We start from the raw sequence: 56,834 nt of genomic DNA, 5'->3' as shown, positions 1-56,834 counted from the left end.
ACGCGGCGTCCAGCGCCAAGGAGCTCATGGACAACGCGGACCTGGCGGTGTACAACGCCAAGCAGGGCGGCAAGGACCAGATCGTCATTTTCCGGGGTGCCTCTGACCTGGTGCCCCAGCACCTGGCGGAGCGGACGGACGCCATCGTGGACCGCATTGAACGGGGCGACGGCGAATACCGCACCGCCCTGTCCATGATCTCTGCCCTAACGGCGGCCATTGACGCCAAGGACCATTACACCTACGCCCACAGCAAAAACGTGGCCCGCTACGCCGCCACGCTGGCTGTGGCCGCGGGCCTCAACGACGACCAGGTCCGTACCATTTACGCCGCGGGACTGCTCCATGACATTGGCAAGATCTCCATTCCGGAGAAGATCCTCAACAAAACCGACCAGCTGGCCGATGAGGAATACCAGATCATGAAGGACCATGTGAACAACTCCATTGAGATGATCCGCCACCTGCCGGAGATGGACTACTTGATCCCGGCGGTGCTGGGCCACCATGAGCGGTGGGACGGCAAGGGCTATCCCCGGGGCATCTCCGGGGAGGAGATCCCCGTCTCCGCCCGGTGTCTGGCCATTGCGGACGTGTTTGACGCCATGACCACGGACCGTCCCTACCGGAAGGGCCTACCACTGGAGGTTGCTCTGGAGGAGCTGAACAAGGCCGCCGGCCGCCAGCTGGACCCCCAGCTGACCCCGGTATTCATCCGGCTCATCCGCAGCCGCAGCATCCCCCTGTCCCCCCAGGCGGCGGTGCGGCGCCAGTGAAGAAAAAAGAGACTTCCCGGTAAGGGAAGTCTCTTTTTTGTTAGGTTCGGAGAAAGCGCCTGCGCAGCTTCCGGTGCCACAGGACTGTCAGCCGCCCCAGAGCCAGGTCCAGCAGCAAAAACACCGCGAAGCCCAGCACGGCCAGTACCGCGGTGAGCATGGCGCCGCCCAGTTCCTCCAGTACGGCGGTCAGGCCGAACAGGCGGACCACCACGCCGTACAGCGCGAACACCGCCAGGGCGTATACAGCCAGCCGGCAGCCTATCCGCACCGGCAGGGACGGCAGCGCGGCGATGCGGGGCCGCAGGATGGGATACCAGCCAAAGCACACATACACCAGCGCCGTCTCCCGGTCCGGCACCAGCAGCAGCGCCAAAAGCGCCACGGCACCGTAGGCCGCGCCAGCGGTCCGGGGGCCGTATTCCTCCATCACGGGCAGCAGCACCGCCATGGCCAGCAGCGGCGCGCAGTAAATTGCCACTGCCAAAAGGCCGCCCAGCAGCAGGATTACCACTGCCAGAGCGCACAATACGCCGCAAAGGGCGATTTTCCGGCTCTGCCCCTTCATCCCTCAAAGTCCTTATACCGCAGCTTGTAAAAGCTCCATTGGCGCCACTTCTGGATGAGCTGGCGGATCTGGAGGCCGCTGGCGCCCTCCGCCGGGGCCCAGCTGTCCAGCTCCCGGTCGGGAATGATGTCGCCGTCCAGGGTCACATACGTTTTTTTCTGCACCACCGGCACCACCCGCCTCAAGTCGTTCAAGAAGCGGAACCAGGCGCTCTCGCCCCCCCGACCGGTGAGCTCCACCAGGGCGGCGCCCAGGAAGCTGGCGGAAAGGCGGCCGTCCTCCGGCAGGTCCAGGGCCTCCACAGCGGCGTCCCAATCCAGAGCTTCCGCCGCCGCGTCGTTGGCCCAGATGACATAGGGGGTCTCATAGGAGCAGAGGATGTTGCTCCGGTCCTCCTCCTGCAGGGCCACCTCGGAGCCCAGCTCCCGGTAACCCAGCTGGTTGTCTCCCAGGTAGGGCAGGTGGTCGCCCCAGAAGGCCAGCACCACCGGCTCCTCTGTGGCGGAGAAGTAGTCCACCAGCCGGCCCAGCATGGCGTCGGCGTCCCGGGCACCCTCCACATACACCTCCAGCATGGTCTCCACCTGGTCGGAGAGGGAGACGGAGGTCTCCACCGCCGGGTATACGTACCCTTCACCGTACTTGTCCAGGGTGTAGGACATGTGGTTTTGGATGGTGGTGGTGTAATTGCACAGAAGCTGCCCCTGGGATACAGCCTCCTCAAACTTTTCCTCAATGAAGCCGGCCATATAGTTGTCCGTCACCCAGCGGCCCTTGTATGCCAGGCCCTCCATCTGGTCGGCGAACACCGTCTCCTCCGCTCCCAGCCAGCGGTACACGTTCTCCCGGTTGTAGAACCAGTCGTCGCCGGGATGGAAGAAAGAGGTGTGGTAGCCGTCCTCCCGGAACAGCCGCAGCACGCTGTCCAGATTCCGGTTCACCACCCGGAACGAGGAGGTGGTGGCGGCGGAGAGGGCGTTGGTCTGCATGCCCGTCAGCACGTCAAACTCCGTGTTGGCAGTGCCGCCAGCAAAGCCGGGCGCCACCACATGGCCGCTGACGGCGTGGCTGTCCCCTTGCAGGGCGTGGAGGTTGGGCAGGGGGTCCTCCGTGTAGGTGAACACCGGGTCGTCCGTCAGATCGGAAAAGGCCTCGTTCATCACCATGATGAGGTGGACATCCTTGCCCTGGCCCTCCTCCGTGGGAGCGGCGTCCCAGGCCATGGCCTGGGCCTTGCTGAAGCCCTCCGGCCGGTCCACGGGATAGGTGGTGAACTGGTGGCAGAAGCAGTAGGGGAAGCCAAGCTCGTTGAACACGGAGGGGATATAATAGGCGTTGGTGACGTGGAAGGAGTTGTACAGGTCGTTGGAGGCGTACACCGTCAAGATCAGCGCTGCCAGCACGCCGAGGCTGGCGGCGGCGCCCAGAAGGCTACCCAGCCAGCCCCGGAGCTTTTCGATGGGGAAGGGGCGGCAGCGGACGAACACGCCCAGCACCGCCAGCACCGCCGTGGCGGCCACCACCACGGCAATGACCTTCACCGGGAAGTGGATGTCGTAGGTGCCCATGGCGCTGCCCACTTCCTTCAAAAGGGCGAAGTCCCGGGGGAACACCGGTTCGTCCCGGACCTCCAGCTTGATGCGGTTGGCGATGGACAGGGCGCACACGGCGAAGTTCACCAGGGCTCCGGCGAAAAACAGGTTCCGCAGCAGGCAGGTGAACGCCAGCAGCAAAAGGCCGATGGGCAGGCAGTTCAGCACGATCAGCAGCGGCTGGCGGCGGAAATTGGCCACGATGGTCCGCAGCGCGTTGGGCTGGCACCACAACGCCAGCAGCGTGATGCAGCCCGCCAGGGCCACGGCGGCCAGCAGGGTGGCCCACAGGGGCAGGCGGAGCCGGGGAAAGCGGTCAGAATGTTTCAAAGGCGACAGGTCCTTTCTTTGGTTTCCGTAATAGTACTATTATATGGATTTCGGCAAAAAAAGCAAGGGCGGGAGAAATTTGCTCCCTTTTACTCATGCTGCAATGCTTGTAAGAGTTACTTCCGGCTACTTTTATGCAAGATTAACTTCAGCTCGACTGCCCATCCAACCGGAATTTAGTTTTTCTATTGAGGTCAGAAAGCAATTCGACAGGTAAATCCTAAATATGTTTCATGTATTATTCAAATCAATACAGAGGATAATTGGGTGTCAGATTCCCCTTATCTTCACATTTTTGATGGCCTGGAAGGAGAAAGCAATGAGTGAAATTGATTATTAAGCAATCAGAACTTTGGAGTATATGCTACCTAACGGAAAAAACTGGTGCAGATAGACTTTGAAAGGTAACGCTCAGCTTGCCGGGCAAGTCCTATGAAGGACACCGTTCCGGCAAGCGCGCCCGGCAAAAAAGTCTCCCCTCTTCGATAACAGAGGGGAGACTTTTTGCTCGATTCAACAAAAAGTATTCAATTTCGTCAGAAAGTGACGACCTCCTGGGCGGGCTTTTCGCAGGGGGCGATGGACAGGACATTCATGACCGGACCCTTGCCCTTGTAGGCCTTGTGCTTTTCCACGGCCATGCGGGCGGTGACTTCGATCCAGTCCCGGTTTTCGTATCGGTCCAGCTGGTCGCCCTTGGCGATGAGGCCCAGGAACTGCACGTCGTTCTCGCAGCACACCATGGCGAAGCGGCCGGGGCAGTGGATGCCGGGGTACTTCTTGGAGTGGCACATGATGAGCTTCATGTGGACCAGGTGGCCGTCGTAGCGCTCCGGGTGGTCCATCACGTCCACGTACCAGACGCCGAAATCGTCGTCGGGAATGTCGATGACCTCCTGGCTCATGTCGAAGGGGCACTCGTCGCCGGTGAGGTAATCCTCACTGGTGCCGTCCTCCATCTCCAGGTAAATGTCCGCCCGGCGGTTCACCATCCGCAGATTCCGCTTGCGCAGGGCGTCCCGCAGGGCCGGGGTGCAGCGGTTGAACACCAGCATGTCGGCGTTGGTGATCTTCTCCATCATCAGCTGGCCCATGTTCTTGGCGTAAGTCTCAAAGGTGGAGGCCTCCACAAAGGTCATGATCTGGTAGAGCACCCAGTTGGCCGGCAGCACTTCCCTGTAAAGGCGTTCCATTTGCCACATGCCGTTGTACTCGATGAGGACCTGCTTGGGCTTGTACTGCTTCTCCAGCTCCTTCAGCCAGGAGCACTTCAGGTCTGCCTCATCCTCTACGGTGACCACCGTTACGTTGTCCAGGGCACGGGGGTTGTACTCCTCCTCGCCCTCCTCGCAGCAGATGAGCAGCGTCCGGTCCTGGCGGGCGAAGCCGTCCTCCAGGATGCCGTTGATGAAGTTGGTCTTGCCGCCGTCCAGGAAGCCGGCGATGAGATAAACAGGAATATCCATGTGAAGTAAAATTCCTTTCCGGATTTACAGGCCGAACAGCTCCGCCAGTTTGTCCTCCCGCAGCTCCGCGCCGATGACGCACAGGCGGCCGGTGTAGTCGGGCTTGCCGGGACGGATGTCGTGCTCCTCGGGCACGTAGTCGAACTCCACCCAGGCGCCGTCGCTGCCGCTGACGATGCCCTTGGCCCGGAGGATCTTGCCGTAGTCGCCGGAGTCCAGGGCGGTGAGAATGCGCTGGATGTCCGCCTGGGAGAAGGCCTTGGGAGTCTCCTTGCCCCAGGAGGTGAACACCTCGTCGGCGTGGTGGTGATGGTGGTGGCAGGAGCAGTTGGGGTCGTCGCACTCGTGGTCATGGTCATGGTGGTGCTCATGGCCATGCTCGTGCTCCTCGTGATCATGGTCATGATGGTGATGGTGCTCGTGCTCGTCATCATCGTCGTCGTGGTGATGGTGATGCTCGTGCTCCTCGTGGTCATGGTCGTGGTGGTGATGCTCGTGTTCGTGCTCCGCCTCCTCGGCCTCGTGCTCTGCCCGCATCTTGGCCAGCAGCTCGTCAGCCAGGGACACCTTCTCCATGGCGGAGAGGATCACTTTGCCGTCCAGCTGGTCCCAGGGAGTGGTCAGAATGGCGGCGCCGGGGTTTTTCTCCCGCAGCATGGCCGCGGCGGCCTCCAGCTTCTCCTGGCTGAGCTTCTGGGTCCGGGAGAGGATGATGGCGCCGGCGGATTCGATCTGGTTGTTGTAGAACTCGCCGAAGTTCTTCATGTAGACTTTCACCTTGGTGGCGTCCGCTACGGTGACGAAGCTGTTGAGCTGCATGTCGGGAATGTCCGCCACGGTGTTCTGCACCGCCACGATCACGTCGCTGAGCTTGCCTACGCCGGAGGGCTCAATGAGGATGCGGTCGGGGTGGAACTGGGCCTGCACGTCCTTTAGGGCCTTGCCGAAGTCGCCCACCAGGGAGCAGCAGATGCAGCCGGAGGACATCTCGGAGATCTGCACGCCGGAGTCCTTCAAAAAGCCGCCGTCAATGCTGATCTCGCCGAATTCGTTTTCAATGAGCACCAGCTTTTCGCCCTGGAAAGCCTCCGCCAGCAGCTTTTTGATGAGGGTGGTCTTGCCGGCGCCCAGGAAGCCGGAGACGATGTCGATTTTCGTCATAGAATCAAGTCCTTTGCATAAAAATTTTCAACGCCTTTATCTTACCATTAAAATAAGAAATTGCAACTCCGTCACAGAAAATTTACAGGTTTTCTCCGGCTGTTTCGGTGAAATTCCGGCTGAAACGACTCCATTTCCCGGGCTGCTGCGCCGGAGAGCAGCAAAAGGCAGGCGAGATTCGGCAGGGCCATGAGGCAGTTGCAAAGGTCCGAAAGGCCGAAGGCCTCTTCCACGTCCAAAAAGGCTCCCGCCCAGGCCGCCGCGGCGAACAGGCAGCGGTAGAGGGGCACGGCCCGGCGCCCCGCCAGGTAGGCAAGTGCCGTCTCCCCCTGGTAGGCCCAGCCCAGCATGGAGGAAAAGGCGAACAGGGCGATGGACACCGCCAGGAATACCCGCCCCGCGGGACCCAGCACCGTTTCAAAGGCCAGGATGGTCAAAGCGGCGCCCTCCGCCGATAAGCCCGTGGCCGGGTCGGCGGCGCCCAAAACGCCGGAGCAGCAGATGGCAAGGCCTGTGACGGTGCAGACCACCATGGTGTCGAAAAAAACGCCGGTCATGTGGATGTAGCCTTGGAGGGCGGGGCTGCCGCCGGCGGAGGCGGCAGTGATGGCGGCGGAGCCCATGCCCGCCTCATTGGAGAAGATGCCCCGTGCCACGCCCCAGCGCAGGGCGGTGCCGGCGGTCCCCCCGGCCACGGCCCGGGGGGAGAGGGCCTGGCGCAGCATCTCCGCCAGGACGGCGGGGAGCGCTTGCCGGTGGACCAGGATGACGGCCAGACCTGCCAGCAGATACCCGCCCGCCATCACCGGCACCAGCACCGATGCGGCTCCTGCGACGCGGCGGATGCCGCCCCGGATGATGACGAGGGTCAGCGCCGCTGTCAAAAGCCCCGTCAGCGCCGGCGGCAGGGAAACCGCCTGGCGGAGAGCGGCGGCGATGGAGTTGGATTGGGTCACATCGCCGATGCCGAAGGAGGCCAGCACCGCGAACAGGGCGAAGGCGCTCCCTAGGGCGCGGCCCAGGGCTCTGGGACGGATGCCCCGGGCCATGACGAACATGGGCCCGCCCGCCGTTTCGCCGGGGCGTCGGAATTTGACCGCCAGGGCGCACTCGGCGAACTTGGCGGCAAGGCCGAACAGGGCCGCGATCTCCATCCACACCAGGGAGCCGGGGCCGCCGGCGGTGAGGGCGGTGGCGACCCCCACGATGTTGCCGGTGCCGATGGTGGCCGCCAGGGCCGTCATCAGGGCGGAGAAGGGGGAGATGCCGCTTTTCCCGGCGGAGCGGGATTCCCGGCGGGCAAGGAGCCCCAGGGCGGGAAACAGGTTTCGCCAGGGCAGAAACCGGGTCCGCAGGGTGAGAAACACCCCGGTGCCCAGCAGGGCCGGCAGCGTCACGGCGCGGATGGCCTGCGCCGCGGCGAAAAGCGCGGATGTCAGCGTGGGGACCGCCTCCTTTCAAGTCCCTAAAGCATACGGCGGCAGGGCTGTCCGTATACGGAAAAACACGGACGCCAAAGCGTCCGTGCCTTTCTCAGCCCTCCATGTGCCGGCCCAGAAAGGCGGCGATGGTCTGGGCCAGCTTGAATTCCGTCTCGCCGGCGGGGGTGTCCTCGGCGCCTACGAACAATACCAGACCCAGCAGGTCACCCTCTGCCAGGATGGGAGCGGCCACGCTGGCGTGGAGCTTGTCGGAGTCCTCTGTCACGGGGACGGCACTGTTGTCTCCGGTGCCCTGGTAGATCTTCCGGGACTCCATGATCCGCTCCAGCTCCGGTGAGATGCGCTTGCCCATCAGCTCCCGCCGTCCGCCGCCGGCCACGGCGATGACGGTGTCCCGGTCCGTGACGGCGCAGATGCTGCCGGTGGAGCGGCTCATGGTCTCGCACAGGTCCGCGGCGAAGTCCTCCACGCCTCCCAGCAGAGAATATTTCTTGAAAATGACCTCGCCGTCCCGGCTGGTGTAGATCTCCAGCGGGTCGCCCTCCCGGATGCGCATAGTGCGGCGGATCTCCTTAGGAATGACCACACGGCCGAGGTCGTCGATCCTTCTGACGATTCCAGTTGCCTTCATATTTTCCAATTCAAACCTTTCCTGCTGTTTTTGCAATGCTTTCCCGCCCGGCTGCGGCGCCCGGGTGAAATGAATCTGCGGATAGTATTTGCGTCCAGAAATCAGTTATGCTGGAAAAATTGGGGAGTGAACCCATGCGCATAAAAAACGCCGGCTGCCAAAAGCAGCCGGCGTTTTCACTGTAAAATTTACTGTTTCTTGTTCTTGCTCTCCCACTTGGTGACGCACAGGGAGCAGGCGATGTCGCCGGTGACGTTCAGGCAGGTACGGCCCATGTCGAACAGGCGGTCCACGCCGTAGATGATCATGATGAGGTTGACGTCGATGCCCATGGCGGTGAGCACCATGGCCAGCATGATCATGCCGGCGCCGGAGACGCCCGCGGTGCCGATGGAGGCCAGGGTGGCGGTGACCACGATGGTCACCATCTGGCCGATGGTCAAATGCATGCCGGCGCAGGTGGCCAGGAACACGGTGGCCACGCACTGGTAGATGGCGGTGCCGTCCATGTTGATGGTGGAGCCCAGAGGCAGCACGAAGGCGGCCACGTCGTCGTCGGCGCCCAGCTCATGGGCGCACTCCTTGGAAACAGGCAGCGTGGCGGCGGAGGAGGTGGAGGTGAAGGCGAACATCATGGCGGCGAAGGCACCCTTGAAGAACTTTGCGGGGTTGATGCCGGCGAAGGCCTTGGCGGAGAAGGAGTAGACCAGCACGGCGTGGATGATGTAGGCGATGTAGGCGCACAGCAGCACCAGAGCCAGGTGGCCCAGGATCTCGGCGCCCTGGGTGGCGACGACCCAGGCCATCATGGTGAACACGCCGATGGGGCTGAGGCTGATGATGAAGGCCATGAGCTTGTTGATGACCTCATTGAAGGAGGAGACGATGTCCCGGCACAGCTGGCCATTCTCGCCGGCGGCCATGATGGCGCCGCCGAAGAACAGGGCGATGACGATGACCTGCAGCATGTTGGCCTTCACGAAGGCGTCCCACATGTTGGAGGGGAAGATACCCACCAGGGTGTCCATGAAGTTGGCGGAGGTGGCCTTTTCCCAAACGGCGCCCTCCTCCAAAGCCAGGGTGGGGAAGAGGCCAGCGCCGTTGAACAGGTTGGCCATCACCAGGCCGATGACGCAGGCCACGGCGGTGGTGCACAGGAAGAAGGCCACGGTCTTCCAGCCCACGGCGCCCACCTTCTTCATGTCGTTCATGGAGAGGATGCCGTCGATCATGGAAAACAGGACCACGGGGACCACGATGAACTTCAGCAGGTTGACAAAGATGGTGCCGAAGGGCTTGAGATAGTTGGTCGTGAAATCAGCGGTGCCGGTCATATAGCAGATAAGACCGACGATGATGCCCAGCACCAGGGCAATCAGGATCTGGACAGGCAGACTCATTTTTTTCTTCATAGATTCACCTCAAAATCAGATTTTCTGGCGGGCGGACCCGCTGCGTTTCGTCGTTTTATACGAAACGTCCCCTCAAAATAGATTTATTATAGCGAAATGTGAAGAACATGTAAAGAAGTCTCTGCGGAATCTGTGAAAAATATGAAGAAAGTATGACAAAAAAAACGCCCGGTAAGGCAAAATGCCAAACCGGGCGTGTAAATTTTGCGTTATTCACCCTTTACGGAATAGCCGCACCAGCGGATGGCAGCTTTTGCCAGCTCCTCCGTGGGGTCCACCGCGGGGACGTGCAAGCCGGCGGCATCCGCCGCCAGGGGCAGTTCCGTGCAGCCCAGAATGAAATAGTCGGCGCCCCGCCGGGCCATGGCCTCCGTCACGGCGGCAAGGTCCGCCCGGTAGGCCTCCGGGGCGGCGTCGGCCTTGACGCCGTCGTAGATGACCCGCATGAGGGCCGCCTGCTCCTCCTCGCCGGGGAGAAGGCAGGCCACCCCTTCCGCCGCCAGGGCGTTTTGATAAAGACCGGTGGCCAGGGTGCCCCGGGTGGCCAGCACGCCGGCGGTGCCGCCGGGAAAGCGGCGTCCGGCGGCCTTGGCGGCGGCTTCCAGCATGCTGAGGAAGGGAACATCCGTCAGGGCCTGGAGCCGGGGCAGGAAGTAGTGGGCGGTGTTGCAGGGCATGATGATGCAGTCGGCGCCGCAGCGCTCCAGCTTCCGCAGGGAATCCTCCATGGCGGGCAGGGGGTCGGCGCCGCCGGTCAAAATGGCCGCCGTCCGGTCGGGGATGGAGGCGTTGTCGTCGATGTAGACGCGGATGTGGTCGTTGTCGCAGCCGGCCCGGGTCAGTGTGACGATCTTGCGGAACAGGTCCGCCGTGGCCAGGGGGCCCATGCCGCCTAAAATGCCGATGGACTTTTTCATGAACAGCACCTCCGACTCAGCTCCAAAATTCCGGGAACAGCAGCTCACTGCCCACCTTGGCCGTCAGCAGGATCAGCACCAGGATGACGGTGGGGCGGACGATCCTGCTGCCGTTTTTGATGGCTAGCCCCGCCCCCAGATAGTGGCCCGCGATGGAGGCCACGGCGGAGATGAGGCCCACGCCGATGTACACGTAGCCGGCGGTGAGGGCGGTGAAGAGGCTGCCCAGGTTGGAGGCCAGGTTGATGACCTTTACGCCGCCGGCGGCGTGGCGGGTGTCCAGCTTGGCAAGGCGGATGAAGATGATCATAAGGAAGGTACCGGTGCCGGGACCGTAATAGCCGTCGTAGCCGCCCACCAGAAAGGAGGCCGCCCAGACGATGGCCGCCTGGGCGCGGAAATCGATGTCCCCGGGCTCGTCGGGCCAGCTGCGGTTGCGCAGCGTCACCACCGCCACCACCGGCAAGACCGCCAGCAGCAGGTACTTCAGCACCCGGTCCGGCGTGTGGAGCTGCAGCCAGGTGCCGCACATGGAGCCCGCCAGAGCCAGGACGATGGCGGGGGCGAACAGCTTCCAGCGGACGTAGCCCTGCCGGATGAAGCGGGCGGTGGAGAACACAGTGCCGATGCCAGCGGAGAGCTTGTTGGTGCCCAGGGCATAATAGGCGGGCAGGTCGCCGAAGGCGATGAGATAGGTGGGGACGGAGATGATACCGCCGCCGCCGGCGATGGCGTCCATAAAGGATGCCAGAAATACACCCACACAGATGAGCAGCACCACCCACAGGGCAAAGCCGTTCACCGTCACTTCGGTAAACAGGGAAAGTATGGCGTCCATGATACAGGCCTCCTGAAAATTGCGCTGTTATACAAAATCCGACTTATTATATCAGCACAAGGCGGTAAAATCAATCATGAGCGTTTGGCGGGGCGCGGAAAAACCTTCCAAAATGTGGGTAAAAAATAGGGCAAGCACCCGCAAAATCCTGTCTTTTTTGACAAAGGTATCCAAAAAATACTGTGAAAACGGAGAATGAAATGGTAAAACGGACCAAAAACGGGCTTCCTTTTTCGACGGGGGCATTCTTGACGGTGTTTCGGCGAAGAAGTATAATATACACAATATATAGTGGCAGGTCATCTGCGTGAGGCAGAAAAGGAAAACGCGCGATCCGGCGCCGCAGGTGCGGCCTCCGGTGAGAGGAGTAAACAATATGACAAATAAGGAACAAGCGGCTCAGTATCATGCAGGCAGGCTGACGGACGGCTGGCGCTGGTTTGGCGCCCATCCGGACCAGAAGCGGGGAAAGGCGGGCTGGACCTTCCGGGTCTGGGCGCCCCACGCCCAGAGCGTTTCCGTGGTGGGCGATTTCAACAGCTGGGATGCCAAGGCCAATCCCTTGACCCGCAAGGGCCAGGAGTGGGAGGGCTTCATCCCCGGCCTGCAGCAGTTCACCGCTTATAAATACGCGGTCACCGGCCCCAACGGGGAGACCCGGCTGAAGGCGGACCCCTATGGGTTCCACACGGAGACCCGTCCCGCCACCGCCAGCAAGCTCTATGACATCAGCGGCTTCCGCTGGACGGACAAGGCCTTCCGGGAGCGGCAGGGAAAGCACCCGGTCTATTCTTCCCCACTGAATATTTACGAGGTACATCTGGGCTCCTGGAAAAAACGGAGCAACGGCGATTTTATCGACTACAAGGACCTGGCCAGGGAGCTGGCCGCCTATGTCAAGGACATGGGCTACACCGCCATCGAGCTGCTGCCGGTGACGGAGCATCCCCTGGACGACTCCTGGGGCTATCAGTGCACCGGCTACTTCGCGCCTACCTCCCGTTTCGGCCAGCCCAAGGATTTCATGTGGTTTGTGAACCATATGCACAAAAACGGCATCTCCGTCATTCTGGATTGGGTGCCCGCCCACTTCTGCAAGGATATCCAGGGCCTGTATGAGTTCGACGGCACCTGCTGCTACGAGTACAGTGACCCTAACAAGTGGGAGCACGGCGGCTGGGGCACCCGGGTGTTTGACTACGGCAAGCCCGAGGTGAAAAGCTTCCTGTTCTCCTCCGCCCGGTTCTGGCTGGAGGAGTACCACATCGACGGCCTGCGGGTGGACGCCGTGGCCTCCATGCTGTATCTGGACTACGGCCGCCAGGGCGGCGCCTGGACCCCCAATAAATACGGCGGACATGAGAATCTGGAGGCCATCGACTTTTTGCGTGAGCTCAACGCCATGGCCTTTTCCGTGAATCCCAATGTGCTGATGGTGGCGGAGGAATCCACCGCCTGGCCCATGGTCAGCCGTCCGGCTGAGACCGGCGGCCTGGGCTTCAATCTGAAGTGGAACATGGGCTGGATGAATGACATGTGCCACTACTTGAAGATGGACCCCTGGTTCCGCCAGGACCACCACAAGGATATCACCTTCTCCATGATGTATGCCTTCTCCGAAAACTTCGTGCTGCCCATCTCTCACGACGAGGTGGTCCACATGAAGGGCAGCGTGGTGGGGAAGATGCCCGGCGACTACTCCAACCAGCTGCGCTGCCTCAAGGGCTTTTACGCGTATCTGCTGGCCCATCCCGGCAAGAAGCTGATGTTCATGGGCGCGGAGCTGGGCCAGTGGCGCGAGTGGAACTCCGACCAGCAGTTGGACTGGTATCTGCTGGAGCGGGAGGAAAACCAGAAGATCCACCAGTTCTTCAAGGACATCAACGCCTTTTACAAGAAGGAGCCGGCCCTGTGGGAGATCGACTTCGACTGGGAGGGCTTCGAGTGGCTGGTGCCTGACGATAACCACAACAACGTGGTGGTGTTCCTGCGGAAGGATAAAAAGGGCCGCGACCTTTTGTGCGCGGTGAACTTCTCGCCCAATACTTATGAAAACTACCGGATGGGCGTCCCGGCCCACCGGAAGTATGTCCCTGTGTTCAATACCGACGATGCCGCTTACGGCGGCGCCGGCTTCGGCGACACCGAGCCGGTGAAGGTGGAGGCCGTTCCCTCCCATGGGAAGGACTATTCCGCCGCTATCCGTATCCCGGCCTTCGGCGCGGTGTTCCTGCGGGGTGAAGGCACATATCCAAAGCCCAGGAAGAAAAAACAGGCAAAGGAGCTGGAGAAAAAATGAAAAAAGAATGTATCGCCATGCTGCTGGCAGGCGGCCAGGGCAGCAGACTGTACGTCCTGACCGGTGAAATGGCGAAACCGGCGGTCCCCTTCGGCGGCAAATACCGCATCATTGACTTCCCGCTGTCCAACTGCACCAATTCCGGCATCGACACCGTGGGCGTGCTGACCCAGTACCGTCCCCTGGAGCTGAACAGCTACATCGGCAGCGGCCAGCCTTGGGATCTGGACGGGTCCACCGGCGGCGTCCACATCCTGCCTCCTTACCAGGGCAGCAAGGGCGGCACCTGGTACAAGGGCACCGCCAACGCCATCTATCAGAACATCGGCTTCATCGACCTGTATGACCCCGATTACGTGGTGATCCTCTCCGGCGACCATATCTACAAGATGGACTACTCCAAGATGGTGGAGCGCCACAAGGCCGCGGGCGCCGCCTGCACCATCTCCGTCATGGAGGTGCCCTGGGCGGAGGCCCCCCGCTTCGGCATCATGGCGGTGGACGGCGAGGACATGATCACCGAGTTCGCCGAAAAGCCCAAGGAGCCCAAGAGCAACCTGGCGTCCATGGGCATTTACGTGTTCTCCTGGAAGGCCCTGCGCCGGTATCTGACGGAGGACGAGGCCAATCCTAACTCCGAAAACGACTTCGGCAAGAACGTCATCCCCGCCATGCTGAACAACGGCGAGCGGATGGCCGCCTACCGCTTTGAGGGCTACTGGAAGGACGTGGGCACCCTGGAGTCCCTGTGGGACGCCAATATGGACATGCTCTCTCCCGAGTCCGGCCTGGACCTGCTGGATGAGTCCTGGCCCATTTACGCCCGCTCTGTCAACGCGCCTCCCGCCTTCCTGGGCAGCGACTCCCAGGTACGTCACAGCGCCATCAACCGCGGCTGCATCCTGGAGGGTACCGTGGAAAACTCCGTCCTGGCTCCCAACGTGGTGGTGGGCAAGGATGCGCGGGTCAGCTATTCCGTGCTGATGCCCGGCACCGTGGTGGCGCCCGGCGCCGTGGTGGAGTACGCCATTCTGGGTGAGAACTGCCGTATCGGCGAAAACTGCCGCGTGGGCGGCACGCCGGAGAATACGGCTCCGGACCCCTGGGGACTGACGGTCCTGGCGCCGGGCTGTGCACTGGCGGACGGGAAAGAGGTCCGGCCCGGCATTATGCTTGGCCGCAACGGTGAGGAGGTGTCCAAATGAACGGACTGCATGGTATCATCTTTTCTTATGAAAAGCGCAATGACCTGCGGGAGCTGAGCGAGATCCGCTCCGCGGCGTCCATTCCCTTCGGCGGACGGTACCGGGCGGTGGATTTCGCCCTGTCCAACCTGGTCAACGCCGGCTGCACGGACGTGGGCGTGGTGCTCCACGGCCGGTATCAAAGCATGGTGGACCACCTGGGCACCGGCAAGGTGTGGGACCTGTCCCGCAAGCGGGGCGGCTTGCGCCTGCTGCCTCCCTTCAACTATCAGAAGGACTGGGGCGTCATGCCCTTCCGCGGCAAGGTGGAGGCCCTGGCCGGCGTCCGTACATACCTGGATGAGATCCGGCAGGACTATGTGGCCTTGATGGATGGCGACCTGGTGGTGAACCTGCCGCTGGGCGACGTGTATGAGCAGCACATCAAATCCGGCGCCGACATCACCGTGGTCTGCGGCAACGACAGCTTCGCCACTGCCGACGGCACCTATTATGAGATGGACGCCAACGGTCGTGTCACCGAGGTCCTCTATAACCTGCACAGGCCCCGGGGCTACCGGGGGCTGGAGGTGTACATTGTCTCCACCGCCCTTTTGAAGGAGTTGGTGGACGAGTGCACCGCCAAGGACCAGTTCAGCTGGCGGCGGGACGTGCTGCGGGCCAAGAAGGACACGCTGAACCTGCGCTGCTATATCTGGAAGGGCTTCGCCGCCCAGATCCGCTCCGTCCAGGAGTATTATGACCGCAGCATGCAGCTGCTGGACCCCGCCATCCGGGCGGAGCTGTTCTGCCCCGAGCGCCCCATCCGGGCCAAGGGCGCAGACAAGTCTTCCACCTATATCAGCCCCAACGGCCGCTGCGTGAACTCTTTGGTGGCTGAGGGCTGCCGCATCGAGGGCGTGGTGGAGAATTCCATCCTCTTCCCCGGCGTGGTGGTGGAGGAGGGCGCCGTTGTCCGCAACTGCGTCCTGTTCAAGGAGGACATCGTCCGCCGCAACGCCCAGCTGGCCTACATCATCGCCGACAAGGATGTGGAGGTGCTGGCCGACCGGACGCTGATGGGCCATGCCACCTATCCCATCGTGCTGGCCAAGGGCAGCATTGTTTAAGGCCTACAAAGGGGGGACCTGCGTCCCCCCTTTGTCCCGGTGCTTAGGAAACCGATTACCAAAGAGGAATATTGATTGAAAAGGAGTATTTTATGAAGATCTTGTATGCGACCAGCGAGGCTGTGCCCTTTTGCAAAACCGGCGGACTGGCCGACGTGGCCGGCTCCCTGCCTCCCGCCCTGGCCGCCGAGGGCGCCCAGGTGGCCGTGATCCTGCCCATGTACCAGAAGGTGAAGGAAAAGTTCGGCGACCAGCTGAACTTCCTGTGCTACGACTATGTGAACCTGGCCTGGCGCCGCTGCTACTGCGGACTGTTTTCCCTGGAACGGGACGGCGTCACCTGGTACTTCGTGGACAACGAGCAGTACTTCAACCGCCCCGACCTGTACGGCTACTATGACGACGGTGAGCGCTTCGGATTTTTCTCCCGGGCTGTGGTGCGGATGCTGCCCCACCTGGCCTTCTGGCCCGACGTCATCCACTGCAACGATTGGCAGACCGCCCTGGTGCCCGTTTATCTGAAGGACGACGGCGTCCGGGAAGAGCGGTTCCGCGGCATCAAGACCACCCTCAGCATCCACAATATCGAGTACCAGGGCCGCTTCGGCCAGGACACCCTGGGCGACCTGTTCGGCCTGGACCACGGCTGGGCGGAGGATGGCACCATCATGATGGACGGCGACGTGAACCTGCTGAAGGCGGCTATTTTGTGCGCCGACGCGGTGAACGCCGTGTCTCCCACCTATGCCAACGAGCTGAAGATGGCCTACTTTGCCCACCGGCTGGACGGCATCATGCGCCAGTGCGGCTATAAGCTCTCCGGTGTGCTCAACGGTATCGATATGAAGCGCTATGACCCCGCCAACGATGACCACATCGCCGCCCGCTTCTCCGTGGAGGATATGGCCGGCAAGGCCGTGGACAAGGCGGAGCTGCAAAAGCTCATGGGCCTGCGGCAGGACCCCAACGTGCCCATCGTGGGCATTGTGTCCAGACTGGTTTCTCACAAGGGTTTGGACTTGATTTGTGAGGTCCTTCATGATATGATGGAGCTCCCGCTGCAGCTGGTGGTGCTGGGCAAGGGCGACCGGAAGTACGAGGAGTTCTTCCATTGGGCCGCCCAGCAGTATCACGGCCGCATGGCTGTCCGGCTGGATTACAACGAGAGCCTGTCCATGGCCATCTACTCCGGCGCCGACCTGTTCCTGATGCCCTCCAAGAGCGAGCCCTGCGGACTGAGCCAGATGATCGCCATGCGCTACGGCACCGTGCCCATCGTCCGGGAGACCGGCGGACTGAAGGATACCGTCCAGCCCTACGAGGCCTGGAGAGACGCCGGCAACGGCTTCACCTTCGCCAACTACTCCAGCGGCGACATGCTCCACGTCATCCGGGAGGCTGTGTACCTGTACAAGGATTATCCCGACGCCTTCGCCCGGCTGCGCCGGCGGGCCATGGAGTGTGACTTCAGTTGGGGCCGCAGCGCCAAGGAATATCTGCGCATTTACGCCAGCGTTACCGGCCAGGCCTGGCCTCCGGTGGAGCCCGCGCCTGCCGTGGAGGAAGCGCCTGTCGCGGAGGAAGCCCCCGCCGCGGAGGAAGCGCCTGCCGTGGAACCCACGCCTGCCGCGGAGGAAGCGCCTGCCGTGGAACCCGCTCCCGTCGTGGAGGAAGCGCCTGCCGTGGAACCCGCTCCCGTCGTGGAGGAAGCCCCCGCGGCGGAGCCGGTGAAAAAGCCCCGCGCCCGGAAGGCCGCTGCCAAGAAGCCGGCGGTGAAGGAGGAAAAGGCCGCGGAGAAGAAGCCCGCCGCCAAAAAAACCGCCGCCAAGAAGGCCACGGAGAAAAAGCCTGCCGCGAAAAAGCCGGCTGCCAAGAAAACTGCCGCCAAAAAGACTGAGGAAAAGGCGGAGTAAATAAACCAACGCGAAAGGGGCCGCTTCGGCGGCACCCAGAAAGAGACCACAAAGAAAGGGCCCGCCGCAAAGGGAAAGAAGGACGCGGCGGAGTAAGGGAAATTCATGACACCATTTACCACACAATCGCTGGAAAGCGCTCTGACCGCCAAACTGATGCTGAACTTCGGCAAGACGCCGGAGGAGGCCACCGACCAGGAGATGATGAAAGCCTGCGCCCTGGTGCTCCGGGACGTGATGGCCATGCGGCGGGTGGAGGTCAAAAAGCAGATCCGTCGCCAGCAGCAAAAGCAGGTCCATTACCTGTCCTTGGAGTTCCTCATGGGCCGCAGCCTCATGAAAAACGCCTACAACCTGGAGGTTCTGCCCCAGCTTCGGGAGGCCTTGGAGCATCTGGGCTTCAAGGCCGCGGACATTTTTGAGATCGAACCGGACGCGGGTCTCGGCAACGGCGGCCTGGGCCGTCTCGCCGCCTGCTATCTGGACTCCATGACCACTCTGGAGATCCCCGCTGCCGGCTATTCCATCTGCTATGAGCTGGGCATCTTCAAGCAGAAGATCGTGGAGGGCCAGCAGGTGGAGCTGCCGGACAACTGGAAGGACCTGGGCGCGGCCTGGCTGCTGCCCAAGCCCGAGGAGGCGCAGACCGTCCAGTTCGGCGGTACCCTGCGGGAATTCTGGGATGACGGCCACCTGCATATCGTCAACGAGAACGCCACCTCCGTGCTGGCCGTCCCCTGCGACATGGTGGTGGCCGGCTACGGCACCGACCATGTGAACACCCTGCGCCTGTGGGACGCCCGGTCCACCAAGCCGGTGGATATGTCCCTGTTCTCCCGGGGCGAGTATCTGAAGGCGGCGGAGGAGGAGGCCATGGCGGCCACCATCGCCAAGGTCCTGTACCCCGAGGACAACCACTATGAGGGTAAGTCCCTGCGGCTGAAGCAGCAGTATTTCTTCGTGTCCGCCACCGTCCAGTCCATCGCCACCAAGCATTTGGACACCTACGGCACCTTGAAGAACTTCCACGAGAAGAACGTCATCCAGATCAACGACACCCACCCCGCCCTGGTCATCCCCGAGCTGATGCGTATTTTCATCGACGAGGCCGGCATGGACTGGGATGAGGCCTGGGACATCACCACCAAGTCCGTGGCCTACACCAACCACACCGTTCTGGCGGAGGCCCTGGAGCGCTGGCCTCAGTCTTTGATGGAGAGCCTGCTGCCCCGCGTGTGGCAGATCATCCAGGAGATCTCCGCCCGCTGGCAGCAGAAAGTGGAGGACTTCTACCACGACTCCGCCAAGACGGCCAATATGGCCATTATCTGGGGCGGCGAGGTCCGCATGGCCAATTTGTGCATCGCCGGCGGCATGGCCGTCAACGGCGTCAGCGGCCTGCACTCCGAGATCCTGAAAAAAGACGTGTTCCGGGACGCCTGCAGCATGGAGCCCTGGAAGTTCCAGAATGTCACCAACGGCATCGACCACCGCCGCTGGCTCAGTGAGATCAACCCCGGGCTGGACGCCCTGGTGAAGGAGCTCACCGGCGGAGACGATTACCTGCTCCAGCCCTTGGCGCTGCAGAAGCTGGACGCTTATGCCGATGACAAGGCTGTTCTGGAGCGCCTGGCGGCCATCAAGCGGGCCAACAAGGAGGAGTTCGCCCTGTACGCAAAAAAGACCCGGGGTGTCATTCTGAACCCCGACGCCATCTTTGACGTGCAGGTGAAGCGGCTCCACGAGTACAAGCGCCAGCTTTTGAACGTGCTGCACATCATCGCCCTGTATCAAAAGCTCCAGGACGACCCCAACGCCATCACCCACCCCCACACCTTCCTGTTCGGCGCCAAGGCGGCGCCCGGTTACGCGGTGGCCAAGCGCATCATCCGCCTCATCAACTCCCTGGCGGACCAGATCGACCACGATCCCATCTGTAAGGATAAGCTGCAGGTGGTATTCCTGGAGAACTACCGGGTCTCCCTGGCGGAGCGGCTCATGCCCGCCAGCGAGGTCAGCCAGCAGATCTCCACCGCCGGCAAGGAGGCCAGCGGCACCGGCAACATGAAGTTCATGATGAACGGCGCCCTAACCATCGGCACCCTGGACGGCGCCAATGTGGAGATGCATGACGTTCTGGGCGACGAGAACATGTTCCTCTTCGGCCTCCACGCCGACGAGGTCAGCCGCGTGAAGCGGGAGGGCTATGTGCCCCAGCGGCTGTACAGCCGGGACGATACCCTGCGCCGCTGCCTGGACGCCCTGCGCCATGGCTTCCGGGACGGTGTCAGCTACGATGACCTGTACCAGCGGCTGCTGTTCGGCGCCGGCGGAAGCCCTGCCGACGAGTACTTGCTGCTGGCGGATTTCGACTCCTACTGCCAGGCGGAGCGCCGCATGGCCGAGACCTATGCCGACCCCATGCAGTGGAACCGCATGAGCCTCCACAACATCGCCCGCAGCGGCATCTTCGCCGCCGACCGGGCCGTGGCGGAATACGCCGACAACATCTGGCACGTTCCCCACAAGTAAGAATAGCGCGGCAAAAAGCCAGGCGGAGCAGCTTGCTCCGCCTGGCTTTTTCCGGGAACGGACAGAAAAAGAAGGACAGGCGTGTCCCCTGTCCTTCTTTCAGCGCTCTTTGCTGAGCCCCAGCAGGTAGTCGGTGGACACCCCGTAGTACTTACTCAGCGTAATCAGATGGTGGATCGGCAGCTCGTTGGCGCCGCGCTCATAGCGTGCGTACATCGTCTGGGACGTTCCCAAAACTTCAGCGATCTGCGTCTGCGTCTTGTCAGCGTCCTCCCGCAAGTCCCGCAGAATGCGTACGTACTCCATTCCGTTCACTCGTCATCCCTCCGTGGTAAACACGTGATTCCTTTCAAAACACAATTTAGCATAAAAATTATGAATCGGCGGGAACAAAATACATAATTTTACTACAAATAGACAACAAATTTACTGAAAAACAGGAAAATATTGGCGATTTGCCAAAATTTTTACTAAAACGGGAACATTCTGGCAGATTTCAGCAAAAGCGGCCGCTTTTCCGAATCTGTGCCGGATTTTGCGCGGGTACTTTACAAGGCGTTTTTTTACGGATATAATACTGGTATTATGGATGATTCCGTGCATTTATAAAACAAAGCGCTGAAAAAGAGGAATTGACTATGGAATATACACAGGGCGTCCGGTTCGACAGCCTGGGGCTGTCTCCGGAGATCATGCGCGCCATCGGGCAGCGCAATATTCAAGTATCCACTCCGGTCCAGGCGGGCTGCATTCCGCCTATGATGGACTGGCAGGATGTGATCGCCAAGGCACCTACCGGCACCGGCAAGACCTTTGCCTACGGCATCCCCATTGTGGAGCATGTGGATGCGGAGGATGAGAGCGTCCAGGCGGTGATCCTGGCCCCCACCCGGGAGCTGGCCATCCAGATCACCGACGAGATCCGGATGCTGTCCACCTTCAAGCCCGGCGTCCGCTGCGTGTGCCTGTACGGCGGCCAGCCCATCGGCAAGCAGATCGACATGCTGAAAAAGCGGCCGCAGATCGTGGTGGCCACCCCCGGCCGCCTGTCGGACCACATGAAGCGCCGCACCGTCCGGGTGGAGACTGCCCAGACCGTGGTTCTGGACGAGGCGGACCGCATGCTGGACATGGGCTTCATCCACGACGTGACCCGGCTGCTGGACCGTATGAACAAGCGAAAGAACCTGGGATTGTTTTCCGCCACCATCTCCCGGGAGGTCATGGACATCGCTTGGGTCTATCAGCGGGACGCGGCGGAGATCACCGTCCGGGAGGACGAGCAGAACAAGCCGGACATCAAGCAGTTCCGCATGGAGGTGGCCCAGAACGAAAAAGCCGACGCCATTGCCCGCATCCTGGAGGAGACGGGCTTTGACCGCTGCATGGCCTTCTGCAACACCAAGGGCTCCACAGAGCGCATCACCAAGTTTTTGCAGATGCAGGGCGTGGATGCCCAGTGCATCCACGGCGACATTCCCCAAAAGCGCCGGGAGCAGGTGATGGACCTGTTCCGCCAGGGGAAGCTGCGGGTGTTCGTGTCCACGGATGTGGCCGCCCGGGGCATTGACGTGGACGATGTGGACATGGTGTTCAACTGCGACGTACCCGATGAGAACCAGGACTATGTCCACCGCATCGGCCGCACGGGCCGGGCCAAGCGCCAGGGCGTGGCGGTGACCTTCATTGCCGACTATCCCTCCAAAATGCGCATCGACGATATCGCGCAAAAGACCCGCAATGAGATCATGCCGGTAAAATTCGGCCCCGACGGCAAGCTGATGGCCGTGGAGCCTTGAGACAAATGAAAAACGCACGGGCCAGACAGCTGTCTGGCCCGTGCGTTCTTTTATGCTTCTTCCAGGGGGAGCAGGTTCTGCTCGGTCTCGGGATCAAACAGATGAATGAGGTCGCTGCGGAAGGTGAAGTGGACCTGGGTGCCGTAGGCGATGCCGCCCTTGTGCTCGCTGGACAGCTCCGTGGTGGGGACCCGGAGCACCACGTCCCGGCCGCCGGCGGTAACGTGCAGGTGGATCTCGCTGCCCATCATCTCGCTGACATCCACGGTGCCGGTGAGGCAGTGGGCGCCGGCGTCCTCGCAGAAGGAGACGTGCTCGGGACGGATGCCGATGGTCACAGGCTTGGAGGGGACGCCGTTGGCCTTCAGGCGGGCCTGGGCCTCGGGGGAGAGCTCCATGGTGGCGTCCAGGACCTTGATGCTGTAACGGCCGCCGTCAGCCACCAGCTGGCCGTCGAAGAAGTTCATCTGGGGCATGCCGATAAAGCCGGCCACGAAGATGTTGGCGGGGTGGTCAAACACCTGCTGGGGCGTGCCGATCTGCTGGATGAAGCCGTCCTTCATGATGACGATGCGGTCGCCCAGGGTCATGGCCTCAGTCTGGTCGTGGGTGACGTAAATAAAGGTGGTGTCAATGCGCTGGCGGAGCTTGATGATCTCGGCCCGCATCTGGTTGCGCAGCTTGGCGTCCAGGTTGGAAAGGGGCTCGTCCATCAAAAACACCCGGGGATTGCGGACGATGGCGCGGCCAATGGCCACACGCTGGCGCTGGCCGCCGGACAGGGCCTTGGGCTTGCGGTCTAAGTATTGGGTAATATCCAGGATCTCGGCAGCTTCCCGCACCTTCTTGTCGATCTCGTCCTTGGGGACCTTGCGGAGCTTCAAGGCAAACGCCATGTTCTCATAGACGGTCATGTGGGGATACAGGGCGTAGTTCTGGAAGACCATGGCAATGTCCCGGTCCTTGGGCTCCACGTCGTTCATGCGCTTGCCGTCGATGAGCAGGTCGCCCTCGGAGATGTCCTCCAGTCCGGCCACCATGCGCAGGGTGGTGGACTTGCCGCAGCCGGAGGGACCCACCAGAACGATGAATTCCTTGTCAGCGATCTCCAAATTGAAATCGTGGACCGCGGTCACCTTGTTGTCGTAGATCTTCTTGATGCCTTTCAGAGAAACAGTTGCCATAATGTACTGGCCGTAAGAGCCGTGCCTCCGCACAAGCTCCCTTGCAGGGGGAGGAGCGAAACCTCCTCTGCTTTACGACAGGTCTCCACACTGCCGCACCGCCGGCCGGCGGATAATGATCTCCTCCTTTTTTATGGCTGGCCTGGGGCTATGGAAATGGAGTAGCCCGGAGCCGCCTAATTGAAGAATTTGGGAAACGTGGATATACCGGATGGATGAACTCACTGCTCCAGAAGCTCGCCCTGGAACACGATGGCGCGGATGGAAAGGTCCTCCCGGTCCAGCAGGATAAGGCTTGCCTCCTTGCCCGTGTCCAGGCTGCCGGCCTGGCGGTCAATGCCGATGGAACGGGCGGGATTGTAGGAGGCGGCGCGGACGGCGTCCGCCAAGGGAACACCGAAGGCCACCGCCTGCCGCAGGCAGCCCATCAGGCTGGTGACGGACCCGGCCAGGGTCTCGGGATGGCCCAGAATGGTGGCGCGGTTGCCGTGGACCTCGATCTCCTGCCCGCCGAAGGGATACTGCCCGTCGGGCATGCCGGTGGCACGCAGGGAGTCAGAGATCAGAATGACCCGCTCCGCTCCGAAGAGCCGGAAGGTGGCACGGACAACGCTGCTGTGGATATGGATACCGTCACAGATCAGCTCCACCTGGACCTTGGGGTCGTCAAAGGCGGCGCCGATGACGCCGGGGCTGCGGTGGTGCAGGGGAGGCATGCCGTTGTAAAGATGGGTGGCGTGGTCCGCGCCGGCGGCGAAGGCGGCCGCGGCAGTGTCGTAATCCGCCGTGGTGTGGCCCACGGAAACGGCAATGCCGTCGGCCACGGCGGCGCGGATGAAATCCATGGCGCCGGGCTGCTCCGGAGCGACGGTCACCAGCTTCACACAGCCCTCCGCGGCCTTTTGCAGGCGGCGGAGCATGGCGCTGTCGGGATCATGGAGGAAATCGCCGTTCTGGGCGCCCTTTTTCGCGGTGGACAGGAAGGGCCCCTCCAGATGCAGGCCCACCAGCTGGGCACCGCCAGCGTTTTTGGCCCGGTGTGCGGCGGCGTTGCGGCAGATGGCTGTCAGCTGATCCTCCGGCAGGGTCATGCCGGCGGGACAGATGTAGGTGACGCCCTGGCTGAGCTCAAAGTCCGCCATCCGCTGGAGGCCCTCCGGGGAGGCGTCGCTGAAATCCTCCCCCACACAGCCGTGAAAATGGACGTCCACCAGGCCGGGGATCACATAGCAGCCGGACGCGTCCAGCATCCGGCCGTCACTGCTGACGGATGCCAGCAGGGGACCGTCGGTGCAGACATCCCGCTCTATAAAGCCTTTTTCCAGGTCAAAGACCTGTCCTCCGGTCACTCGCATACGTGCACTCCCGCGGCCACCAGCTTGCTGAGGGCCGCTTTGTCGCCCACCAGGACCACATCATTGTGGAGCTGGAGGATGGAGGCGGGACACTGGGGCGTGATGGGCCCACAGAACGCGTTGTACACGGCGTCGGCCTTGTCGGCGCCGCTGGCGATCAGCAGCACCCGGCGGGCGGCCATGATGCAGCCGATGCCCATGGTCAGCGCCTGGCGGGGCACATCATCCCGGCTGGCAAAAAAGCGGGCGTTGGCGTCAATGGTGCTGTCCGTGAGGTCGACCACATGGGTCTCCTTGACAAAGCTGTCGCAGGGCTCGTTGAAGCCGATGTGGCCGTTGCGGCCCAGGCCCAGCAGCTGCAGGTCGGCGTAGCCCAGGGAGCGGACCAGCCCGTCATAGCGGCGGCACTCACTGTCCGGGTCGGCGGCCAGGCCGTCGGGCACGTTGGTGTTGGCCACGTCGATGTCGATATGGTCGAACAGGTTGGTCTGCATGAAATAGCGGTAGCTCTGGTCATGGGTGGGGGCGAGGCCCTTATACTCGTCCAGGTTGACGGTGCGGACCTCCTTGAAGCTGAAGTCGCCCCGCTGGTTCCAGACGGCCAGCTGCTGATAAGTCCCCACAGGGGTGGAGCCGGTGGCCAGGCCCAGCACACAGTCCGGGCGGCGGATGACCTCGGCGGAGATAAGGTTGGCGGCACGGCGGCTCATGCCGGCGTAATCCGCCTCCTGGTAAATTCTCATTTCAAACCTCTCCTTTACCAAATAATATTCCAAACAAAACGAAAAGAATCGGGCGTAAAACCGGGCACAATGCGGAAAACCTGCTGCTGGACCGGAGAAACCGCGGCTTTGGCAGCGGCGTATGCCGCATTTCAATAAAAATACCGCGGAAGCGAAAAGCTCTTCTGTGAAAATTGTATAGGCGGGCGCCGCCGTTGTCAAGCAGTTTGGAAAGTTTTCAGCACCATGAAACAGGGAAAAAAAGAGGCGTGCCGCTGAGCGGCGCGCCTTTTCAGAAAGCTTTAGGAAAAGGATAAAAGGGCGTCCAGCCGGGACCAAACCTCCTCGCCGTCGGAGAACGTATAGACGCTGCTGTCCGTGTACAGCTGGCCGCCGCGGGTGAGGGTAAAGCTGTCGCCGCCGGCGGTGAAGCAGAGAGCGGGAGCGTCCGGCTGGCCCTCCTGTCCGCCCATCAAGCGTTTGACCTTAACACCGTCCAGCAGGGAGATGAGGTCCTCCCGCTGCTGGGCTGTCAAGACGGTTTCCGCCTGTCCGTCCAGGGACCAGGATACCTCCTCCGCCGTCCGCAGGGCCGTGGGCGTCACGCTGGAGGCCTTGTGGCTGGAGAGGGTCATCAGCAGGAAGACGGCGATGATGGCCAGGGAGATCACCGCCAGGCTCTTGGGCCGGTTGGCCTTCAGATACTTTTTGGAAAAGGCCTTGTTGGCGGCCTGGATCTCCGGGTCCTTCATGGCGGCCCTCAGATCGTCCATGCTCTCGATTTTTTTCGGCTCCACAGAACAGCCCTCCGTTTCGGGAAAGATTAAAAACAGTATAGCATAGGCGGTACAGCGAATGTGAATAAATCCTTAATTTTGTAATTTTTTGTAACTTTTTGCCCGGGGCAACTTTACATCACCGGCAAAATTCTTTATAATATATTTTCGTTACGTAAACGCGGGTGCTGCCATGCGGCACTTGATTTTTTCCAAAACCACGACAAGGAGAGCTTTCATGAAGCGTTGGAAACAATGGGCCGCCGCGGTGCTGGCGCTGGCGGTGTGGGCCGCGGTGCTGAGCGGCTGCGCCAAGGACGAGGAGGGCGTTTCCCTGGCGGTCTGCCTGGGGAGCGAGCCTGCCAGCCTGGACCCTATTTACGCCACGGCGGAGGGGGACCAGACCGTGCTGACCCATCTCTATGAAAATCTCATGCGGGTGACGGTGGACGTGTCCGGCGGCGCCACTGTCACCAACGGCATGGCGAAAAGTTACAGCTGGCAGGACAACCTGGACGGCACCATCACCTGGACCTTCCGCCTTCGCGGCGCCAAATGGTCCGACGGCCGGGCGGTGAAGGCGGAGGACTTCGTGTATGCCTGGCGGCGGCTGGCGGACCCGGCCAGCGGCTCGCCCTACGCCTCCATTTTGTCCATCGTGGCGGGCTATGACCAGGTCCGCGCCACCGGAGACACCTCCCTGCTGCAGGTCAGCGCCCGGAACGACAGTACGCTGGACGTGGTGCTCACCGGCGACTACGAGTGGTTCTTGACGGAGGTGTGCACCTCGCCCGCCACCAGTCCCCTGCGGGAGGACGTGGTGGTCCGCCTGCGGGACGCGGCGGTGGAACGCAACAAGGCCGCTGAGGCGGAGACCGGCACGGCGGGCACGGAGAAATGGTGGTCCCAGACGGAAAAGCTGGTGACCAACGGCCCCTACAAAATGAGCGCCTACGAACCCGGCGAATCCCTGTGCCTGACGGATTTTTCCAAATACTACGGCAGCCACGCCGGCCCCACGGAGTTGGTGTTCCGTTTTGCCGACACGGCGGAGGAGGCCCAGGCCCTGTATGACGGGGGAGAGGTGGACCTGGTGTGGCCCCTGGCGGACGAGGCCGTGGCGGAGCTGGCGGCGGACGAAACCTGGACGCCCACCACCGCCCTCGGCACGTACACGGTGCTGCTCAACTGCTCACAAGACGCGTTCACCGACCAGCTGGTGCGGCAGGCTCTGACGCTTGCCATCGACCGGGAGGCGGTCGCCCAGGCCGCCGGCGTGACGGCCCGGGCGGCGGAGGGGCTGGTGCCTCCCGGCGTCCCCGGCGGGGAGGAAGGCGACTTCCGCGGCGCAAACGCCCTGCTGGACAACGACCCGGAGACCTACGCCGGCCGCTGCGCCCAGGCCCGGCAGCTGCTGGAGGAGGCGGGCTATGACAGCGGCGCCGATCTGGGAGAGCTGGAATACCTGTACGAGGACACGCCGGAAAACGCCGCCGTGGCCCAGGCCCTGGCGGCCCAGTGGCAGCAGGCGCTGCGGGTGAAGGTGACCCCGGTGGCCATGCCGGCCAAGGAGCTGCGGACGGCCCTGCGCAGCGGCGAATTCACCCTGGCGGGCCTAAACGTGCGGGCCGTGGGCAACGACGCCGAGTGCTTTTTGATGCAGTGGACCTCCGACAGCGAGAGCAATTATGTCCACTATGAGAACAGCGCCTATGACACCCTCCTGGCCATCATCGCCGGCGCTGACGGCGGAACCGCCCGGATGGGCTGCCTCCACGACGCGGAGGTGCTGCTGCTGGAGGACGGCGCCGTGGCGCCCCTGTACACCACCGTCACCGCCTGGACCCTGCGGGAGAGCTATACCGGTGCCTGCCGGGATGCCAGAGGGTGGTTCTGCCTGGCGGGCGTCACCGGGCGGAGCATGTGAAAAACAGCGGATACGGACCGTCCCGGCTTTTTGGCCGGGGCGGTTTCCTTATATATAAAGGTACGGAGCCTATTTCAGCCGGTTACCATAAAACCGCGGGGCGTTTTGTTACGGCTGTGTTACAAAAGCGGGAATCCTCTTGCAAATAGAATTTGGATTTGCTATCATGCAACATGAACAGAAGAGGGAGTTTCCCCCGGCAGCCCGGCGCAGATACAGGACCGGCTAGCCACGGTATGTGTGCCGTGAAGACGGGAAAGCCTCCTTGGACGTTCAAATTTCAAATGCCGGAAGGGGACCGTAAGTCTCCGGAAGGTAAATTTTAAAGGAGGAAACACCCCATGAAGAAGTTCCTTTCTCTGGTTCTGGCTCTGGTTATGACCATGTCTCTGGTCACCATCAGCGCCGGCGCCAAGGACTTCACCGACAGCGACAAGGTCACTTATGACGACGCTATCGAAGTGATGTCCGAGCTGAAGGTTATCGACGGTTATACCGACGGTTCCTTCCGCCCCACCGTTGAGCTGAACCGTGGCGCTGCTGCCAAGATCATCTGCAACATGATCCTGGGCCCCACCACCGCTTCCGCTCTGAGCGCCTCCAGCGCTCCCTTTGTCGACGTTCCCGCTGACAGCGTGTTCGCCGGCTACATCACCTACTGCGCCAAGGAAGGCATCATCAACGGCTATGCTGATGGCACCTTCCGTCCCACCGCTCCTCTGAATGGCTATGCCTTCATGAAGATGCTGCTGGGCGCTCTGGGTTATGACGTTGACATTGAGGGTTACACCGGCGCCAACTGGTCCGTCAACGTGGCTAAGCAGGCCATCGGCATCGGCCTGGACGACGGCAACGACAACTTCGTCGGCACCAAGCATGTCACCCGTGAAGAGGCTTGCCTGTATGCGCTGAACACCCTGCAGGCCAAGATGGTCGAGTACGGCAACAAGACCACTGTCACCGTCAACGGTGCTCAGGTCGTGGTCGGCGGCTCCGAGGCCAATGACGTGAAGGCCACCACCAAGGAAGACAAGTTCAAGGAAGACGGCAAGCTGCAGTTCGCCGAGAAGTACTTCAAGGATCTGAAGACTGTTTCCACCACCGACGACTTCATGCGTCCCGCTTCCGAGTGGAAGATCAAGAACAAGTCCGTTGGCGTGTTCGCTGACGACGCTGACGCTACCTACACCGAGGAAGTCAAGGGCAAGACCGTCTATGCCGACCTGGGCTCTGACGCCAAGGACGCCAAGCTGACCTGGTATGTGGACGGCAAGTCTGCCGATGTTAAGGACTTCGCCATCGAGAAGAAGAACGACGAGAAGATCGGCGGCCAGGGCGCTCTGACCGAGGCTTACTTCGATTCTGAGGCCGAGACCGTCACCATCGTTACCGTCAACACCTATGTCCTGCAGGTCGAGCGCGACTATGACGAGGACAAGGAAGAGCTGAAGCTGACCACCGTTGATGACGACGACGCTTCTACTCCCGCTCCTGTTCCCACTAACAAGCTGACTCTGTCTGCTGACGAGATCGACGGCCTGGACGCCTTCGCTGAGGACGACATCGTTCTGGTCACCGTGGCTGGCGACGAGATCAAGTCCATCGCCAAGGCCGAGAAGGTCACCGGCGCTGTCACCGAGTTCGTCAAGGAGGACTCTGTGGTTCTGGGCGGCACCGAGTATGAGTACGCTGAGAAGTCCGGCACCGCTGAGCTGTTCGCTTACGACATCGACGAGGATTACGATGCTTACCTGGATACCTATGGCAACATCATCTATGTCAAGGGCGCCGAGGCTGATGACAACTATGTCTTCATCGACGAGTTCAACACCAGCAGCAAGCTGACCACCAACTCCAAGATCGTTGCTTACGCCTACTTCACCGATGGTTCTGAGGACGAGATCACTGTCTCCAAGGTCGCTGGCGACAAGGTCAAGGGCAAGGATTATAATGAGAATAACAAGACCGTTAACAACTGCGCCGCTAACGCCTGGTTCACCTACGTTGAGAAGAATGGCAGCTATGAGTTGACTCCCGTCACCACCGATGGCGGCAAGGTCTCCGGCAAGATCGTTGACTACAAGGACAAGGATCTGAAGACCTATGTTAAGGTCAATGGCAGCGAGGAGGCCAGGGCCACTAAGGACACCGTGTTCGTGGTTCTGGACGACGGCGATGTCAAGGTCTACACCGGCATCAAGAACGTCCCCGCCATCAACGCCGCTGCTAACTCTGAGGTCCGCTACACTCTGGATGACGGCTATCTGGGCTATGTCTTCATCGACCTGACTGATGGCTCTCACACCAAGGGCGGCACCACCAGCTCCGACATCATCTTCCTGAACGCCTTCGATAAGTACGGCAAGGATTCCAGCGACAACGAGTACTATCGTTACAAGGCTGTTGTCAACGGCGAGCTGGACAAGAAGGTCAAGTTCGACGATGTCACCACCAAGCTGTCTGCTGGCCTGTATGTCAACATCGAGTACGATGCCGAGACCGGCTTCGTGACCGACTATGATCAGGTTGGCGTTGACGATGTGGATGAGGACGACTTCGACTATCTCGCCGTCACCGGCGTTCAGTCCCAGAAGGCGGGCGTCATCACCTTCACCTATGTTAATGAGGAGAGCCAGACCGATGAGAACGCCAAGTACTACCTGGCTGACGACGCTGTCATCTTCGTTGTGAAGTATGACGACGAGGGCAAGTTCGACGAGGTCGTGACTGTTTCCGCCAAGACCCTGGCCAACGATTACGATCAGGCTGCCAAGCTGTACGGCGTGAAGAACGCTGACGGCGACTACACCGCTCTGTACGTTGACCTGGCCCACTGAGGTGGAAGCGTAATTGAAGTCAGTTTTCTGACGGAAATTACCAAACGGTAAACAAGCGAGGCCCCGCACCGAAAGGTGCGGGGCCTTGTTTTTCGTGTTTTCCCAACGTTCACAGAAGAATGGTTGCAAAAAACGGCGAAGGTGTGTATAATATCATGCTGTTAAATTCTGTGATATTGGAGTGAAGTTCCTTGGCTAAATTCCAAAGCCCCGCTGCTCCCACCCTCCGGGACCCGCTGGGGAAGGTGTATCCTTATCTGCTGCCGGTGCTGCTGTTTTTCTCCGTGACGGCCATCAGCCGTCAGTTCGCCGTGGGCTTTGCCGCGGTTTGCTTCGTTCTGGCGCTGGGACGCGCCCCCTTGGGCCGCCTGCGCCGGCGGGTTTCTTTGCTGACGACGGCAGTGGTCCTCTACTCCCTGGTGTACCTGGCCTCCGGGCTGTGGTGCCATTTCGGCGACTACGCCGCCAAGGAGAGCGCCAAGCTCCTCATCGCTCTGGCGGTGTTCGGCCTGGTGCTGGCCCGGACGGAGGAGGACAAGCTCCCCCGCCTTTTGTGGGCGCTGGACGGCGTTTTGGCCGTGGTGTCCTGGCTGTGCATTGACGCCAGCAGCTGGCAGCTTCCCGCCCGGGGCTTTTCCGCCCTTATGGGGCTGTTCCATTCCAACTACCCTCTGGACACCATCGGCTATGAGACCGGCGTCCGCATCACCGGCATTTTCTCCAACGCCAATGTCTCCGCCGGTATGATCGCCTTCGGCCTGGTGATCGGCCTGTACCTGTACAAGACCGCCGCCTGCGAAAAGGGCCGGGCGGCTGCTGCCGTGATGCTTGGCGTGGAGGCCCTGGCCTTCTTCCTGTCCTTCTCCATGGGCGCCATGGCCGCCTTCGGCGTCACCTGTCTGGTGTATGTGCTGTGCGCCGGCAAGGGCCGCCGCCTGCCGCTGTTTTTGCTGATGCTGGAGTGCGTGGCGGTGACGCTGGTGTGCGCCTTCGCCGCGTATCCCTTCCTGGGCACCGGCAGCATTTTGCCGGACCTGCTGGCCTTTGTGTGCGGCGGCGCCATCTGGGCGCTGGACCGTTTTGTGGGCCGCAGGCTGGCCGCCGCTCTGGAAAACCGGGGCAAGGTGGTGGGTGTGGCCGGCGGTGTGCTGGCCGCGCTGGCTGTGCTCTATGTGGCGCTGGCCATGAATGTCACCGGCGGCACCACACTGAACGGCGGTGAGAGCCTGCGCCGGGCCGTCTATCCCGCTCCCGGCGGGTATACCGTTGCCGTGGACGGCATTGACGCCCAGGTGCAGGTCTACACCCAGAACGAGGCCCAGCTGATGATGCACACCAACACGGTGCTCTATGAGGGAGCCTTGTCCGACGCGGCGTTCACCGTGCCGGAGGATTCCCGGGTGGTGTGGTTCGTCCTCTCCGGGGACGGGGAGCTGAACGCCGTCACCCTTTCTGACGGCACGAAGCTGCCCTTGGGGTACAAGCTGCTGCCCGGCTTTGCCGCCAACCGCCTCCAGGGCCTGCGGGCCAACCAGAACTTCATCCAGCGGCTGGTGTTCTTCCAGGACGGCATCAAGCTGTGGAAGGAAAGCCCCCTCATCGGCTGGGGCGTGGGCGGCGTGGAGGGCCAGCTCACCTCTGTTCAGAGCTTCTATTATGAGTCCAAGTATATCCACAACCAGGTCATTCAGATCATGGACGAGGCCGGCGTCTTCGGCCTTGCAAGCTTTTTGTTCCTGCTGGGCAGCGCCGTCTGGACCCTGATCCGCCGCCGGAAGGAAGAGGACCCCATCTTCCCCATGCTGGCGGCCTGCCTGACCATGATGATCTGCCATTCCATGACGGAGGTGGTCTGGTCCGCCCAGATGTACCAGGTGGTGGTGTACGCCGTTTTCGCCGTCATCATCATTCGCTGCGCGCCCGCCGCTGAGGGCCGCCGCGCCGCGGCACCGGGCATTGTGCTGACGGCGGCGCTGTGGGCCGTGGTGGTGGTGTTCGCCGCCTTCCAGGCCAGCTCTCTGCTGGCGGCCAGGTCCTTTATGGCCATGGAGGAAGAGGACCTGTCTGTCAGCCAGTTTGTGGCCCGGCTGCAAAAGCTGGACCGCATGGAGGTCTATGACGACTCCACGTACCAGATCAACGCCATGGCGAACGCTCTGCAGATGGAAACCGTGTCCGGCCGGGGCCTTGCCGCCAGCTACGCCAAAAAGCTGGAGGCCACCGGCGAGTTTGACAACTGCTACTACGCCGCCGCCCATTACTATCTGCCGGTGCGGGACTTTGAGGGGTTCTTCCGGGCCACCCGGACGGGTGTGCTGCAGGAGGGCTCCAATGCCGCCGCCTGGAACAGCATCGCCCGCCTGTACGCCCAGGCCGCTGTGCAGCTGGAGCCGGAGGACCTGGAGGAGTTCCTGGACGGCGTGGTGGCCTACCGGGACCTGCTGGAGGACTTCAACAGCTCCGGCCGCATGGAGCAGATCGTCCTGGAGGATGCGAACCGGCTGTTCCTGGACACAGCAGCCACGCTGGCGGAAAACGGCGCCGACGGTGAGGCGGCTGCCGCCCTTTTGAACACGCTGTTTGGCGAATAAAATACTTCAAAAAAACGGCTGCCTGCGGGCAGCTGTTTTTTTCGCACCTTTGCCGCACACAGGCATGCGGCAAAGGCCGTTTTCGCCCCTGTATGACAGAAGCCCAGCAGGGCCGGAAAGGGGGTGAGACCATGGAAAAAACCAGTCAGTACCAACTGAACCAGTGGGACGCCGGAGACCGCATCCTGCGGGAGGACTTCAACCGGGACAACGCCAACGTGGAAGCGGGGCTTGTGGCCCTGGGCCAGCGGGTGACGGCGGAGCAGACCGCCCGGGAGCAGGCCGTCACGGCGGAGCAGACGGCCAGAGCCCAGGCCATCAGTGCCGCGCAAAGCCAGCTGGAGAGCGCCAAGGCGGACAAAACCGCGCTGGCTGAGCTGGCCGCCCGGGTGGACGCCATGCCTTTTGTAAGGCTGCGCAGTATCACCACCAGCGCCGCCGTCAATCAGATCGATGTGGACATGAGCGGCATCGACCTGCGGCAATATGCCTTTTTGCTGGTGGCACCGCAGCTGTCCTGCGGGGAGAGCGACATTCAAGTGCGGGTCAACGGCGAGGCGAATTACTGGTATTACCGGGACAACAGTACCCGGAATTACCTGATCAGCTTCAATTCTGTTTCAGAAGAGTACAATTGCGCTTTCAAGCTCATGGGCCTGGGAGAGAGCATCAACGCCGTTGGCGAGTATATCGGCGGCAGAGGCTACGGCGGCGTCACCTATGGACATATGAGTGAAAACAGCGGCTCCACCAGCAGCACCCTGCAGACACTGAACTTCCTGGGTGAGGACGGCGCTGTGATCGCGGCAGGGGGAAAAATCACGATTTATGGGGTGAGATTATGACCATTGAAGTGCTGGTGTGCCGCGCGGACGGCACCCAGACGGTGGAACAGCGGGAGGTCCCGGTGGAGTATCTTCGAAAAATGGAGCAGGAAAACGCATAAGAGCAATGCCCCGCACCCTTCGGTGCGGGGCATTGCTCTTTCGGAGAGCTTATGTTTTCACGGCGGAGAGGTACAGCGCCATCACCTGGGGCAGCACCCGGTCAAGACGGTAGGGCTCCGCAGCCTCCCGGGCGGCAGCGCCCATGGCGGCGGCCCGCTCCGGTGATTCCAGCAGCTGCCCCACGGCACGGGCGAACGCCGCCTCGTCGCCGTAGGGGTACAGCAGGCCGGTGGCGCCGTTGGAGATAAGGTCCGTGTGGCCCTTTACGGCGCTGACCACGGTGGGCAGCCCCGCATGCATGGCCTCCATGATGTTGAAGGGCAGGCCCTCGGACCGGCTGGCGGACACAGCGGCGTCCGCCATGGCGTACCACGGCCCCATGTCGGACACGTAGCCGGGAAACAGTACCCGGTCCTCCACCCCCAGCTGTCCCGCAAGGGCTTGGCACGCCTCCAGCAGGGCGCCCCGGCCCGGCAGGGCCAGCTTCACCCGCCGCGGCAGCAGCGGCAGCGCCCGCAGAAGAGTGGCCTGGTTTTTTCGGCCGGAAAACTCCGCGGCGTACAGCAGAAGGAAGTCGTCTTCCCGGATGCCCAGCTCCTCCCGGGCGGCTGCCCGCCGCTCCGGAGACAGGGGGCGCAAACGGTCAAAGTCCACGCCCACGCCGGGGATGTTCTCGATCCGCTTGCCCAGGCGGTATTTCCGGGCGGCATCGCAGTCCCAGCGGTTCATGGTCAGCAGCAGGTCCGTCTGGGGAGCCGTCACACGTTCGGCGGTCAGCAGGACGAAGCGCTTGAGCGGCGGTGTGGCGTCGTCGAACAGGTAGCCGTGGGCCATGTTCACCACCGCCGGCCGGTTCCGGAGGCCCGCCGCCGCCCGGCGGACGAAAAAGGCCGCCAGGGAGGTGTGGACGCACACCAGGTCATAGGCGTGCTGCTCCATCAGACCGCGCAGCTGCCGCTGGGCCCGGAAATTGGCGGGTGACGACATCTTCTTTTCAAAGGGCAGCTGAACGCAAAGCTCCGCCTCCGGAATGTCCCGGGGCTCGCCGCCGCAGGCGGCGTGGACGGTCCAGCCCAGCTGCCGGAAGGCCAGCAGGTAGGGCCTGTGGAAATTGGCGATGTGGGACCAGGTGGACGCCACGAACAATACGGTGCCCGGCATGGAGGGACCTCCTTGTGATGGTATCGTTAAGGACCATTATAGGTGGAAGCAATTGTCTTTGCAAGAAATTTGACAGGATGTGACGGAATGAGTACAATAGAAGCAGAGTTTGACATCACAAAGGAGCTCATTCATGATCAAAGAAAATCAGCGGCTTTTGAATCAGCTGCATGTGTTCTCCGACGGACTGCTGGTGTTCTTCTCTATGATGATCGCCTACTGGGTCCGCTTTTATGTGTTTACCGGCATCGAGGGGATCCCCTTTTCCTACTATATGAGGCTGGCGGGCGTGGCTGTGGCGCTGTGTCTGCTGTCCTACGCCATGGCGGGACTGTACAGCTCTTACCGCTCCATCCGTTTCCACCGGGAGGCCGCCCGCTTCCTCTGCGCCAATACTCTGGACACCGTGTGCCTTATGGCCGGACTGTTCGTGTTCCGGCTGGAGCACATGTCCCGCTGGACACTGGTGTTTTTCTTTCTGGTGAGTTCGTTTCTGCTTTTGAGCAAGCGGGCCGCCATGCGGCTGCTTTTGCGGCGCTACCGGCGCATGGGCTACAACCAAAAGCACGTCATTTTGGTGGGCTGCGGTCCCATGGCGGAAAACTACCTGCGCAGGGTCCGGGCGGACAAGAACCTCGGCTTCCAGGTGGACGGCTATGTGGCGGAGAGCAACGCATGGAAAGCGCTGCCCTGGCGGGGGCCATACAGCCAGCTGGAGCAGGTGCTGGATACCTATGCGCCGGACGAGGTGGTGGTGGCCATTCCCGCCCAGGATGAGGGGAAAATGCCCAAGATCATCGCCGCCTGCGAAAAAACCGGCACAAAAGCCTCCGTCATCCCCTTTTACGCCGCCTACATCCCCTCCAACCCCCAGGTGGACAACATCGACGGCCTGCCTATGATCAACCTGCGGCGCATTCCGCTGGATAACCTGGGCAACGCCTTCCTCAAGCGGGCCTTTGACATTTTCGGCTCCCTGGTGCTCATCGTGCTGACCTCGCCGCTGATGCTGGCGGCGGCGGTGGGCGTGAAGCTGTCCTCTCCCGGCCCCATTATTTTCAAGCAGCTGCGGGTGGGGAAGAACAAAAAGGAATTTTACATGTACAAGTTCCGCTCCATGCGGGTGAACGCCCGGGAGGAGACCGGCTGGAGCACGGATGTGGACCCCCGCAAGACCGCCTTCGGCTCCTTTATCCGCAAGTGCTCCATCGACGAGCTGCCCCAGTTTTTCAACGTCCTAAAGGGGGACATGAGCCTGGTGGGCCCCCGGCCGGAGGTGCCCCATTACGTGGAGCAGTTCAAGGAGGAGATCCCTCGCTACATGGTCAAGCACCAGGTGCGCCCCGGCATCACCGGCTGGGCCCAGGTGAACGGCCTCCGGGGAGACACCTCCATCCGGGACCGCATCGAGCACGACCTCTATTACATCGAAAACTGGAACATCCTCTTTGACGTGAAAATTTTGCTGATGACGCTGTTCAAAGCGGTAAACAAGGAAAAGCTGAACGTGTGAAAAAAGCGGGGAGGCCCCCCCGCTTTTTCACTGAAAGGACGTGACAGATATGGTGGGACGGTTCGCGCCCTCCCCCAGCGGGCGCATCCACTTGGGCAACATCCTCTGCTGCCTGCTGGCCTGGCTCAGTGCCCGGCGGCAGGGGGGAGCGGTGGTGCTGCGCATCGAGGACCTGGACACCGCCCGCTGCCCCCGGCGGTACGCCCAGCAGATGGAGGCGGACCTTCACTGGCTGGGCCTGGACTGGGACCGGGGCCCAGGGGTGGGCGGCCCCGACGGGCCGTACTATCAAAGCGAGCGGACGGCGCTGTACCAGGCGGCCCTTCAAAAGCTGGAGGAGAAGGGGCTGGTGTATCCGTGCTTTTGCACCCGGGCGGAGCTCCACGCCGCCAGCGCCCCCCACCGGGAGGACGGGCAGGTGGTCTACGCCGGCACCTGCCGCGCCTTGACCGCCGCCCAGGCGGCGGAAAAGCGGCGTCTGACGGGCCGGGAGCCCGCCCTGCGGCTGCGGGTGCCTAACGAGGAGCTGTCCTTTACAGACGGCCACATGGGCCTTTACAGGGAAAACCTCGCCAGGGACTGCGGCGACTTCCTCCTGCGGCGGTCCGACGGGATGTTCGCCTACCAGCTGGCGGTGGTGGTGGATGACGCCGCCATGGGCGTCACGGAGGTGGTCCGGGGCGCCGATCTGCTGGCCTCCACCCCCCGGCAGCTGCTGCTGTACCGGCTTTTGGATTTGCCGGCGCCGTCTTTTTTCCATTTTCCGCTGCTGCTCTCCGCCGACGGCCGCCGCCTCAGCAAGCGCAACGCCGACGCGGGCCTGGACGTGCTGCAGGGCCGCTGCACGCCGGAGGAGGTGTTGGGGAAGCTGGCGTACCTGGCGGGCTTCAACCCCTCGGCGTCGCCGAAAAGCGCACGGACGCTGCTGGCGGACTTTGACTGGGACAAGGTGCCCCAAGAGGACATCCGCATCCCGGAGGGACTGTTTTAAAACGAGGGACCGCAAAACCTGCGGTCCCTTGCTTCGTTATGGGGCAATGATCTCCCGGACGGTCAGCACCGTACCCGCCACGGAGAAGCGGACCTCCATGCCGGCAAAGGTGAAGCCGTACACCCGGTCCGGGTCGTCCTGGTAGTGGGGGCGGGGGTCCTGGGCCAGCACGCCCCGCAGAGCCTCCCGGCGGTGCTCCGGCACCTTTTCCAGCAGCGCCGGGGGAATGACCACCGTCAGCGTCTCCCCGGCGGGGGCGCTGGCAAAGCCCCCTACGGCGTCCGGATGGCTGTCGCCGTAAGGGATGTAGGGCTTGATGTCAAAAATAGGCGTACCGTCCACCAGGTCGGCGCCACGCACATGGAGTACCGGCCCCAGGTCCGCCGTCAGCTCCACCCGCTCCAGCCGCACGGAGGAAAGACCGATGGGGTTGGGGCGGAAGGGGGAACGGGTGGCGAACACCCCCATGCGGACATTGCCGCCCAGACGGGGCGGCCGTACCGTGGGGGACCAGGTGTCCCGCACCGCTTGGTGGAAGGCCCAGATGAGCCAGATGTGGGAAAAGCCCTCCAGGCCCCGGACGGCGTCGGGATTCCGAAACGCCGGCTCAAAGACCACGGATGCCTCCAGATCGTCCACCAAACCGCTTTGCCGGGGCACGCCGAACTTGGAGGAAAAGTCGCTGCGGATGCGGGCGACCACCTGCATGGGAAATACCTGCTCCATGAAAAGACCTCGTTTCTTGGTTGAGTCAATGCCATTATACAGGAGACGCCGCCAAAAGGAAAGCAGGCGCTTTCGTTTTTCCGAAAGCGCCTGCCTGCTTAAAAGTGAATGGCGTCGGGATCATGTACCAGACACCACGCGGCGGCAAAGAGGACCAGGGCGGCGCACACGATGAGGCAGCACAAAACCATGCCCACCCAGTCGTATTTCACGCGCCCGCCGCCCCGGGCGGCCAGCAGGGTCTCCACTCCCAGGCTGATGAGGGCCAGGGGAGAGAACTGCAAAAGCCAGGTGAATTTCAAATCGGGAAAAAACATGGACACCAGCATGGCAAGGCCAGACACCACCAGCACCAGGCCGAAGGTAAAGGTGCCCACCCGGCGGCAGGGCCGGGGCATCTGCTCAGAGTTCTCCATGGCCGTCCTCCTTATCTGCCGGCGGCGGGGTAAAGGCGGGGATGTCGTCGGCGGGAGGAGCTTTGGGTCCCCGGATGAACCAGACGCCCAGGGCGATGATGCCGATGGTCACCGCCAGACGGGGCACATCCCGCAGCAGGATGTTGTACAGCCACCAGGAATCGAAGAACTGTCCCAGGAAATCTACCACCCAGTCGGCCACGGTGGTGTACAGGATGCACACACCCAGCACCACCAGGCCCCAGCCCACCAGACTGTGGCGCCTGCGGCAGAGAAGGGCCATCCGCTCCCCGTCCGCTAGGTCCAGGCCCAGCAGGAAGGCGTCCGCTGGGGCGGTGCCCTCGTCCAGCCGGGCGCGGAGGTTGTAGCTGTCAAAAAAGGCATACAGCCAGACGGGCAGCGCAAGCACCGTCAAAGCGCCGATGTTCAAAAAGACGGCAATGGCGAAAAGACCGCAAAAGACCGTCAGCAGGGACATGCCCCGCCTCATATAGCCCTGGTGCATCTGGCCGCAGCCGGGGATGCAGGAGCTGATGAAAAACAAAAGTCCTTGTTTTCGTTTCATGGATTTCCTCCTTGGGCGGACCGCAGGACAGTTCCGCCGAGATCGTCAAACATATCGTTGAACCGGGAGAGGGCGCCGTCCAGAGAGTCGCTCCACCGCTGGGGCCAGCTCTGAAGCCGCTGGGGGACCTCCGGCAGGGACGGCCGCTTGGGAAGGGGAACGGCGGCGCTGCCCCACAGCACCGTCAGCGCCAGGGCCACGGCGGCCGCGGCGGTGGCATACCGGCTGGTGAGAAGGCGGAGGGTCCTGGCCCGGACGCGCCGCCACAGGCTCTCCCGGCAGCTGTGGGCGGGGGTCAGCAGGGGCGTCTTTGTCAGCAAATCGGTGTACCGCTGGAGACACTGGTCGCAGTAGGCCAGGTGCTCCGCCATTTCCAGGCGGGCCAGCTCATCCGGTACTTCCTCATGGGCCAGGGCCAGCAGGGCGCCGTCCGTCAAATGGCCCGCAGGGTCAAACAGTTCCATGGCGTTCTCTCCTTTCCAGCTGTTCCCGCAAAAGCCGTTTTCCACGGGAGAGCTGTGTATGTATGGTCTTGACCGGCCGCCCCAGAGCCAGGGCCGCCTCCTCCGGCGACCGCTCCTCCAGCAGGCACAGCCTGCACACCGGGCGGTAGGGCTCCCGCAGCTGGTCAATGAGGGCGGCAATGTCCGCCGCTTCGCTCTGGGCGATGGCCACCTCCTCCGTGGGGGGAGACAGCCCAGGCGGCATGGCCTCGTCACCCGGCAGGACCGTGCGCCGGTTCCAGGCGCTTTGCAGGTAGTCCTTGGCCTTGTTGGCGGCGATGCGCCCCAGCCACTGCCGCTCATAGCCCGCCGGCATGGTGTTCCGGTGGAGGTAGGCGGAAAGAAAGGTCTCCTGTGTCAGGTCCTCCGCCGCGGCGGCGGAGCGCACCAGCTGAAAGCAGATGGTGTACACCAGCCGTTCATACTGCTCTACCAGCCGGGAAAAGGATTCTTTTGTCCAATCAGCCACGCCGCGCCGCCACCTCCTCTCGTCCCTTGACGACCATAGTACGAAACAGCGGTGGGAGATTCTTCAACCGTTTGAAAATTTTTTCGCGTGGAATAAAAAGAGAGACGGGTTTCCCCGTCTCTCTTTCCGGTTACAGCGCCGGGACCACCACCGGCACGCCCCGGACGCGCTCCACCGCGGCGTCCATGCCGTAGACGGCCCGGATGTTCTCCGGATTCACCACATCCACGCCGCCGCAGGCAAAGACCCTGCCGCCGTGGAGGAACAAAAAGCGGTCACAGAACCGCAGCGCCAGATTCAGATCATGGATGACCAGCACGGCGGTGATGCCCCGCTCCCGGCAAAAGCGCCGCACCAGTCCCAGCACCTCGTACTGGTTCTTCAGGTCCAGGCTGCTGGTGGGCTCGTCCAGAAGCAACAGCTTGGGCTCCTGGACCAGGGCCCGGGCCAGCAGGATCTTTTGCTGCTCACCGCCGGAGAGCTGGTCCGGATACCGCATGGCAAAGGGCTCCAGCTCCAGCTGCCCCAGCGTGTCGGCCACCACGGCCCGGTCCCGCTGGCTGACGCCCCACTTCATGTGGGGCTTCCGCCCCAGCAGCAACGTGTCGTACACCGTCAGCCGGGGGAGGGGGGCGCTTTGGGCCATGAGGGCGGATGTCCGGGCCAACTCCTCCAGGGGCAGGGTCAAAATGTCCCGCCCGTCCACCAGCACCCGGCCGGCCTGGGGACGCAGGATGCGGCTGAAGCACTTGAGGAGGGTGCTTTTCCCGGCACCGTTGTTGCCCAGCACCGCCAGACACTCCCCGGTGCCGGCTGAGAAGGAGACGTCCTCCAAAATTTTCCGCCCGCAGGGATAGGAGAAGCTCAGATGCTCCACAGTCATCACAGGCGGTCCCTCCCTTTGAACAGCATGTACAAAAACAGCGGCGCTCCCAGAAAGGAGGTGATGGCGCCGATGGGCAGCACCACGGGGGAGAGGACCTGCCGGGCCGCCAGGTCTCCCAACAACAGCAGCAGCGACCCCATGAGGGCGGAGCCCGGCAGCAGCCAGCAATAGTTGCCGCCCACCATCCGCCGCACCAGGTGGGGAGCCACAAGGCCGATGAAGTTGATGACGCCCACGTAGGCCGCCACCACGGAGCAGACCAGGGAGCACAGCAGCACGTTCCAAAGCCGCAGGCCCTCTACGTGTATGCCCAGGCTGACGGCGATGTGGGCGCCGCTTTCCAGGGCGTTGTAGTTCCAGCGGTTCACAAGGAATACCGCCGTGGCCGCCAGGACCACCAGGGCCATGATGCGCACCTCCCGCCAGGAGGTGCGGCCCAGGTCGCCGAAGGTCCAGAACACCACGCTGGAAAGCTGCACGTCGTCGGCGAAGTATTGCAGCAGGGTGGACGCGCCGGAAAACAGGGAACTGAGGGCAACACCCGCCAAAACCATGGCCTCCGGCGTGATGGACCGCAGCCGGGACAGGGCCAGGATCACCAGGGACACCGCCATGCTGCACACAAAGGCGCACACGCTGATGGTGACGGGAGAGGTGAAGGACATGGAGCCGGAGACGCTGCTGCCGGACTGAATGCCGGCCCCCAGCACCACGATGGCGAAGGCGGCGCCGAAGCTGGCACCCTGGGAGATGCCCAGGGTGGAGGCGGAGGCCAGGGGGTTGCGCAGCACGGACTGCAGCACGCAGCCGCAGATGCCCAGTCCCGCGCCGCCAAGCAGAGCGGTGCAGATACGGGGCAGACGGAGGCTGCGCACCACAGTGTTGACGCTTTTGTCGGCGGCCCTGCCGAACACGCCCCGCACCAGCTCCGGCAGGGGCGTTTCATAGGACCCGCACCACAAAGAGACCAGCACGGCGCACACCAGCGCCGCTGCCAGCACCAGCAAAAAGGCCGTGTGCCGTCCCCGGTGCCAGTCGTAGGACTCCGGCGCCTGGTGCCGGAGAGTCGGATGGTTCATGTCACTCCCCCAGTTTCAGTTCTGTAAAGGTGTATCCCTGGGCGGCATACTGGCTGTACGCGTCCTCCACCCCCAGCAGCGTTTGGAAGATCTCATCGAACTTCTCCGCCGGGTCGATGTCGGCGAACTGCTCGGGATAGAGGACCGTGCCGGCGTAATAGGCGTCCGCCAGGGCAAGCTCCGCGTTGGTGGCGCTGGAGCGGAAGGAGATCTGGGCGTACAGCCGGCCATTTTTCACGGCGGAGAGACCCTCATAAAAGGCGGGATTCACGGCGTGGTTTTCACGGATGAGGTCCATGCCGTTCCAGTCCAGAAAGATCACATCCGGGTCCCACAAGAGCACCTGCTCCATGTCGATGCTGAAGGGGCCGGATTGGCCGGTCCGGTCCGCCAGGTTCCGGGCGTGAATGGCCGCCAGGGGCGGATAGCCCGCCTCGGTGCCCTCGAAGCCGTGGGCGCCCTTGTAGGAGACTCCCGCCACATACACCGTGGGCTTGTCCGCCTCCGGGATGTCCCGGGTGCGCTGGTCCAGGTCCTGCCGGGCCGCCAGCAGGTAATCCCGCAGCTCCTCCGCCCGGTCCTCCCGGTGGTAGACCTCTCCCAGCAGGGAGAGGGTGGCCAGGGCCGCCTCGTCGAACATGCCCTCGTTGAGGGGGATGGCCACCACGGGGATGCCGGTGCGGGACTGGAGGGCATCGGCGGCGTCGGCATCCAGGTAGGCCACGATGACGTCCGGCGCCAGACGGAGAATGTCCTCGTCATAGGTGGTGCCGTTGTCTCCGGTCACCGGCAGGGCGGAGAACAGCTCCCGGTTAAAATAGCTGAAGGGCTTGGCGATGGTGGCTTTCTGCTCTCCCTGCTCCACGCCTACCACCAGGTCCTGGGCCTGGAGATAGACGGTGTAGCGCAGAGCGCCCACGCCCACGCACACCACGGAGGTTACCTCCTCCGGCAGCGCCACCTGGCGGCCGCAGGCGTCGGTGACGGTGCGGAGAGCATCACCGGGCGCCTCTGGGACACCTGCCGTTTGGGTGCCGCAGGCCGATAAGAACAAGAGGGAAAGGCAGAGAAAAATAATTGGCAGTTTCTTCATGTAAACCTCACTTTTACCAGCCCCGGTCGTAGGGGGCGAAGCAGTCCAGGCAGTAGGGCCTGCCCTCCACCAGGCGGACCTTGTGCTCCGGCACGGTCTCGCCGCAGCCGGCGCAGACCACGTTGGCAAACCGCCGGGCCGGCTCCGGCACCGGACGGCTGGGGACGCTGACGGAAAACACCTGCTCCGCCGGGGCTTCCAGGATCATCCGCCGCCGCGCTTCCCGGTCCAGGTCCTCCGGCAGGGGCTTGAGCATCAGACGGACGGCTTTGCCGCTGCGGCGGCAGTAGAAGGAAAAAGCCATCTTCCCGGTGCCCCGGTAAATGAGGTTCCCCTTGCCCATGGTGCAGCCGGTGACCACCTGCACAGCGTCCACGCCGCAGGCGTCGTTTTCCGTGACGCACACCAGCTCCTCGTCCTTAGCGCCTTCCTCCAGCCCCAGCAGCTCCAGGGCCAGAGTGGCCGCCCGGAAGCCGATAGCCAGCCCCGGGCAGGAATGGCCGTGAAAGGCCACGCACTTGTCCCACAGCTCTTTATTCATCCCGGTCCTCCCTGGCGGCGGCCAGCACGTCCTCCCACACCTTCTGAAAGGGGAGGCTATGATCCTTCGCTGCCCGGGCCACGTCCCGGTACTCCGGTTTCTCCCGGCGGAAGCCGAAGCCCTGTCCCACCTTCACGGCCATGGGACCATAAGCGGTCTCCACCGTCCGCAGGGAGGGGGCGAGGGTATAGCGCTCACAGCGGCGGACCCGGACGCCCAGAGTGCTGGTCTCCCGGAGGACGGCCTTTGCCAGCCGCTCCTCGTCAGCGGGGCGGCACAGCACTGTGAGGGCCCACGCGGGCCGGCCCTTTTTCATGGTGATGGGAGCGGTGGACACGTCCAGGGCTCCATCTTCCAGCAGCCGCTCCCCGGCAAAGGCCAGGGCCTCCGCCGTCATGTCGTCGATGTGGCACACCAGCTCCGAAATGGCCTCCCGGCCGCCTTCTTCCGTTTCTCCCAGGAAGGCCCGGACGCAGTTGGCGGCGGGAAATTCCTTGACGCCGGCGCCGATGCCCACAGCCGCCACCTCCATGGCGGGCTGGGGACCGAAGCTTTCGCAGAAGTGGGCCAGCAGGGCGGCGCCGGTGGGGGTGCACAGCTCGCCCTGGATCTCCCCGCCGTAGGTGGGGATGCCGGTGAGGAGGTTGGCGGTGGCGGGAGCGGGCACCGGCATGATGCCGTGGGCGCAGCGGACCTGTCCGCTGCCCACATGGACGGGGGAGGCCACTACACGGTCCGGCGCCAGCAGATGCATGGCAAGGCACACGCCGGTGACATCCGCCACGGCGTCCAGGGCACCCACCTCGTGGAAGTGGATCTGCATCACCGGCACGCCGTGGGCCTTGGCCTCGGCGGCGGCAATGCGGTCGTAGACGGCCTTGGCGTTGGAGCGCACCGCCTCCGGCACGTCCAGCCCTGCCAGAATGGCGGCGATGTCCGACGGGGAGGCGTGGTGATGGTGGTGTCCGTGTTCATGGCCATGTTCGTGTTCATGGTCGTGGGGGTGGTCATGCGCATGGTCATGGTGGTGTTCATGCGCGTGATGATGGTGTTCATGGCCGTGATGGGCCTCGTCATGGTCTGTCTCGTGGACGTGGTCATGAACAGCGTCCTGGGCGGCGCCCAGGGCCACGTCGTGGCTGTGCTCCTCCTGGCCGTGGACCGTTACCTCCATGTGGGTGCCGGCAATGCCGCAGGTGACGGCCTGCCGGGGCGTCACCGTGACGCCGGGGAGCAGGCGGTTCATGGTGTCCCAAAAGACGTCCTTTTGGGCCTGGGGCAGCAGCTCGTACAAGGCGGCCATCAGCATGTCGCCGGCGGCCCCCATGTTGCATTCCAGATACAGTGTTTTCATTCCAGTCCCTCCATTTGGTTGATACGGCTGGCCAGAAAGCCCGCGCCGAAGCCGTTGTCGATGTTCACCACGCTGACGCCGCTGGCGCAGGAGTTCAGCATGGATAAAAGAGCACTCATGCCTCCGAAAGAGGCACCGTATCCCACGCTGGTGGGCACGGCGATGACCGGGCAGTCCACCAGCCCGCCGATGACACTGGCGAGGGCACCCTCCATGCCTGCCACGGCGATGACCACCCGGGCGGTCATGAGGGGCTCCAGGTTGCTCAAAAGGCGGTGCAGCCCCGCCACCCCCACGTCGTACAGCCGGGTGACGCGGTTGCCCAGGGTCTCGGCGGTGATGGCGGCCTCCTCGGCCACGCCCATATCACTGGTGCCGCCGGTGGCCACCACGATGCTGCCCCGGCCCTCCATGTCCTTTGGCAGAGCCACCGCCAGGCGGGACAGGGGCTCATAGCGCAGGGGGAACCGCTCTGCCAGGAAGTCCGCTGTCTCCTGCCCGATGCGGGTCACCAGAATGTTGGCGCAGTCCCGGCGGGCCATGGCCTCCAGAATGCCGGCGATCTGCTCTGCCGTTTTGGACTGGCCATAAATGACCTCCGGCACCCCCTGGCGGACGGCGCGGTGGTAGTCCACCTTGGCGTAGCCCAGGTCCTCGTAGGGGGCCAGCTTCAGCCGCAGCAGGGCGTTCTCCGGCGTCAGAGTGCCGCTTTGGACCGCCTGCAATACCGATAGAATGTTGTTTGCCATCATTTCCTCCTTATTCTGACGGGGCCCGGGGCGTCAGGTCCAGGGCCACGCCTTCAAACAGGGGCCGCAGCCGCTCCAACAGCTCTTTTTGCCGGGCGGCGGCCAGGGACCACTGGTCCTGCGTCACCTGCACCAGGGCCAGGCCGTGGCGGACACGCACCCGGAAGTCCCGGAAGCCCAGCTCCGCCAGGGCGGTCTCCGCCGCCTCCACGGACCGCAGCAGCTCCGCCGTCAGCGCCGTGCCGGTGGGGACGCGGGTAGCGAGACAGGCGTAGGCGGGCTTGTCCCAGGTGGGAAGGCCCGCCTCCCGGCTCAGACGACGGACATCGGCCTTGGTGAGGCCGCACTCCCGCAGGGGGGAGCGGACCTCCAGCTCCCGCAGCGCCCGCATGCCGGGGCGGTCTCCGGCGTCGTCGGAGGCGTTGGTGCCGTCGATGACCAGGGGGCAGCCGTCCTGCCGGGCCCGGTCCAAAATGGCGGAGAAGATACAGTGCTTGCAGTGGTAGCAGCGGTCCGCCGGATTGGCGGCCACGGTCTTGTTTTGCAGGACGTTCAGCTCCAGCACCGTCAGCGGCAGGCCGCACTGGCTTGCCACCTGCCGGGCGTCTGCCAGCTCAAAGGCCGGCTGGAAGGGGGAGTGGACGTAATAGGCCCGCCAGCCCTTACCGTACCGGGCGGCGGCCCACACCAGCAGCGAGGAGTCCACACCGCCGGAAAAGGCCACGGCGCCGGTGGGGTGCTGGCGGAAAAAGTCGGAAAGCTCCATAGATTCCGCTCCTTTCTGAGCAAAAAAACAGCATACCCCCTGGGAGGGTATGCCTTCTGACATGCGGCGCGGCTTTTGCTGCGCATAGATAAAGGGGGGAAGCGATTGCGGTGCGGACCTTCTGGACCGCGTTTGCTTTATTATACCGGAGATGGGGGGCACCGTCAAGGAAAATGCGATTGCCGTTGACAATTCCTGCCGCGGCGGGGTATGCTGATACTATATATGTGAAAACGAGGTAGCGGGTATGAAGCGTACGGAATTGCTGGTCGCCATTGTGGACGGCCAGGGCGGCGGCATGGGCCGGGCCCTGGCGGAGGCGGTGAAAAAGGACTTTCCGGACCTGTGGGTCCGGGCTCTGGGCACCAATGCCCTTGCCACCGCTGCCATGCTCAAGGGCGGCGCCGACGAGGGAGCCACCGGAGAGAACGCCGTGGTATTCGGCGCCGGCAGAGCCCACATCCTGCTGGGCCCCGTGGGCGTCCTGGCGGCCAACGGCCTTCTGGGGGAGGTGACGCCCCGCATGGCGGAGGCCATCGGCGCCAGCGGCGCGGTGAAGATCCTGCTGCCCTCCCAGCGGTGCAGCATCCGCCTGGCGGTGGGGCCGGGCCAGCCCATGCAGTATTATCTGGACGAGGCCATGCGGCTGCTGGACGAGGAGGTCCGGCGCCTCACGGCGTGACGGGTCCGCAGGAATGGAGAGGAGAGAGACCGTATGACACGGCAAAAAACGACTGCCGGCAGGGATGCCTTCCGGTCCCAGTGGGGGTTTCAGCTGGCCTGCATCGGCTCCGCGGTGGGCATGGGCAACATCTGGCTGTTTCCCGCCCGCATGTCCCGCTACGGCGGCGCCACTTTTTTGATTCCCTATATCCTGTTCGTGGTGCTCATCGCCTCCACCGGCGTCATCGGGGAGATGGCCTTCGGCCGGGCCACCGGCGGCGGGCCCATGGCGGCCTTCGGCGCCGCCGCCCAGCGGCGCACCGGCCGCAGGGATTGGGGCGAGGCCCTGGGACTCATCCCGGTGGCAGGCTCCCTGGCCATGGCCATCGGCTATTCCGTGGTGGTGGGCTGGCTGTTGAAGTATGCCGTGGGCGCCTTTACCGGCGCTGTGCTGGCCAACGACGGCGTGGCGGGCTTCGACGCTTATTTTTCCGCCACGGCCTCTGCCTGGGGCAACACCGCCTGGCAGGCGGCAGCCATGGTGGTGACCTTCCTGGTCATGGCCTTTGGCATCAGCGGCGGCATCGAAAAGGTGAACAAGGTCCTCATGCCGGTGTTTTTCATCCTGTTTCTGGTGCTGGCCATCTATATCGCGGGCCTGCCCGGCGCCATGGACGGTTACCGCTATATCTTCGTGCTGCGGCCGAAGGAGCTGCTGGACCCCATGGTGTGGGTCTACGCCCTGGGGCAGGCGTTTTTCTCGCTGTCCATCGCCGGCAACGGCACACTGATCTACGGCTCCTACCTCTCCAAGAATGAGGATGTGCCCTCCTCCGCCCGGACGGTGGCCTTTTTCGACACCATGGCGGCGCTGCTTGCGGCCATGGTCATCATCCCCGCCATGGCCACGGCGGGGGAGACCCTGGATAAAAGCGGCCCGGGCCTCATGTTCATCTTCCTGCCCAACCTGTTCAAGACCATGCCCGGCGGCACGGTCATCATGATGGTGTTTTTCGTGGCGGCGCTGTTCGCGGGCTTTACGTCCCTGGTGAACCTCTTTGAGGCCCCCACCGCCACCCTCCAGGAAAAGCTGCGCCTCAGCCGCCGCCAGGCAGTGGCGGTCATCGGCGCCGTGGGCCTGGCTGTGGGCCTTTCCATCCAGGGCATCGTCTCCGGATGGATGGACATCTGCTCCATTTACGCCTGCCCGGTGGGCGCTCTGCTGGCCGGCGTATTCTTCTACTGGGTGTACGGCCGGGAGGGGTGTCTGGAGCAGGTGAACCTGGCCCGGGAGAAGCCTTTGGGTCCATGGTTCTATCCTCTGGCGAAATACGGCTTTTGCGGTGTGACGGTGCTGGTACTCATCCTGGGCGCCGTCGTGAAGGGAGGCATCGGCTGACATGCGGGAATTCTGGCGGCGGGTGGTCCACGCTCTGGAGGCGGACCAGCCGGTGGAGCTGGTGAGCATCCTTGCCTCCGGCGGCTCCACGCCCCGGGGCGCCGGAGCCATGATGGCGGTGTTTGCCGATGGCGCATCCGCCGGCACCGTGGGCGGCGGCAATGTGGAGTACGAGGCCCAGCGCCTGGCGGCGGAGCTGCTGGAGAGCGGCGGCTGCGGGGTGCGGGACTTCCGCTTCGTCCAGGGGGACGCGGCAAGCCTGGGCATGGTGTGCGGCGGCGATGTGTCGCTGCACTTCCAGTTCCTGCCCGGCGGGGACCGGCACGTCATCGCCGTGCTGCGGGACGTGGTGGAGGCCTCCGGCGGTGACCAGGATACCTGGCTCATCCGCCGCCTGGAGGGGGAGCGGGTGACGGACATGGGCACCGGCAGCCGCGCCGGCTTCCGCCATTTGACGGAAGCTCCTCCGGAGGGACTGCTGGAGAGCCGGACAGTGGTCCGGGACGGCTGGACCAGTATGCAGGTGGTCCGGGCGGGGAAGGTGTATATTTTCGGCGGCGGCCACGTGTCCCAAGCCCTGGTGCCGGTCATCGCGGCGGCGGGGTTCCGGCCTGTGGTGTACGACGACCGGCCGGAGTTCACGGACCCGGCCCTGTTCCCAGCGGCGGAGGAAACGGTCTGCGGGGCGTTTAAGGACGTTTCCCAAGCGGTGACAGTCACGGCGGATGATTATGTGGTCATCATGACCCGGGGCCACCAGGCGGATTACGAGGTTCTCTCCCAGACCCTCCGCAGCGGGGCCAAGTACCTGGGGTGCATCGGCTCCCGGAAAAAGCTGGCCCTGTGCCGGGAGCGGCTGCTGGCGGCGGGCTTCACGGCGGAGGAATACGCCCGCCTCCACGCCCCCATCGGCCTTGCCATCGGGGCGGAAACGCCGGCGGAGATCGCCGTCTCCGTGGCGGCGGAGCTCATCGCCGTCCGGGCGGGCAAGCTGGATTGAATGGAGAAGCGGACGCCGCGGCGTCCGCTTTTTCGCGCCTTTGCGGCAAAACCGTGCCAGATGGTGGGAAACTCGTCTCTTTTCTTGCCAAGGCGGCGGGGCCGTGTTAAAATAAATCATCATGATAGCGGAGGGATGCCTATGGACCGTATCAGTAAAGAAAACTACTATCTGGACATCGCGCAGACCGTACTGGAGCGGGCCACCTGCCTGCGCCGGGTCTACGGCGCCATCATCGTGAAAAACGACGAGATCATCTCTACTGGCTATAACGGCGCCCCCCGGGGCCGTGCCAACTGCGTGGACATGGGCTACTGCTCCCGGGAGGCCATGCGGGTGCCCCGGGGCGAGCGGTACGAGCTGTGCCGCAGCGTCCACGCCGAGGCCAACGCCATCATCTCCGCCTCCCGGCGGGACATGGTGGGCGGCACCATCTACCTGGTGGGCCGGGACGCCCGGACGGGCGAGCTCCTCTCCGATGCCACCTCCTGCCCCATGTGCCGCCGCCTGGTCATCAACGCCGGCCTCAGCCGGGTGGTCATCCGCCGGACGGAGACGGAGTTTGACGTGGTGGATGTGCGGGAGTGGGTGGAGGAGGACGACCTGCTCAGCCCCGTGAACATCATTCCGCCGGACCTGCCGTAACAGAAAGGAAGTCTCTCAGTTGAAGACAGGACTTGTCACCTTTTACCATATCCATCACTACGGCGCCCTGCTCCAGGCCTACGCCACGGAGCGCTCTGTGGAGCGCTGCGGCAGCCAGTGCGAGATCGTGGACTATTACGTCAACCAGAACAACGACCTCTTCCGCAGACCCACCGGCCTGGGCAGTGCCGCCGCCGACGTTCACACCGCCCTGCACTACGCGCCGCTGAAGGCCCGCTACCAGCGGTTCGAGGAGTTTTCCAAGCAGTACCTGCGCATCTCCGGCCATCGCTTTGAAAGCCTGGAGGAGCTGGAGAACGCGGAGCTGCCCTATGATGTGATCCTCTCCGGCAGCGACCAGATTTGGAATCCGAAGATCTTCCCTGACGGCCGGTTCGACCCGGTGTTTTTCGGGGCCTTTTCCCGGCGGCGGAAGATCGCCTACGCCCCCTCCTTCGGCATTCCCCATGTGCCGGAGGGCATGGAGGAGGAGCTGCGGGGGTATCTTGCCGGCTTTTCCCATGTCTCTGTCCGGGAGCGCCAGGGCCAGGTCATCGTGGAGGAGGTCACCGGAAAGACTGTGCCGGTGGTGCTGGACCCCACACTGCTGCTGGACCGGGAGGAGTGGGGTGCCATCGCCCAGCCCCCGGCGGAGAAGGGCTATATCCTCTGCTACTGCATCAGTAAGCCCGGCGCCCTGGCGCCCTATATCCATGCCCTGGCGGAAAAGACGGGATTGCCTGTGGTGCAGCTGTGCGGCATCCGCCAGAAGGTCCACCCCAAGGCCAAATGTGTGCTGGACGCCGGCCCGGCGGAGTTTTTGGGCCTGTTCCAAAACGCCAGCTATGTGTGTACCAACTCCTTCCACGGGACGGTATTCTCCGTGCAGTTCCAAAAGCCCTTTTTCACCGCCGTGGCCCCGTCGGAGCTGGCGGCGCCGGAGAGCTCCCGCACTTTCAGTATCTTGAGCCGCCTGGGCCTCACCGGGCGCATCATCGGCAAAGGCGACACCGCCGGCCTGGACGACGCCATCGACTGGGCGTCTGTGGACCGGCGCCTGGAGGAGGCCCGGCAAAGCTCTCTTACCTATCTGCGCGCCGCTCTGGCGGATGAGGACTTCCGGGAGGAGGTCTCCGCCGAGCAGGAGGAGCGGAAAACGCCCGTCCTGGCGGAGCGGAGCCATTGCACCGGCTGCGGCGCCTGCGCCAGCGGCTGCCCCAAGGACGCCATCTCCATGGAGCGGGACAAGGAGGGGTTCCTCTATCCCGCCGTCCATGAGGAGGCCTGCGTCCGCTGCGGACACTGCACCGCCGTCTGTCCCGCCCTGCACCCCCGGGAGCCCCGGCCCCTGCCGGCGGTGTTTGCCGCCTGGAACCGGGACGAGAGCGTCCGCAAGGATTCCACCTCCGGCGGCGTGTTTTCCGTGCTGGCGGAGTATATTCTGGAAAGCGGCGGCGTGGTGTTCGGCGCCGCCCTGGACGGCCGGCAACACCTGCGGCACGTGGCCTGCTTCCGCAAGGAGGACCTGTGGCGGCTGCGTGGCGCCAAGTACGTCCAAAGCGACCTGGGGGACTGCTACCGGGAGGTAAAGCGCTGGCTGCAGACAAAGCCGGTGCTGTTTTCCGGCACCCCCTGCCAGGTGGACGGCCTGTACCGCTACCTGGGCTGCCGGCCGGAAAACCTCACCACCTGCGACCTGGTGTGCCACGGCGTCCCCTCCCCCGGCGTGTGGGAGGATATGGTCCGCTCCATTGAAAAGCGCAAGGGCAAGAGCCTCCAGGTGGTGCGCTTCCGCAACAAGGTCACCGGCTGGAAGGACAGCCATTTCACCACTGTTTATACCGACGGCAGCGTGGATTCCGCGCCGCTGTTCGCCACGGAGTTCGGCCGTGCCTTCGGCCGGGCACTGTTCCTGCGGCCCAGCTGCCATACCTGCGCCTATACCTCCATGAACCGGCCCGGTGACTTTACGCTGGGTGACTTCTGGGGCCTGCGGCCGGAGGAGCTGCCGGAGCAGCAGGAGCGGGGCGTTTCCCTGCTGCTGGTGAACACCCCCCACGGCAGCCACCTGTTCGACCAGCTGCCCCTGGCCCGGCAGGCCTTCCCGGCGGAGCGGGCCATCGCGGGGAATCCCCGGCTGGCCTGTCCCATCCAGCGGCCGGCGGACCGGGCGGCGTTCTTCGCCGCCTACGCCCTGGAACCCTTCGACCAGGTGCGGAAAAAGTTCTGCTCCGTGCCGCCCCTGCCTGTGCGGGCGGTGTCCAAGGCCCTTACCCCCGAGGTCAAGGACAAGCTGCGCAAAAAACTTCGCTGATGGAGGCGGCGACAGTTCGGGGGAGCCGCTATCCGGCGGTGGACGCCCTGCGGGGCTTTGCCCTGGTCCATATGATCTGCTACCACGCCGTCTGGGACCTGGTGAACCTCCACGGCCTGGACCTTCCCTGGTATGACGGCTGGCCGGGCTTTTTGTGGCAGCAGTTCATCTGCTGGTCCTTTATTCTGCTGGCGGGCTTTTGCCAGCGGTTCAGCCGCCGTTCCGTGCGCCACGGATTGCTGCTGCTGGCCGCCGGGGCCCTGGTGTGGGCGGTGACCATGGTCGTGCTGCCGGAGGACCCCATCCGGTGGGGGATTTTGACGTTTCTGGGTACGGCCTGCCTGCTCTTTCACGGCCTGCGGCGGCAGCTGGAGCGCTGTCCGCCCCAGTGGGGACTGCTGGCCTGCGCGGCGCTGTTCGGCCTGACGCGGCAAATAGAAAGCGGCCTCATCGCCGGCTGCCGCCTGCTGCCGGCGTGGCTGTATCACACGGGGCCCCTTGGCAATTTCCTGGGGTTCCCGGCGCCGGAGTTCACCTCGTCGGATTACTTTCCCATGCTGCCCTGGATCTTCCTGTACGGCGTGGGGTATTTTCTCCACGCCCTCTGGCTTGCCGGGGAGGGACCGGAGCGGGGAAGGCACCGGCGGCCTGTCCCGGTGCTGGGCTGGCTGGGCCGTCATTCCCTGGTGGTCTATCTTCTCCACCAGCCGGTGCTGTACGGCCTGCTGCTGGCGGCGGAGACAGTTTTGTGAAAATCAAGAAAGCCACCCGTACGGGTGGCTTTCTTTTCGTATGGACCGTGTGGGCTCCGCGGTCATGCGGCAGCCGGCTTGTTCATGTTCTTCGACGCCATGCGTTTCATGGGCTTGACGAGGAAGAGGCAGACAAAGATCGTCAGTACATCCGCGAAGGGCTGGGAGAGGTAAATACCGGATACGTCCAGAAGCTTCGGCAGAGTCAGAATAAACGGCACGTAGAACAGCCCCTGGCGGATCAAGGACAGGAACAGTCCCATCCTGGAAGAGCCGATGGTCTGGAAGGTGATGGTCATCATATAGCACAGGCCAAAGGCCGGGTAGAGGGCTACCTGGGAGACGAGCAGCCACTTTCCGACCTCCACCACCAGGGGATTGCGGTTGAACAGCAGAATGAGGGGCTTCGACAACAGAATATACACCCCCGCCACCAGCACAGTCAGCAGCAGCGCGCCCTTTAGGGCGAAGCGCACCGATTCGTGAAAGCGGTCCTCGTTTTTGGCGCCGAAGGCGTAGGAGGCCACGGGCTGATACCCCTGCATAAAGCCCATGACCACATAGCAGCCGATCAGGATCAAGCGCTGCACCACGCCGTAGGCCGCGATGATCAAGTCGGAATCCGGCAGGGGCTTGGCGGCGATGTTGGTCAGAGAGGTGGCAACTGCCAGGCAGATCTGGATGACCGCCGTGGGGATGCCGATGGCGGTGACCGACCACAGGAAGCGGCCCGAGAGCTTGAAATACCGGGGCTTGACCTTGATGATGGAGCGCCCGCTGAGGTAGAACCACATGAGGATCAAAAAAGTGACGCATTGGGAGATGGTGGTGGCCAGGGAAGCGCCCTCCACGCCCATGTTAAGACCCCAGGAGAACATAAAGACCGGGTCCAGCGCAACGTTGAGGGCCGCGCCGGTGATAACAGCCACGGAGGAGATCTTCACGGAGGATTCCGCCCGGGCGGCGCAGTTCAGACTCTGGGCGGGAAGGTTGAAAAGGGCGGCGATGAACATCCAGAAGGCGTAGCCCTCGGCCTAGGGGAGAACCGCCGGCGACGCGCCGAAGGCGGTGAGCAGCGGCTCTATGAAAATGATGCCCAGCACGCACAGGGCCGCGCCCACAAACATGGAAAAGCCGACGATGGTGGTGACGGTCTCGTTGGCCTTTTCCCGCTCTCCGGCACCCAGCTGGCGACCGGCCAGGACCGAGGCGCCTGCCGCGAAAATGTTTTCGATGGAGACCATGATCAGCAGCAGCGGCAGCGTCACGCCTACGGCGGCCAGGGCGATGTCGCTGTCCAGCATGCCGATGTAGGCGGTGTCCACAATTAGGCGGTGTCCACAATGTTGTATACGGCCTTGGCCAGCAGTGCCAGAGTGGCGGGGACCGCCAGCTGGACGATGGCCTTTGAGGGCTTTACCTCGGAGAGCAGGGATTCTTTTGAGGCGGAATTAGGTTGTTTCATGTTGTTCACCAAATACACCGTACAGCAGGATGTTCAGCTGCCGGTGACACCTTTCTTCATGTTCCCGCAGAAGGTCGCCGCTGTCGGCTCCGGCGGCGCAGGCCGCCTTGAAATGCAGGTTGAAAAAGTCCATATATACTCTGAAATCCTCCGCCACGGTTTGCACACACAGCCCCTCCCGCAGGGGAACGCTGTTGAGCAGCTCCGTCAGCACGGAGATGTTCAGATCGTCAAAGGTCCGGCGGCGCTCCGCAATGGCGGGGACAAGCCCCGGCGGCGGGTCGCACACAGCGCCGGTAAAGATGCCCAGGTACAGGGGATGCTCCGTGAAAAAGCGGAGCCTGGCGTCGAAATAACGCTGCAGCCTTTCCTCAACAGAGCCGGACAGCAGGCGGACAGTGTCCCGCAGATACGAGGTGAGGTCGTCAAAGCAGGTTTTCACGCACAATAAATACAAGTCGTCCTTATCGCTGAAGTAATGGTAAATGATCCCCTTGGAAAGGCCTTTTTCGGCGCAGACGGTGTTCAAGGACGCGCCCTCGTAGCCCCGCCGGGAAAACTCCTCCATGGCCGCGTCCAGGATCCGCTGCCGGGACAGGGCGTTTTTCTCTTCACGTTTCATACAGGTGCCTCCAATAAAAAAGACCGAACGGTCTGTTTTTGATTGTAGCATAAACAGACCACCCGGTCAATTCTTTTCAACGCCGGAATTGTAAACGATCTGTGTCCGCTGCTCCGGTGTTTGGGCTTTCCGGTAAGGCAGGCGGCAGTCCAGAAAACGCCGCGGGTCGAAGCAATGGCTTTGACCCGCGGCGTTTGCCGGCTTGCTATTAGGCGATGATGGTGGCCCGGCTGCCGCCGGAGAGTTCTTTCTTCACCACGATCTGCCTGTCGATCTTCTCCTTCAGCTCGGCGACGTGGGAGATAATGCCCACCAGGCGGTTGCCCTCCGTCAAGCCCGCCAGGGTCAGATAGGCCTTGCTCAGCGCCTCGGAGTCCAGGGAGCCGAAGCCCTCGTCCACGAACAGAGTGTCCAGATGGATGCCGGTGGACATCTGCACCTCGTCGGAAAGGCCCAGGGCCAGGGCCAGAGAGGCCAGGAAGGCCTCGCCGCCGGAGAGGGTGTTGACGCTGCGCTCCGTGGTGTTGATGTGGTCCACGATGTCCAGCTCCAACCCGCTCTGGCTGCGCTGGTTGGTGGCTTTTCCCCGGCGCTTGAGGTCATACTGCCCACCGGACATCTTCCGCAGGCGGATATTGGCCCGCTCCAGAATACGGTCGAAATAGGTGGTCTGGATGTAGGTTTCCAGCATGATCTTGTCCTTGCCGGTGACGGTGCCGTTGGCGGTGTCGGAGAGGGCCTTCATCCAGGCGTACCGGGTTTCCAGTGCCTCCATTTCCCGCGCCTTGGCGGCGATGTTCCCCTGGGCGGAGGCGTTGGCGGTGATACGGGCG

51 protein-coding genes (2 of these 51 running past the window's edge) are annotated in these 56,834 nt (G+C 63.0%); 19 read left to right on the top strand and 32 right to left on the bottom strand.

Features of this window, described 5'->3' with window-relative positions; genetic code table 11:
* Positions 1-776 carry the final stretch of an HD domain-containing phosphohydrolase gene (locus ACTQ4R_RS05025; protein WP_441626441.1) on the top strand. The gene continues 1,777 nt to the left of window position 1, outside the view, so the window shows 776 of its 2,553 coding nt (coding positions 1,778-2,553); the start codon falls outside the window, past its left edge; the stop codon is at positions 774-776.
* 40 nt (positions 777-816) lie between these two features.
* Here the strand turns inward: ACTQ4R_RS05025 and ACTQ4R_RS05020 are convergent, their stop codons facing one another.
* The 9 genes from ACTQ4R_RS05020 to ACTQ4R_RS04980 form a co-directional block, all read right to left on the bottom strand.
* On the bottom strand, positions 817-1,344 hold the full coding sequence (locus ACTQ4R_RS05020; protein WP_441626439.1) for a hypothetical protein: 528 nt from the start codon (positions 1,342-1,344) through the stop codon (positions 817-819).
* Positions 1,341-3,266 carry an LTA synthase family protein gene (locus tag ACTQ4R_RS05015; protein ID WP_441626437.1) on the bottom strand — a complete coding sequence of 642 codons (1,926 nt, stop codon included), beginning with the start codon at positions 3,264-3,266 and terminating at the stop codon, positions 1,341-1,343. Before ACTQ4R_RS05015 ends, ACTQ4R_RS05020 begins: the two co-directional genes overlap by 4 nt.
* 536 nt (positions 3,267-3,802) lie before the next feature.
* Entirely contained in the window at positions 3,803-4,732 is a 930-nt protein-coding gene (locus tag ACTQ4R_RS05010; protein WP_441626435.1) for a TIGR03943 family putative permease subunit, read from the bottom strand.
* Positions 4,733-4,756: 24 nt separating this feature from the next.
* Positions 4,757-5,893, bottom strand: coding sequence for a CobW family GTP-binding protein (locus ACTQ4R_RS05005; protein ID WP_441626433.1), 1,137 nt, complete (start codon positions 5,891-5,893; stop codon positions 4,757-4,759).
* Between the two features lie 71 nt (positions 5,894-5,964).
* Complete coding sequence (locus ACTQ4R_RS05000; RefSeq protein ID WP_441626431.1) at positions 5,965-7,290, bottom strand: alanine/glycine:cation symporter family protein; 1,326 nt, start codon at positions 7,288-7,290, stop codon at positions 5,965-5,967.
* A 136-nt stretch (positions 7,291-7,426) separates the two neighbouring features.
* The gene (locus ACTQ4R_RS04995) at positions 7,427-7,966 is read right to left on the bottom strand and encodes a stage V sporulation T C-terminal domain-containing protein (RefSeq protein WP_441626429.1); all 540 of its coding nucleotides are present in this window, start codon (positions 7,964-7,966) and stop codon (positions 7,427-7,429) included.
* A gap of 188 nt (positions 7,967-8,154) precedes the next feature.
* On the bottom strand, positions 8,155-9,378 hold the full coding sequence (locus ACTQ4R_RS04990; protein WP_441626427.1) for a dicarboxylate/amino acid:cation symporter: 1,224 nt from the start codon (positions 9,376-9,378) through the stop codon (positions 8,155-8,157).
* A gap of 209 nt (positions 9,379-9,587) precedes the next feature.
* Positions 9,588-10,295: an aspartate/glutamate racemase family protein gene (locus tag ACTQ4R_RS04985; RefSeq protein ID WP_441626425.1), complete on the bottom strand. Its 708-nt coding sequence runs from the start codon at positions 10,293-10,295 to the stop codon at positions 9,588-9,590.
* 16 nt (positions 10,296-10,311) lie between these two features.
* Complete coding sequence (locus tag ACTQ4R_RS04980; protein ID WP_441626423.1) at positions 10,312-11,133, bottom strand: sulfite exporter TauE/SafE family protein; 822 nt, start codon at positions 11,131-11,133, stop codon at positions 10,312-10,314.
* Positions 11,134-11,509: 376 nt separating this feature from the next.
* On the opposite strand from ACTQ4R_RS04980, the gene glgB reads away from it, so the two are divergent.
* The 5 genes from glgB to ACTQ4R_RS04955 all read left to right on the top strand — a co-directional run bounded on the left by glgB (position 11,510) and on the right by ACTQ4R_RS04955 (position 20,191).
* Positions 11,510-13,432, top strand: coding sequence for a 1,4-alpha-glucan branching protein GlgB (glgB, locus tag ACTQ4R_RS04975; RefSeq protein WP_441626421.1), 1,923 nt, complete (start codon positions 11,510-11,512; stop codon positions 13,430-13,432).
* Positions 13,429-14,637, top strand: a complete 1,209-nt coding sequence (locus ACTQ4R_RS04970; protein WP_441626419.1) for a glucose-1-phosphate adenylyltransferase — start codon at positions 13,429-13,431, stop codon at positions 14,635-14,637. Before glgB ends, ACTQ4R_RS04970 begins: the two co-directional genes overlap by 4 nt.
* A complete protein-coding gene (gene glgD, locus ACTQ4R_RS04965; protein ID WP_441626417.1) occupies positions 14,634-15,746 on the top strand; it encodes a glucose-1-phosphate adenylyltransferase subunit GlgD in 1,113 nt (370 codons plus the stop codon). The genes ACTQ4R_RS04970 and glgD overlap by 4 nt, the downstream gene beginning before the upstream one ends.
* Positions 15,747-15,838: 92 nt before the next feature.
* Entirely contained in the window at positions 15,839-17,659 is a 1,821-nt protein-coding gene (gene glgA / locus ACTQ4R_RS04960; protein ID WP_441626415.1) for a glycogen synthase GlgA, read from the top strand.
* Positions 17,660-17,764: 105 nt separating this feature from the next.
* Positions 17,765-20,191: a glycogen/starch/alpha-glucan phosphorylase gene (locus tag ACTQ4R_RS04955; RefSeq protein WP_441626413.1), complete on the top strand. Its 2,427-nt coding sequence runs from the start codon at positions 17,765-17,767 to the stop codon at positions 20,189-20,191.
* Between the two features lie 99 nt (positions 20,192-20,290).
* On the opposite strand, the gene ACTQ4R_RS04950 is transcribed toward ACTQ4R_RS04955, so the two are convergent.
* Complete coding sequence (locus ACTQ4R_RS04950; protein ID WP_325194862.1) at positions 20,291-20,497, bottom strand: helix-turn-helix domain-containing protein; 207 nt, start codon at positions 20,495-20,497, stop codon at positions 20,291-20,293.
* Between the two features lie 332 nt (positions 20,498-20,829).
* Between ACTQ4R_RS04950 and ACTQ4R_RS04945 the strand changes: the two genes are divergently transcribed.
* Positions 20,830-21,990, top strand: coding sequence for a DEAD/DEAH box helicase (locus ACTQ4R_RS04945; RefSeq protein WP_441626410.1), 1,161 nt, complete (start codon positions 20,830-20,832; stop codon positions 21,988-21,990).
* Positions 21,991-22,040: 50 nt separating this feature from the next.
* Here the strand turns inward: ACTQ4R_RS04945 and ACTQ4R_RS04940 are convergent, their stop codons facing one another.
* The 4 genes from ACTQ4R_RS04940 to ACTQ4R_RS04925 form a co-directional block, all read right to left on the bottom strand.
* Entirely contained in the window at positions 22,041-23,174 is a 1,134-nt protein-coding gene (locus ACTQ4R_RS04940; protein WP_441626408.1) for an ABC transporter ATP-binding protein, read from the bottom strand.
* A 221-nt stretch (positions 23,175-23,395) separates the two neighbouring features.
* Positions 23,396-24,529, bottom strand: a complete 1,134-nt coding sequence (gene nagA, locus ACTQ4R_RS04935) for an N-acetylglucosamine-6-phosphate deacetylase (protein WP_441626406.1) — start codon at positions 24,527-24,529, stop codon at positions 23,396-23,398.
* The gene (gene nagB, locus ACTQ4R_RS04930) at positions 24,520-25,272 is read right to left on the bottom strand and encodes a glucosamine-6-phosphate deaminase (protein ID WP_441626404.1); all 753 of its coding nucleotides are present in this window, start codon (positions 25,270-25,272) and stop codon (positions 24,520-24,522) included. The genes nagA and nagB overlap by 10 nt, the downstream gene beginning before the upstream one ends.
* 281 nt (positions 25,273-25,553) lie before the next feature.
* The gene (locus ACTQ4R_RS04925; RefSeq protein WP_441626403.1) at positions 25,554-26,048 is read right to left on the bottom strand and encodes a hypothetical protein; all 495 of its coding nucleotides are present in this window, start codon (positions 26,046-26,048) and stop codon (positions 25,554-25,556) included.
* Between the two features lie 217 nt (positions 26,049-26,265).
* Between ACTQ4R_RS04925 and ACTQ4R_RS04920 the strand changes: the two genes are divergently transcribed.
* The 4 genes from ACTQ4R_RS04920 (at position 26,266) to ACTQ4R_RS04905 (ending at position 34,227) form a co-directional block, all read left to right on the top strand.
* Entirely contained in the window at positions 26,266-27,954 is a 1,689-nt protein-coding gene (locus ACTQ4R_RS04920) for a peptide ABC transporter substrate-binding protein (protein WP_441626401.1), read from the top strand.
* Between the two features lie 341 nt (positions 27,955-28,295).
* On the top strand, positions 28,296-30,791 hold the full coding sequence (locus ACTQ4R_RS04915; RefSeq protein WP_441626399.1) for an S-layer homology domain-containing protein: 2,496 nt from the start codon (positions 28,296-28,298) through the stop codon (positions 30,789-30,791).
* 191 nt (positions 30,792-30,982) lie between these two features.
* A complete protein-coding gene (locus tag ACTQ4R_RS04910) occupies positions 30,983-33,382 on the top strand; it encodes an O-antigen ligase family protein (RefSeq protein WP_441626397.1) in 2,400 nt (799 codons plus the stop codon).
* 131 nt (positions 33,383-33,513) lie between these two features.
* Positions 33,514-34,227 (top strand): hypothetical protein, encoded by a 714-nt coding sequence (locus ACTQ4R_RS04905; protein WP_441626395.1) that lies wholly within the window; start codon positions 33,514-33,516, stop codon positions 34,225-34,227.
* A 150-nt stretch (positions 34,228-34,377) separates the two neighbouring features.
* Here ACTQ4R_RS04905 and ACTQ4R_RS04900 read toward each other — a convergent pair whose 3' ends face one another.
* Positions 34,378-35,490, bottom strand: a complete 1,113-nt coding sequence (locus ACTQ4R_RS04900; RefSeq protein WP_441626393.1) for a glycosyltransferase — start codon at positions 35,488-35,490, stop codon at positions 34,378-34,380.
* Between the two features lie 133 nt (positions 35,491-35,623).
* Here ACTQ4R_RS04900 and ACTQ4R_RS04895 point away from each other — a divergent pair, with 133 nt between their 5' ends.
* Together ACTQ4R_RS04895 and gluQRS are read left to right on the top strand one after the other, a co-directional pair.
* Positions 35,624-37,003 carry an undecaprenyl-phosphate glucose phosphotransferase gene (locus ACTQ4R_RS04895; RefSeq protein WP_441626392.1) on the top strand — a complete coding sequence of 460 codons (1,380 nt, stop codon included), beginning with the start codon at positions 35,624-35,626 and terminating at the stop codon, positions 37,001-37,003.
* 49 nt (positions 37,004-37,052) lie between these two features.
* Positions 37,053-37,994, top strand: coding sequence for a tRNA glutamyl-Q(34) synthetase GluQRS (gene gluQRS, locus ACTQ4R_RS04890; protein ID WP_441626390.1), 942 nt, complete (start codon positions 37,053-37,055; stop codon positions 37,992-37,994).
* A gap of 36 nt (positions 37,995-38,030) precedes the next feature.
* Here gluQRS and tsaA read toward each other — a convergent pair whose 3' ends face one another.
* The 12 genes from tsaA to larE all read right to left on the bottom strand — a co-directional run bounded on the left by tsaA (position 38,031) and on the right by larE (position 47,141).
* Positions 38,031-38,720: a tRNA (N6-threonylcarbamoyladenosine(37)-N6)-methyltransferase TrmO gene (gene tsaA, locus ACTQ4R_RS04885; protein WP_441626388.1), complete on the bottom strand. Its 690-nt coding sequence runs from the start codon at positions 38,718-38,720 to the stop codon at positions 38,031-38,033.
* A 98-nt stretch (positions 38,721-38,818) separates the two neighbouring features.
* Entirely contained in the window at positions 38,819-39,136 is a 318-nt protein-coding gene (locus ACTQ4R_RS04880; RefSeq protein WP_441626387.1) for a hypothetical protein, read from the bottom strand.
* Positions 39,123-39,701: a hypothetical protein gene (locus tag ACTQ4R_RS04875; protein WP_441626385.1), complete on the bottom strand. Its 579-nt coding sequence runs from the start codon at positions 39,699-39,701 to the stop codon at positions 39,123-39,125. The genes ACTQ4R_RS04880 and ACTQ4R_RS04875 overlap by 14 nt, the downstream gene beginning before the upstream one ends.
* Positions 39,698-40,165 carry a hypothetical protein gene (locus ACTQ4R_RS04870; RefSeq protein WP_441626383.1) on the bottom strand — a complete coding sequence of 156 codons (468 nt, stop codon included), beginning with the start codon at positions 40,163-40,165 and terminating at the stop codon, positions 39,698-39,700. The genes ACTQ4R_RS04875 and ACTQ4R_RS04870 overlap by 4 nt, the downstream gene beginning before the upstream one ends.
* Complete coding sequence (locus ACTQ4R_RS04865) at positions 40,152-40,673, bottom strand: RNA polymerase sigma factor (RefSeq protein WP_441626381.1); 522 nt, start codon at positions 40,671-40,673, stop codon at positions 40,152-40,154. The genes ACTQ4R_RS04870 and ACTQ4R_RS04865 overlap by 14 nt, the downstream gene beginning before the upstream one ends.
* 130 nt (positions 40,674-40,803) lie before the next feature.
* Complete coding sequence (locus ACTQ4R_RS04860; protein ID WP_441626463.1) at positions 40,804-41,556, bottom strand: ABC transporter ATP-binding protein; 753 nt, start codon at positions 41,554-41,556, stop codon at positions 40,804-40,806.
* Positions 41,556-42,638 (bottom strand): FecCD family ABC transporter permease, encoded by a 1,083-nt coding sequence (locus tag ACTQ4R_RS04855; RefSeq protein WP_441626379.1) that lies wholly within the window; start codon positions 42,636-42,638, stop codon positions 41,556-41,558. The genes ACTQ4R_RS04860 and ACTQ4R_RS04855 overlap by 1 nt, the downstream gene beginning before the upstream one ends.
* Before the next feature lies 1 nt (position 42,639).
* A complete protein-coding gene (locus ACTQ4R_RS04850; protein ID WP_441626377.1) occupies positions 42,640-43,731 on the bottom strand; it encodes an iron ABC transporter substrate-binding protein in 1,092 nt (363 codons plus the stop codon).
* A 13-nt stretch (positions 43,732-43,744) separates the two neighbouring features.
* Positions 43,745-44,272: an FmdE family protein gene (locus ACTQ4R_RS04845; protein WP_441626375.1), complete on the bottom strand. Its 528-nt coding sequence runs from the start codon at positions 44,270-44,272 to the stop codon at positions 43,745-43,747.
* A complete protein-coding gene (gene larC / locus ACTQ4R_RS04840; protein WP_441626373.1) occupies positions 44,265-45,626 on the bottom strand; it encodes a nickel pincer cofactor biosynthesis protein LarC in 1,362 nt (453 codons plus the stop codon). Before larC ends, ACTQ4R_RS04845 begins: the two co-directional genes overlap by 8 nt.
* A complete protein-coding gene (gene larB, locus ACTQ4R_RS04835) occupies positions 45,623-46,378 on the bottom strand; it encodes a nickel pincer cofactor biosynthesis protein LarB (RefSeq protein ID WP_441626371.1) in 756 nt (251 codons plus the stop codon). The genes larC and larB overlap by 4 nt, the downstream gene beginning before the upstream one ends.
* Before the next feature lie 7 nt (positions 46,379-46,385).
* The gene (gene larE / locus ACTQ4R_RS04830; RefSeq protein WP_441626369.1) at positions 46,386-47,141 is read right to left on the bottom strand and encodes an ATP-dependent sacrificial sulfur transferase LarE; all 756 of its coding nucleotides are present in this window, start codon (positions 47,139-47,141) and stop codon (positions 46,386-46,388) included.
* A 247-nt stretch (positions 47,142-47,388) separates the two neighbouring features.
* Here larE and ACTQ4R_RS04825 point away from each other — a divergent pair, with 247 nt between their 5' ends.
* The 6 genes from ACTQ4R_RS04825 (at position 47,389) to ACTQ4R_RS04800 (ending at position 53,914) form a co-directional block, all read left to right on the top strand.
* Positions 47,389-47,823 carry a DUF3842 family protein gene (locus ACTQ4R_RS04825; protein ID WP_441626367.1) on the top strand — a complete coding sequence of 145 codons (435 nt, stop codon included), beginning with the start codon at positions 47,389-47,391 and terminating at the stop codon, positions 47,821-47,823.
* 33 nt (positions 47,824-47,856) lie between these two features.
* Positions 47,857-49,203 carry a sodium-dependent transporter gene (locus ACTQ4R_RS04820; RefSeq protein ID WP_441626365.1) on the top strand — a complete coding sequence of 449 codons (1,347 nt, stop codon included), beginning with the start codon at positions 47,857-47,859 and terminating at the stop codon, positions 49,201-49,203.
* Between the two features lies 1 nt (position 49,204).
* A complete protein-coding gene (locus tag ACTQ4R_RS04815; protein ID WP_441626363.1) occupies positions 49,205-50,203 on the top strand; it encodes an XdhC family protein in 999 nt (332 codons plus the stop codon).
* Positions 50,204-50,344: 141 nt separating this feature from the next.
* The gene (locus ACTQ4R_RS04810) at positions 50,345-50,848 is read left to right on the top strand and encodes a deoxycytidylate deaminase (RefSeq protein WP_441626361.1); all 504 of its coding nucleotides are present in this window, start codon (positions 50,345-50,347) and stop codon (positions 50,846-50,848) included.
* Positions 50,849-50,867: 19 nt separating this feature from the next.
* A complete protein-coding gene (locus ACTQ4R_RS04805) occupies positions 50,868-53,162 on the top strand; it encodes a polysaccharide pyruvyl transferase family protein (protein WP_441626359.1) in 2,295 nt (764 codons plus the stop codon).
* Positions 53,162-53,914: a heparan-alpha-glucosaminide N-acetyltransferase gene (locus tag ACTQ4R_RS04800; protein WP_441626357.1), complete on the top strand. Its 753-nt coding sequence runs from the start codon at positions 53,162-53,164 to the stop codon at positions 53,912-53,914. Before ACTQ4R_RS04805 ends, ACTQ4R_RS04800 begins: the two co-directional genes overlap by 1 nt.
* A 62-nt stretch (positions 53,915-53,976) precedes the next feature.
* Here the strand turns inward: ACTQ4R_RS04800 and ACTQ4R_RS04795 are convergent, their stop codons facing one another.
* The 5 genes from ACTQ4R_RS04795 to ACTQ4R_RS04775 form a co-directional block, all read right to left on the bottom strand.
* On the bottom strand, positions 53,977-54,927 hold the full coding sequence (locus ACTQ4R_RS04795; RefSeq protein ID WP_441626356.1) for an MATE family efflux transporter: 951 nt from the start codon (positions 54,925-54,927) through the stop codon (positions 53,977-53,979).
* A gap of 21 nt (positions 54,928-54,948) precedes the next feature.
* Positions 54,949-55,239: an MATE family efflux transporter gene (locus ACTQ4R_RS04790; protein ID WP_441626354.1), complete on the bottom strand. Its 291-nt coding sequence runs from the start codon at positions 55,237-55,239 to the stop codon at positions 54,949-54,951.
* A 2-nt stretch (positions 55,240-55,241) separates the two neighbouring features.
* A complete protein-coding gene (locus ACTQ4R_RS04785) occupies positions 55,242-55,379 on the bottom strand; it encodes a hypothetical protein (RefSeq protein WP_441626352.1) in 138 nt (45 codons plus the stop codon).
* Positions 55,366-56,001 (bottom strand): TetR/AcrR family transcriptional regulator, encoded by a 636-nt coding sequence (locus tag ACTQ4R_RS04780; protein WP_441626350.1) that lies wholly within the window; start codon positions 55,999-56,001, stop codon positions 55,366-55,368. Before ACTQ4R_RS04780 ends, ACTQ4R_RS04785 begins: the two co-directional genes overlap by 14 nt.
* Before the next feature lie 208 nt (positions 56,002-56,209).
* Positions 56,210-56,834 carry the 3' end of an AAA family ATPase gene (locus ACTQ4R_RS04775; RefSeq protein ID WP_441626348.1) on the bottom strand. 2,138 nt of this gene lie beyond the right edge of the window, so 625 of the gene's 2,763 nt are visible here — the last part of the coding sequence; its start codon lies off the right edge, out of view; the stop codon is at positions 56,210-56,212.

The organism is Dysosmobacter sp. Sow4_B12, assembly GCF_052116665.1.
Lineage (GTDB): Bacteria > Bacillota > Clostridia > Oscillospirales > Oscillospiraceae > Oscillibacter.
Note: the sequence above shows the minus strand (reverse complement) of the source record. Positions and strands in the feature narration are given on the sequence as shown.

Excerpts from the sequence above, each read along its gene's own strand:
- nagA (WP_441626406.1), bottom strand. The coding sequence starts at position 24,529 with ATGCGAGTGACCGGAGGACAGGTCTTTGACCTGGAAAAAGGCTTTATA.
- ACTQ4R_RS04895 (WP_441626392.1), top strand. The coding sequence starts at position 35,624 with ATGATCAAAGAAAATCAGCGGCTTTTGAATCAGCTGCATGTGTTCTCC.
- ACTQ4R_RS04870 (WP_441626383.1), bottom strand. The coding sequence starts at position 40,165 with ATGGAACTGTTTGACCCTGCGGGCCATTTGACGGACGGCGCCCTGCTG.
- ACTQ4R_RS04850 (WP_441626377.1), bottom strand. The coding sequence starts at position 43,731 with ATGAAGAAACTGCCAATTATTTTTCTCTGCCTTTCCCTCTTGTTCTTA.
- ACTQ4R_RS04845 (WP_441626375.1), bottom strand. The coding sequence starts at position 44,272 with ATGAATAAAGAGCTGTGGGACAAGTGCGTGGCCTTTCACGGCCATTCC.
- glgB (WP_441626421.1), top strand. The coding sequence starts at position 11,510 with ATGACAAATAAGGAACAAGCGGCTCAGTATCATGCAGGCAGGCTGACG.
- ACTQ4R_RS04780 (WP_441626350.1), bottom strand. The coding sequence starts at position 56,001 with ATGAAACGTGAAGAGAAAAACGCCCTGTCCCGGCAGCGGATCCTGGAC.
- nagB (WP_441626404.1), bottom strand. The coding sequence starts at position 25,272 with ATGAGAATTTACCAGGAGGCGGATTACGCCGGCATGAGCCGCCGTGCC.
- ACTQ4R_RS04820 (WP_441626365.1), top strand. The coding sequence starts at position 47,857 with ATGACACGGCAAAAAACGACTGCCGGCAGGGATGCCTTCCGGTCCCAG.
- ACTQ4R_RS05005 (WP_441626433.1), bottom strand. The coding sequence starts at position 5,893 with ATGACGAAAATCGACATCGTCTCCGGCTTCCTGGGCGCCGGCAAGACC.
- ACTQ4R_RS04815 (WP_441626363.1), top strand. The coding sequence starts at position 49,205 with ATGCGGGAATTCTGGCGGCGGGTGGTCCACGCTCTGGAGGCGGACCAG.
- ACTQ4R_RS04905 (WP_441626395.1), top strand. The coding sequence starts at position 33,514 with ATGGAAAAAACCAGTCAGTACCAACTGAACCAGTGGGACGCCGGAGAC.
- ACTQ4R_RS04970 (WP_441626419.1), top strand. The coding sequence starts at position 13,429 with ATGAAAAAAGAATGTATCGCCATGCTGCTGGCAGGCGGCCAGGGCAGC.
- ACTQ4R_RS04860 (WP_441626463.1), bottom strand. The coding sequence starts at position 41,556 with ATGACTGTGGAGCATCTGAGCTTCTCCTATCCCTGCGGGCGGAAAATT.
- ACTQ4R_RS04855 (WP_441626379.1), bottom strand. The coding sequence starts at position 42,638 with ATGAACCATCCGACTCTCCGGCACCAGGCGCCGGAGTCCTACGACTGG.
- ACTQ4R_RS04810 (WP_441626361.1), top strand. The coding sequence starts at position 50,345 with ATGGACCGTATCAGTAAAGAAAACTACTATCTGGACATCGCGCAGACC.
- ACTQ4R_RS04900 (WP_441626393.1), bottom strand. The coding sequence starts at position 35,490 with ATGCCGGGCACCGTATTGTTCGTGGCGTCCACCTGGTCCCACATCGCC.
- ACTQ4R_RS04980 (WP_441626423.1), bottom strand. The coding sequence starts at position 11,133 with ATGGACGCCATACTTTCCCTGTTTACCGAAGTGACGGTGAACGGCTTT.
- ACTQ4R_RS04990 (WP_441626427.1), bottom strand. The coding sequence starts at position 9,378 with ATGAAGAAAAAAATGAGTCTGCCTGTCCAGATCCTGATTGCCCTGGTG.
- ACTQ4R_RS04945 (WP_441626410.1), top strand. The coding sequence starts at position 20,830 with ATGGAATATACACAGGGCGTCCGGTTCGACAGCCTGGGGCTGTCTCCG.
- ACTQ4R_RS04880 (WP_441626387.1), bottom strand. The coding sequence starts at position 39,136 with ATGGAGAACTCTGAGCAGATGCCCCGGCCCTGCCGCCGGGTGGGCACC.
- ACTQ4R_RS04985 (WP_441626425.1), bottom strand. The coding sequence starts at position 10,295 with ATGAAAAAGTCCATCGGCATTTTAGGCGGCATGGGCCCCCTGGCCACG.
- ACTQ4R_RS04800 (WP_441626357.1), top strand. The coding sequence starts at position 53,162 with ATGGAGGCGGCGACAGTTCGGGGGAGCCGCTATCCGGCGGTGGACGCC.
- ACTQ4R_RS05020 (WP_441626439.1), bottom strand. The coding sequence starts at position 1,344 with ATGAAGGGGCAGAGCCGGAAAATCGCCCTTTGCGGCGTATTGTGCGCT.
- ACTQ4R_RS04955 (WP_441626413.1), top strand. The coding sequence starts at position 17,765 with ATGACACCATTTACCACACAATCGCTGGAAAGCGCTCTGACCGCCAAA.
- larC (WP_441626373.1), bottom strand. The coding sequence starts at position 45,626 with ATGAAAACACTGTATCTGGAATGCAACATGGGGGCCGCCGGCGACATG.
- ACTQ4R_RS04940 (WP_441626408.1), bottom strand. The coding sequence starts at position 23,174 with ATGGCAACTGTTTCTCTGAAAGGCATCAAGAAGATCTACGACAACAAG.
- larE (WP_441626369.1), bottom strand. The coding sequence starts at position 47,141 with ATGGAGCTTTCCGACTTTTTCCGCCAGCACCCCACCGGCGCCGTGGCC.
- glgA (WP_441626415.1), top strand. The coding sequence starts at position 15,839 with ATGAAGATCTTGTATGCGACCAGCGAGGCTGTGCCCTTTTGCAAAACC.
- tsaA (WP_441626388.1), bottom strand. The coding sequence starts at position 38,720 with ATGGAGCAGGTATTTCCCATGCAGGTGGTCGCCCGCATCCGCAGCGAC.
- ACTQ4R_RS04920 (WP_441626401.1), top strand. The coding sequence starts at position 26,266 with ATGAAGCGTTGGAAACAATGGGCCGCCGCGGTGCTGGCGCTGGCGGTG.
- gluQRS (WP_441626390.1), top strand. The coding sequence starts at position 37,053 with ATGGTGGGACGGTTCGCGCCCTCCCCCAGCGGGCGCATCCACTTGGGC.
- ACTQ4R_RS04915 (WP_441626399.1), top strand. The coding sequence starts at position 28,296 with ATGAAGAAGTTCCTTTCTCTGGTTCTGGCTCTGGTTATGACCATGTCT.
- ACTQ4R_RS04825 (WP_441626367.1), top strand. The coding sequence starts at position 47,389 with ATGAAGCGTACGGAATTGCTGGTCGCCATTGTGGACGGCCAGGGCGGC.
- ACTQ4R_RS04995 (WP_441626429.1), bottom strand. The coding sequence starts at position 7,966 with ATGAAGGCAACTGGAATCGTCAGAAGGATCGACGACCTCGGCCGTGTG.
- ACTQ4R_RS04950 (WP_325194862.1), bottom strand. The coding sequence starts at position 20,497 with ATGGAGTACGTACGCATTCTGCGGGACTTGCGGGAGGACGCTGACAAG.
- glgD (WP_441626417.1), top strand. The coding sequence starts at position 14,634 with ATGAACGGACTGCATGGTATCATCTTTTCTTATGAAAAGCGCAATGAC.
- ACTQ4R_RS04795 (WP_441626356.1), bottom strand. The coding sequence starts at position 54,927 with ATGTTCATCGCCGCCCTTTTCAACCTTCCCGCCCAGAGTCTGAACTGC.
- ACTQ4R_RS04785 (WP_441626352.1), bottom strand. The coding sequence starts at position 55,379 with ATGAAACAACCTAATTCCGCCTCAAAAGAATCCCTGCTCTCCGAGGTA.
- ACTQ4R_RS05010 (WP_441626435.1), bottom strand. The coding sequence starts at position 4,732 with ATGGATATTCCTGTTTATCTCATCGCCGGCTTCCTGGACGGCGGCAAG.
- larB (WP_441626371.1), bottom strand. The coding sequence starts at position 46,378 with ATGATGGCAAACAACATTCTATCGGTATTGCAGGCGGTCCAAAGCGGC.
- ACTQ4R_RS04875 (WP_441626385.1), bottom strand. The coding sequence starts at position 39,701 with ATGAAACGAAAACAAGGACTTTTGTTTTTCATCAGCTCCTGCATCCCC.